Raw genomic sequence first — 57671 nt, 5'->3', positions numbered from 1 at the left:
GCTCTCGGCGATCACGCGCGACGCGGCTCCCGCGGCCGAGGCGCTCGCGGCGGAGGGGATCGGGGCGGAGGGCGAGGCGGGCGCGCTCGCCGGTGGCGAGAAGGCGCTGCACCCGCTGCTCGTGACCCGCCCGGAGCGGCGCGTGCTGCTCCTGGTGCTCACGAGCGACCGCGGGCTCTGCGGCGGCTTCAACACCAACATCAACAAGCGCGCCGAGCGCGAGTGGAAGAGCCGGACGGAGGCGGGCCAGGAGGTCCAGCTCGCGCTCATCGGCCGCAAGGGCCGGGACTATTTCAACCGCCGCGGCGCGCCGATCCTCGAGTACCTGGCCGGGGTCTGGGACAAGCTCAACCTCGAGACGGCCCAGGCCGTCGGCGCGAAGCTCCTCGCCCCGTTCAACAAGGGCGAGGTCGACGCGATCTACCTCGTCTACAACGAGTTCAAGAGCGCGATCACGCAGACGGTCGTCGTCGAGCGGCTCCTGCCGCCCGCCGGCGGTCCGGCGAAGGAGCTGGAGCAGGGAGACGAGGGCGGCCACGGCGCGCCTTCCGCGGCGTCGGAGTTCCTCTACGAGCCGGACAAGGGCGCGCTCCTGGAGCGGCTCGTGCCGATGTACGTGGACATCTCGATCCTGCGCGCGCTCTACGAGTCGATGGCGAGCGAGCTCGGCGCGAAGCTCACGGCGATGGACGCCGCGAACAAGAACGCCAAGGAAGTGATCGACAACCTGACGCTCGAGTACAACAAGGCGCGTCAGGCGGCGATCACCAAGGAGCTCATGGAGATCATCGGCGGCAGCGAGGCGCTCAAGGAGTAGCGAGCCGCGCTGCACGCCGGGATCTTCGATCTCCGCCTCGGGGCCGGTCGCGCGCGCGACCGGCTCGCGTTTCGGGGGCTTCGCCCCGCCTCTCTTCACTCGAATCACCCGCAGCGCCCGCCCCCGGCTGCCCGGCGCTGGGCAAACATCCGAGCAGCCAGCACTGGCGGAGCTGACCGGGCGGCCCCATGGTTGCGTTCCCGTGCTCCAGCCCATCAACCCCGATCACCCGGAACCCCGCAAGATCGCGCGAGCGATCGATCTCATTCAGAAGGGGGAGGTCATCGGCTACCCGACCGATACCGTGTACGGGTTCGGGTGCGACCTGATGAACAAGGCCGCTATCGAGCGGGTGTATCAGATCAAGGGGATGCGCCAGAACAAGAACCTGGCGTTCATCTGCCCGGATCTGAGCGACATCGCGCGCTACGCGATCGTCGAGAACCAGGCGTACCGCATCCTGAAGCGCTTCCTGCCCGGGCCGTACACCTTCATCCTCCCCGCGACGCGCGAGGTGCCGAAGTACGTGCACCTCAAGCAGAAGACGGTCGGCATCCGCGTGCCGAACCACCCGGTCGCGCTCGCGCTGGTCCGAGCGCTCGGGCGGCCGCTCATCAGCACGACCGCGGCGCCTCCTGGGGAGGATCCGATCATCGATCCGGGGGAGATCGACGATCGGTTCCCGGGGCTCGCGCTCGTCCTCGACGCAGGGACCGGCGGGGCCGTGCCCACGACCGTGATCGACCTGAGCCAGGGCGATGTGCAGATCGTCCGGCAGGGCGCGGGGCCGACGGACGATCTCGTCTGAGCCAGGGCGCGAGGGAGAGAGGGGCATCCGAGCCGCCCGGCCCGAGGAGAGGGAGCTCGTAGAGCCCAGTCAGGGACGTTCCGGCTCGCCGTCCGCGGCTGGAACGGACTCGTACGCCGTGTACACGATCCCCTCGCGGTCGAGCCGCTCCCGCGCCGTCGCGAAGGCGAGCGGGCTCCTGTCGCCGCCGACGAAGCGGCGGCCGAGGCGCGCGGCCGCGACGAGCGTGGTGCCGCTGCCGCACATGAGGTCGGCGACGGTCGCGCCGGGCGCGGAGGACGCGCGGACGATGCGCTCCAGCAGCCGCTCCGGCTTCTGCGTGGGGTAGCCGGTGGCCTCGCGGCGCAGCGGGGTGTTGGCGACCATCCCGGGAATGTCGCTCCACACGCTCCCGAGCCGGCGGCCCTCGTCGGCGTAGTACCGGTACGCTTTGCCGCCGAGGATCCGCTCGCGGTACAGGCGGCCTTCCTCGTCGCGGTGCTTGAAATGCATCGCGAGGCTGGTCTCGGCGTACGGCTCGCGGAGCATCGGATCCGCGACGTTGTAGACCACCTGGCCGCGCTCGCCCGCGGCGCGCGCGTAAAGGAGGATCGTCTGGTGCGTGACGGAGAAGCCGCGCGCGCCCCGGCCGCCGTTGCCGGGCGCCCAGATGATCTCGCCGAGGAAGGCGCCGCGGCCGAACAGGCGATCACACGCGACCTTCGCGTCGTGGACCGCGCGGTGATCGAGGTGCAGGTACAGCGTCGCGCCCTCGGTCATGCGATCGCGGATGGCCGCGAGGCGCGGCTCGAGCATCGCGACGAGCGCGTCGGCGCTCGCGCGATCGTCGTACGCGTCGGGCCCGCTCTCCGGCCGGCGCCGCCCGCGCGCCTGGCCCCGCGCCGCCCGCGCGGTCATCGTCGTCCCGACGCCGAAGGGAGGATCGAGGTAGACGAGATCGAACCGCACGTCCGCGGGGAGCGCCTCGCAGACCTCGGCCGCGTCGCCATGTGCCAGGAGGTGGCTCACAGGGCGCTGTCCGGAGCCGCCACGCGAGAGCCCGCGGCGGCGCTTCCAGGCAGGAGGTCGTCGAGCAACGCGGCGGCGAGGTCGCCGTCCGACGGCGCGATGAGCTGCGGCACGGCCGGCAGCCATGGCCACTGCGGGCCGCCGCCGAGGCAGCCGGAGAGGGCTTCGTCGGGCGTGCACGCGACGCGGAGGTGGATGTGATCGGCGTGCGCCGTGCTGTCGCCCGGCTGGAGCAGCACGCTCTCGGCATACCAGATGAGCTCCGGATCCTCGCCGAGCGCGCGGGCGTACTCGATGAGCAGCGCCTCGAGCCAGCGGGCCAGGAAGAGCCACTGGACGTGCGCCTCGGGCGAGCGGACGAGCGACTTCACGAGCAGCCACTCCCGCTCGACGTCGAAGCGGGCGTACTGAGGCGCGCCCGCGCGCGGCGACGCGGGCTCCTCGGCGCCATCGCTGATCCGCGCGAGCCCGTCCGGCCCGAAGGCGACGAAGCCCGGCGAGCGCACAGGGCGGCCGTCCGGGGTCAGCGCGTAGAGCAAGAGGTCGGCGTCGCGCCCGGTGCGGTGGGACCGGTGCCCCCGCGTGGCGCCGCCGTAGCGCGCGGAGAGGTCGCCGACGACGAGCGGCTCGCCACCCGGCCGCGCCAGCGCCACCTCCGCCGCGGCGCGCTGGACCGCGGCGACCAGGCCCGCCGTCCCCCACCGGATGCCGTTGCTGCGGAGCAGCCGGTAGCCTGGGCCCTGCTTCGGGAGCTCGACGGCGTCGGTGATGACGCCGTGGTGCGGGACGCCGATCGAGCCGCGGAGCGCAGGGGCGAGCGGCGTGGGCGAGGAGCCGACGCAGGCCGCGCAGCAGAGCGCGACGAGCCCGAGGAGGAAGGTGGCGAGGAGAGGACGGCTGGGCATCACGACGAAAGAGAGGAGGGCCGCGGCGTCAGGCACCGGACGGACGAAGCTGGCGCTGACAGCCGCTCGTTAGCCGCGCGGGCGGCGGAGGGGAAGTTCTCGGCTCACCGGGGTGCCCGAAGCGCGGCGCGCACCGCGATCGTGGGTCCAGCCGGCGAGGCAGATGAGCTCGCCTGCGCGCGTCCGCTCCCCGTGGTTGTTCAGGTCGTTGATCATCCATAGAGGGCCGTGTCGGGAGGCCCGTCGTGGGGCAGATCGGCCTGGTTCAAACGCACACCGGGCTCGGGAACAACATGGCTGTTTCGGTGATCGCTCGTCCTCCTGGCGGAGGTGATATCGCAGGGTCCTGCGTCCCGAAGTGGTCTCTCGACGGTCGATATCGAGCATCGATGGATATCCGCACGACTCAGCGCGTGCGAACCGGCGTCGCGTCGGGCCACGCAGAGGCGGCCAAACTGCCACACGGATCTGGCGATTCCACGAGACGAGGTCGCGCCCCATCGCGAGCTCGCGCGCAGCGGCCACGCTCGCGGCGCCGCGCGGCTTACGCTCCCCCTGCCCTCGCGGAGCGATCAGCGCTAACACCCTCGCGCCATGGATCCCGAGCAGCGCGCCACCCAGCGGAACACCAGCCAGGGGAGCACGGGCGCAGATCGACAGCCGCCGCCGGCGGAGGAGCCCGAAGGCGTCGCCTGGAAGGGCGCGCTGGCCGTCGCCCTCGTCGTCGGTGGCCTCGTTGTGTGGCGCGCCTGCTCCACACCGGGAGACGCCGCGAGCGACACGCCCGCGCCGCCCAGCGGGAGCCCCGCGGCGTCCGCGCCGAGCGACACCGACGATGCCGGCGCGGCGCAGGAGCCGCCGCCCCCGCGCTGCACGCCCGCGAGCCCGCCGCCGTTCGTCATCGGCGACGCGCCGCCGGCCGCGCGCGGGGCCGAGGAAGGCGCTGGGGGCGGCGGCGCGGACAGCGTTGAAGACATCGCGCCGTTCGCCGTCGAGGTCGGCCGCGGGACGACGTTCTCCGGCGGGTTCGCCGTGGGCGCCCAGCGAGAAGCCGAGGGCGGGACCGTCGCGATGGTGGCCACGCTCTCGGCCGACGGCGCCCAGGGGAAGCTCGTCCGGCTCGCGCGATCGCGCGGGGACATGGATCCTCCGGTCGTCGCAGGCGCCGGGGGCGCGATCCTCGCCGCGATGCTCGAGCCGAACGCGGGCGGGCGCGCGATCAAGGTCGCCAGGGTCGAAGGGGACCACGTCACGTGGGGGGCCGAGCTCGCCGAGGGGCGCGACGAGTCGCTCGCGCTCGACATCGCCGCGTCCGGCGAGCGCGCGGTCATCGTCTGGGACGACGTGACCCGCGACGGCAAGCGCTCCCGGATCATGCTCGCCTCCGCCGACGTGGGCACGCTGCGCTCCGTGACGTCGGCCCGCCCGGTCTCCCAGCCGAGCACCGACGCCGAGACGCCGCGCGTGATCGGCCGGCCGGGCGGCTACTGGCTCGCGTACATCGCGCGCGCCGAGGAGCCGGCGCGAAAGGCCGCGGCGAAGAAGGACGACGGCGACGAGGACACGGCCGCGGCAGGCGAGACGATCGCCCACCAGTGGATCGAGGTGGTCCCCCTCGACGAGACGGGCGCGCTCACCGCGACGCCCCGCGCGGTCACCCCCAAGAACGGACACGTGCTCGCGTACGACCTGACGCTCGGCGAGGACGACGGGCTCATCCTCGCCTTCCGGGACGACGACACCCCGAGCGGCTCGATCGGAGGGCGCATCAGCGCCGTGCTGGTGCGGCTCGGCGGCGCCAGCGAGCCGCGCGTGCTCGTCGGCGGCGATCGCGACCAGGACGCCCCGCCCGAGGCCGCGCTGGGCCTGGGCGCCGGGGTGCCGGCGCTCCTCCCCGGCGCTCGAGGCACGGGCGGGCAGGACCCGGCGAAGGCCGCAGCCGCGGCATGGCTGGCGATCGCGAACGCGTCCGGCCCGACGCAGCTCGCGGCGCTCACCGCGAGAGGCGAGCTCGAAGGCGGGCTGCGCGCCGAGCCGGCCCTCGGGCGCGGCGAGCCGATCGCCGCCTCCGCAGAGGCGCTGCTCGTGGCGCAGCCGGCCGGAAAAGCGATGAAGCTCGCCTTGCTGCGCTGCGCGTCGACAGCACCGTTCAACAAGTAGGTCGCCCCTGTATCGGTAAGCGCGCGACGCCAGCGAGCAGGCGCATCGACTGTAGATTGAGGGCGCGTGGATGTGTAGCATCCGCGGCGGTGGCCCACGGGGACGATCCGCAACACGAAGCGTCGCGCCGGCCTGGTTTGCCGAGCTTGTCCGGATCGCCGGACGAAGCTGGCTGGGAAGCCAACGCCGACAACGCTCAAATGACGCGCGCGAGCGCGCAACCTCAGCCCGGCGCGAAGACGCTGCTCGTCGGCACGAGCACGTCGAGGCTCGACGCGCCGTCGAGCGCGAGCGCGCCGACGGACGGCGAACCGCTGCCGGCGGCTGCGAGCGCGCCGACGGACGGCGAACCGCTGCCGGCGGCTGCGAGCGCGCCGACGGACGGCGAACCGCTGCCGGCGGCTGCGAGCGCGCCGGCAGGCGGCGAACCGCTGCCGGCTACCTCAAGCCCGCTGCCGCCGCCGAACCCGCTGCCGCCGCCGAACCCGCCGCCGCTGCCGAGCGCGCCGCTCACCTCGAGCCCACCGCCGCTGCCGAGCGCGCCGCCGCCAGGGCCGAACAAGACGCCGGCACCGAGCGTACCGCCGCCAGTTCCGAGCAGGCCACCGCCGCTGATCCGCCGCAAGGACGGCAGCGTCGCGAGCGCGCCGCCGCCGGCGCCGCCGTCGCTTGCGCCGCCGTCGAGGCCACCGCCGCCGATGCCTCCGGGAGGCGCGTCCAAGACGACGGCGGCGCCCCCTGGAGCCAGCCCGGCCCGCCCTCCGGCGCGCGGCCCAGGCCAGCGCCCGCCGAGCCCGAACCGCGCCGCAACGCAGCCCGCTCCAGGCTCCGCCGCGAGCGCGGGGAAGCCGGCGCCTGGCTCCCAGCCGGGCGCCCCTGCCCAGGCGATCGCCGCCTTCGACGCAAGCACGACGCCGATGCCCATCTCGGTCGAGCCGACGGCGACGCCGCTGCCCATCTCGGTCGACCCGACGGCGACGCCGCTGCCCATCTCGGTCGAGCCGAGCTCGTCGCCGACGCCCATCTCGGTCGAGTCGATCGAGCCGGCGCTCGCGCAGAGCGCCGCGCCGGCATCCACGCGAAGCGCCGCGCCGGCGCAGAGCGCTGCGCCGGCGCCCGCACCGAGCGCCGCGCCTGCACCGAGCGCCGCGCCAGCGCCCGCACCGAGCGCCACGCGCACGCCTTTGCCAGGCGGCGCGCCCGCGCCGGGCGCCACGCGCACGCCTTTGCCGGGCGGCGCGCCCGCGCCAGGCGCCACGCGCACGCCTTTGCCAGGCGGCGCGCCCGCGCCAGGCGCGCCACGCGCGCCGATACCGGGCGTCACGCCGAACGCCGCGCATGCGCCGGGTGTCACGCCCGCGGCGCCCGCGCAGAGCGCCGCGCATGCGGCGACCGTGCTGCACGCGCCGAACGCCGCGCATGCGGCGACCGTGCTGCACGCGCCGAGCGCCGCTCCTGCGCCCGCGCCGAGCGTCACGCACGCGCCCGCCTCGCCCGCCCAGCCGCCTCCGGCCCCGCGCTCGCAGCCGAACGCGCCCGAGGCGCCCGCGCAGAGCCCGCAGCTCGCCGCTCCGGACCTCGCCACCGAGCTCCAGCAGCGCGCCGATCGGCTCAAGGGCAGCGATCCGGTCGGCGCGGCGCGCGCCCTCGTCGAGCTCGGCATCCACGAAGAGCGGGCGCTCAAGAACCCCGCCGCCGCGCGCCGCTCGTACGAGCGCGCGCGGCAGCTGTCCCGCACGCTCGAGCCGGCGCTCTCGCGGGTCCACCGCGTGCTCGACGCGCGCACCGAGCTCGCCCTCGCGCTCGAGGTCGTCGAGGACAAGCTCCGCGTCGCCGAGACCGACGCCCTCCGGGCCGACCTCCTCGCCGAGCGGGCGCGCCTGCTCCAGGCGCTCGGGCGGACGCCCGAGAGCTGCGAGGCGTTCACCGAGGCGCTGCGGCTCGTCCCGCTCCACGCCGCGTCGCTGCGCGGGCTCGAGATCGCCCTCCGGCGCGAGAGCGCCCGCGGCGCCGAGCAGGCGGCCAAGGACCTCGCCGCGCACCTCGACCGGCTCTCCGCCGCCTACGCCCCGGGGCGCGGGCGGCCGGACGGCGACGGCCAGCTCACCGCCTGGATCCACGTCGAGCGCGCCGCCGTGCTCGATCGGAAGCTCTACAAGCCGGAGCTCGCCCTCGCGTCCCTCGAGGGCGCGATCGCGTTCGATCCCGGGCCCGGACCCGTGCGAGAGGCGCTCCGCCGCCACCTCGTGCACCACGACGGCATCGTCGGCCTCGTCAGCGCGCTGTCCCTGGAGGCCGATCACGAGAGCGACGACGACCGCGCGGCGCGGCTGCTCTACACGGCGGCGCGGCTGCTCATCGACAAGATCCGGTCCCCGGCGGACGCGGTGCCCCTCCTCCGGCGCGCGTCGACGCGGGCGCCGGCCGGCTCGCCGACCGCGCGGCGCGTGGTGGGCGAGCTGATCCGCCTGCTCGAGGCGAGCGGCATGCTCGAGCTCGCCGCCAACGTGCGCCAGAAGGAGCTCGCGCTCCTCACCGACAAAGAGGCGATCATCCACGAGCACGTCCGCCTCGCGGAGATCTACGACACCCTCGGGGACGCAGAGCAGGCCGCGCTCCACGCGACGCGCGCGCTCGAGCTCGATCCCGAGGACAGCTCGACGCGGGAGCGGCTCGACCGCGCCCTCCAGCGCCTCGGCCACCACGCCGAGCGCGTGGAGGTGTGGACCGCCGTCGCCAACGCGGACCGGCCCGCGCCCGTCCGGGTCGCGGCGCTCCTCCGCGCCGCGGACATCTCCGAGCGCCACCTGAAGCGGCGCGACGAGGCGCTCGCCATCCTGCGCGCCGCGTGGGCGATCGAGCCGGGCAACAGCTCGGTCTTCGACGCGCTCTCCGCCCTGCTCACGCCGGACGCCCTGGCCGTCGAGGAAGATCCGCGCGGCGTGCAGGCGCGGCTCGACCTCTACACGCAGGCCGCGAGCGCGACGGAGGACCCGACGCGCAAGATCGGGCTGCTGGAGAAGCTCGTCTCCATCTGGGAGGACGAGCTCGCCCAGCCCGCCCGCGCCGTGGAGGAGATCGAGAAGATCCTCGAGATCGACCCGGAGCGGCGCGCCGCGATCCTCGCGCTCCAGCGCAACGCCGCGCGCGCGGGGGACGCGCAGCGGCTCGCGCGCGCGCTCTGCGCCGAGGCCGAGCTCACGAGCAGCCCGCGCGAGCAGCGCAGGCTCCTCCTGCGCGCCGCCGACGTCACCGAGCTCAGGCTCGGCGACCGCGACCGGGCCTCGTCGCTGGTCGACCGCGCGCTCGCGATCGATCCGGCCGACCCCGACGCGCTGCGCGCGCGCGTCCGCCTCGACGAGCGCGCCGGCCGGTACGAGGAGGCGCGGCGCGCGCTGCTCAAGCTCATCCAGCGCGACCCCGCTGGAGACGCGGCGTTCAGCCTCTGGATCGAGGTCGCGGGGCTCGACGAGCGGCGCCTCAAGCGGCCGCACAGCGCCGTGGAGTCGTACCGCGAGGCGGCGCGGAAGAAGCCCGCTCACCCGCTGCCCCGGATCGAGATCGCGCGGCTCCTCCGCGAGACAGGCAACTACGAGAAGCTCGTCGAGGTCCTCAGCTCGCTCGCCGACGAGGCGCAGCGGCCCGACGACCACGCGCGGCTGCTCTTCCAGGCGGCCGAGGTGCAGGAGCTCGCCCTCGGGCGCGATCAGGACGCCCTCCGCCTCCTCGCCCGCGCCGACGCGGCGCTCGCCTCGGGCCAGCACGATCCGGCGATCCTCGACGCGATGGAGCGCATCTACGTCCGCGCCGGCGGCGCAGGCGTCGGCGTCGGCCTCGGCGCGCCCGTCGCGCAGCGGCCCGCGACCGGCGCCCGCGCGTCCAGCCTGCCGGGGATGTCCGCCTCCATGATCGCGAGCGAGCTCGCGGGGCTGTACGCGCGCTGGCTCGAGCGCAAGCCGCCGGCGCTCGTCGATCACGCGCTCCGGATCTCCCTTGCGCTGGTCCTCGCGGACAGCAGCCCGCGCCAGGCCGTCGAGATCCTGGAGGGGCTCGTCGGGGTGGTGCCGAACCACATCCCGGCGCTCCGCATGCTGGAGCAGCTCTACCGGCACCTCGAGGCGCCGACGTCGCTCGCGACCGTCCTGCGCGCGGAGGCCGACGTGTTCACCTCCTCCACCGCGCGCGGCGGCGCCCTCTGGGAGATCGCGTCGCTCGAGGAGCAGCTCGGCCCGAGCGCCGCGCTCGAGGCGCTCGCGCGCATCGTGAAGGAGGCGCCCGACGACGCGGCCGCCCACCTGGCGATCCTCCGCATCGCCGCCAAGGCGAGCCCCGCCGATCCGATCGCGCCGCGGGCGCAGGCCCTCTTCGCCGGCGCCATCCGCGACAGCCGGGAGCTGACGCCCGATCCCATCGCGCGCGCCCTCTACAGCGTCGAGGAGGCGCTCCTCGCGGAGGCGCAGGCCGACGCGGACCCCGCCGCCGCCCGCGCGGCGCTCGCCGGCTTCCGCAACGCCCTCGGGCTGTGGCCCGAGAGCCTCATCGCGGCGCGCGGGCTCGATCGGCTCGCGCAGCGCCTCGGCGACCGCGCGAGCGTGATCGCGGCCCAGCTGGCGCTCGCCGACCTCGTCCTCGGAGCGCCCGCGCGCGCGACGCACCTCGTGCGCGCGGCGGAGCTCACCGCCGAGGACGCGTCCCCCGAGGGCCGCGCGCGCGCGCTCGAGCTGTACGAGAGCGCGCTCCGCGCGGATCCGAGCTGCGTGGCCGCGGCGCGCGCGCTCGCCAGGGAGCTCGCGGGCGAGCCCCAGCGGCTCACCGACCGGCTCGGCGAGGCGCTCGGCAAGGCCGCGAGCCGCGAGGCGATCTCGCTGCTCGGCACGGAGATCGCCCGGTCGGTGCTGCAGCACCACGGGCGCCCGGGCGCGATCGACGCCGGCGTCGGCATCGCGGCCGTCCGGCGGGTCATCGAGGCGCTCCCGAACGACGCGGCGGCGCTGCTCCTGCTCGCGCGGCTGCTCACCGCGCAGCGCGTCTGGCTCGAGGCCCGCGACGCCCTGAAGCGCGCCGTGGCCGCCGCGACGGACGCCGAGACCAAGATCGCGGCGCAGTTCCTCATCGCCGATCTGTACGAGGGGCCGCTCGCGAACCCGGCGCTCGCCCAGGACGCGCTCCAGGCGGTCCTGTCGCTCGACGCGCAGAACCGGCCCGCGCTCGAGCGGCTGCACAAGCTCGGCGTCACGCGCGGCGACCACGCGCTCGCGCTGCGCGCGCTGGGGCGCCTCGTCGAGCTGTCGCCCGACCCGGGCTCCCGCGTCGAGGCCGCCCTGCGCCTCGCGGACGCCTACCGCGACGCCGGCGACACGGCCGGCATGGTCCGCACGCTGTGCGACGCGATCGTGAGCGCGCCCGGCGGCGACACGCGCGGGTGGGTGGCGCTCGCCCGCCTGTACCGCGTCGACACGAGCGAGGGCGCGACGGCCTACGCCAAGGCGCTCGCGCAGCTGCTCGAGGTCGCCGAGTCGCGCCGCATCCCGGCCGATCCGCGCTGGCTGACCACGCTCGGCCTGCTCGAGTCGACCCTGCTCGTGCGGCCTCGCGACGGGCTCGCGCGCCTCCAGCAGGCCGTCGCGCTCCCGGGCGCGCCGCCCGAGTCGCGCACCGCGCTCGGCCGCGGCCTCGAGGCCGCGGGGCGCAACGCGGAGGCGGTCCAGGTGCTGCGGGACGTGCTGACGCCCGATCCGGAGGTCTTCACCCGGCTCCCGGACCTCGGCCCGGCGCTCGCCGCGCTCGAGGCCGCGCTCGCCAAGGACGGGCGCGCGGAGGAGCGGATCACCGTGGAGGAGGTCCGCGCCTGCCTCGGCGAGGTGTCGCTGGACCGCATGGCCCGGCTCAGGAGCCGGCGCGTCCCGTCGGAGGCGCCGTACGCCGGGGCCTTCGCGGGCCCCGAGATGGGCCGACTGCTCCTCCCGGAGGCCCGGAGCCCCTGGATCGACGTGGCGCTGGCCATCGCGCCGATCGCGGCCAAGGCGATCCGCTTCGAGCTGAGCAACTTCGGCATCAGCTCGCGCGAGCGGATCGGCCCGCGCGACAACCACCCGACGCGGCATCTCGCCGAGCGCGTGGGCCGCGCGCTCGGCATCGAGGCGTTCGAGCTCTACCTCGTCCCCTCGTGGCAAGGGGCCGCCCGCGTCTTCCCGGGTGATCCCCCTGCCCTCGTCGCGCCGACGTCGTTCATGGAGCTCCCGGAGCTCGAGCAGACGTTCGCGCTCGCCCGCCTCTTCGCGCGCATCGCGGTCGGCTTCACGTTCCTCGACGAGATCCCGGCCGAGGCCACCGACGGCCTGCTGCTAGCGTCGATCCGCACGATCGATCCCGGCTTCGGGTCGGGCGCGATCTCGCCCCCGCGCGAGCACGCCGCGCAGCAGATGCTCCCCGGCGTGCAGCGGGCGATCGGGCGCCGCCAGCGCAAGATGCTCGAGGAGCTCGCGTCGACCGTCGCGGTGTCGTACGACGCGCGCGCCTTCGTCCTCGGCCTGCGCCGGAGCGAGCACCGCATCGGCTACCTGCTCTGCGGCGACGCGCTCGCCGCGATCGACTACCTCCGCCGGTACGATCGCGACATGGCCCGCTCGACCGAGGAGCCCCGCTTGCTCCTTCAACACCCGGTGTCGAACGAGCTGCTGCGCTACGCGCTCTCGGCCGAGGCCTACACCGAGCGCCGGCGAGCCGGCTCCATCTGGCCCGCCGTCTGAGCGGCGCGCGCCCGCACAGGAGACGGGCCCATCTCGACGTTTTCGGTGCTCGGCGTACGGGAGTACGCCTGCGCGCCGAAAACGCCGATCTGGGCCCGTCTCCTGTGCGGGCGCGCGCCGCTCGGCAGGGCGCGTTCCGGGGCGGATGAGCTCGGCGGCGGCGAGTCACTACAGATGAGCCTGGTGGGGGGCGCGCCACGATGAACGAGCGGTGGTGACGCGGGTTGGCAAGGTGTGTTTCATGACCGGTGATGTTTGGTATCGAGAAGATATCGGCGCTTCCGCGGTGACACGGACGTACAGTTGACCGGTGATGTTATGTGGCTCCCTAGATCGCGGTGGGCAATCGAACATCCGTGTTGAAAAATCACTGCGGTTCTGCGGCGACAGGGACGTACACGCGAATACCCATGTCGTATGGCGCGCCGGGGCGGCGGTGCTGCGTCGAACTCGTAATTGTCCGACCGGAGCGGTGTCCGGGCGTTTGAGGCGCGCGGAGAAGGTCAGGAGGACGGCGCGTGGTATCCTGAGCTTTGCGTGAGCAATCCGCTGATGCCAGGCGCCCTGGTGGCGAGTCGCTATCGGGTCGATCGCCAGCTGGCCGAGGGAGGCATGGGGGTCATCTGGGCCGCCACCCACCTCGCGAACGGCGAACGTGTGGCGCTGAAGCTGCTGCGCCCCGGCGCGGCGGATGACGCGTCGACTCGGCGGCGCCTCGTCCGGGAAGCGCGCGCGGCGGCGGCGGTCGATCACCCGAACGTGCCATCCATCCACGACGTGCTCGAGCTCGACAACGGGACGCCGTTCCTCGTCATGGATCTGCTCGAGGGGGAGTCGCTCCGCGACAAGCTGCTGCGCGAGGCGCAGATCCCCCTCCCCGAGCTGTCGCGCATCCTGCTGCCGGTCATCTCGGCCGTCGGCACCGCGCACGCGCTGGGCATCGTCCACCGCGACCTGAAGCCCGACAACATCTTCCTGCTCACGCCCGACGCGGCCGCGCCACGCGGCTCGCCCGGCGCAGCGGACGCCGCCGCCGAGGAGCACCCGAGCGGCGCGGCGGCGCCGGGCTCCGCGGATTCGCCGGCGGCCGCGCAGCACGACGCCCGCGTCCGGGTGCTCGACTTCGGCATCGCCAAGGTCACCGCCGCCCCGGGCGAGAGCAGCTGGTCGTGGGGGCGCACCGGGAGCGGCGAGATGCTCGGGACGCCGTACTACATGTCGCCGGAGCAGATCCTCGGCGAGCACGACGTGGATCACCGCGCCGACATCTGGTCGCTCGGCGTCATCCTCTACGAGTGCCTCACCTCGGTGCGACCCACCGAGGCCGAGAACATGGGCAAGGTGATGAAGCGCGTCCTGACCGGCTCGATCCAGCCGATCGGGGAGAGCGCGCCCACGCTGCCCGCCGACGTCGCGGCCATGATCGATCGCATGCTCAGCCCGGACCGCGCGCAGCGCCCGGCCGATCTGCGCGAGGTCGGCGCGCTCCTCGAGCGCTACGCGGCCGTCGCCCTCCGCCCCTTCGGGCCCCCGGCGGCGCCCAGGGAGCCGGAGAGCGACTCGCTCGTACCCAGCGCCCGCGCCAGCGACCCGCTCGTGCACAGCGCCCGCCTCAGCGGCTCGCTCGCGCCCGACGCCCGCATCAGCGACGCGTTCCCGGCCAGCACCGCCGATCTGGACGGGGAGGCGTCGATCGCGACGCTGCGCGCAGGCAGCCTCCTGCCAGCGCCCCCCTCGAGCAACCGGCTGCGCGCGCGCAGCGCCGGAGCGGCCTCCCTGGAGGCGCCGCCCGACGCCGCGGCGCTCTCCACGCCGGAGGCGGCCGACGACGCCGCCGCCCTCGCCGAAGAGGGAGCGGTCGCCCCGTCGGCAGCGGCGCGCCGCGCGAAGCGCGCAGGGCTCAAGCTCGTCGCCGCCGGCGTGCTCATCGCCGCCGGAGCAGGCTTCTCGCTGCTCCGCTGCTCCGCCTCGTCAGCGCAGGAGTCGCCCCACCACCGCGTCATCGCGCCACAGACGCACGCTCCATCGAACGATGAGTGATCGGGGCAACTCCGGATCTGCCGGAGAGCCCTTGAGGGAGCCGCCTGAACGAGCCAGTGTCGAGCTCGCCAAAATCCGGTTGTGACGCGGTACGACCGCGTTCTGCCCGGTCGGATTCCTGTTGCGCCGGGATCTTGAACGCGGCCACGCTCTCTTACCTCAGGAGAGCTTCATGCCCAGCGATGTCACCGTCCGGATCCGTTCGCCCCGAGGGTTCGTCGACCTGCCTGGCACCGTGGATGCCGTCGGGCCAGCCGCGTCCTCCGCCTTCGAAGAGCGAAAGTCCGCGCCAGGCATTCACCTGCTCGCGGACGCGGTGAGCGACAGCGCTTATGCCATCTCGCTCTCGGCGCCGGTCCCCGGGGAGAGCCTCGCGGCGCTCCGGGAGCGCGAGGGCAGGGCGCTGCTCATCGTGTTTCCCGGCCACTCGCCCGTGCGCAGGCGGCTGCGCGCCGTCGCCGTCTCCAACGTCGAGGTCGTACCGGATCCGGGCGTGGCGTCGCAGGCGGCGCCGCTCGACCTGAACGCGGGGCGCGAGGGCGCCGCGCCGCTCTGGCTCCTGCCCGCCGGGGTGTTCAGCGCGAGCCCGACCCTCGGTCCCGACGGGCCCGCCGCCCGGGATGCCCTCGTCACCGCGGCCCGGTGGATCTCGTCGCGCCGGACGAGCACGCTCACGCAGCTCTTCCCGCCGAGCGCGTTCCACCCGGAGGAGCCGGTGCGCAAGGAGCGGCTCTCGGCGCGCCGGGGCGCGGCGCTGCTGGATCAGGCGCGCGCGGCGCTCGAGATCGCGGCCGTGGGCGGCGACGAGGCAAGGCGCGATCCGACCGCCGCTGCGACCCTCCGCTCGGCGGCGACGACCATCCTCTCGCACCTCATCGCGACGTCGCTGGACGACCGCGGCTTCGCGCCGGTCGCCGAGCGCGCCGCCGAGGAGATCCTCGCGCTCATCGACAGGGAGGCGGGCGACGAGACGGCCCGGCCGGCGCTGCGCGCGCACGCGATCCACCTGCTCCAGCTGCGCGCCCCGGGGCTCACGTCGGCCCAGCAGGAGCGAGCGCGGGCGCTCGTCCGCGGGCTGCTCCGGGAGGCGCCGCCGTACGACGAGCTCACGGGACCGTGGAACCTCGCGATGTGCGGCGCCTCGGAGTTCCACGAGGGCGAGTGCAACATCCTCGTGTCGACCCACGGCTTCAAGGAGATCGCCCTCCCGCCCGAGGCGCCCCCGTCGCCGAACGGCTGGAGCCCTTACCGCGCCTTCGAGGCCCCCTTCAAGACGCCGGCCGGCGAGCCCATCCGCGTCTTCGCCCGCGCCGCCGCCCCGCGCGACGAGAACCTGGAGATGGGGATGGCGTTCTTCATCGGGCTGCTCATCAACCGGCACGCCCAGCTCGGCGCCTTCGACCTCCGCGCGGCCGCGGTGCAGGTGAAGCAGGAAGGGTACAAGCTGATGATGAACTCGCAGTGCGCGGGGCTCACCACGCGCTTTGCCATCTCCCAGATGTTCCCCGACGCGGACATCTACTCTTCGTGGGGCTCGACGTATTTCAGGACCGGATCGGACGGGGTGGTCACCTCCTCCGAGGGGGTCGACTGCTTCGTCGCCGCGCTGCGCGGGATGAGCGAGCGCGCGTCGCACGCCGAGCTCGACGCGCGCCTCCGGAAGGCGCAGTGGCCCCACCCGCAGGCGCGGGTCCCCGGGTTCTCGCAGTTCGTCGGGCCCTCGCACCCGCTCGTCGTCGCCCGCTACTCCGACGTGAACCGGGACGGGCGCGCGGATTACTACGACGGCTTCCTCGACTTCCAGCTCACGGACATCGCCGAGGACATCGAGGCCTCGATGACGCCGCGCGACCCGGGGGTGAGCGCGTCGCAGATCGGCGGCGACGGCGCGGCGGGCCTCGACTGGGCGGCGGGCAGCCTCAATCGCGTCGCGCAGTACTCGGACATCTGGGCGGGGCTCACGGGCCAGAGCGAGCTCTACTATGCCTTCCAGTCGGGGGGCTTCTTCAGCCACCGCGAGCCGCCGCTCGACGTGCCCACGGGCGACGCCGTCCAGCAGGATCTCGGGCGGCTCCCGGCCGTCACCCGCTTTCAGCAGAGCAAGGAGGCGCTCGGCGGCCTCTCGGTCGAGGTCATGTTCCACAGCCACCTGAGCCACGCGGCAAAGGAGCTGAAGCGCCTGCTCTGCGCGGCCGACGCCATGCGCCGCGCCTTCGATCTCGGCCACCTCGCGGGCGAGGAGGCGCTGTCGACGCCGCGAGGGCAGCGCTGCGCCATGCTCCTCACGATGGCCGGTCTGCTGGAGTTCCCGGCGGACCAGAACCGCATCGACGGCCTGTGGTCGATGGCGCTCAAGGCGCTGCGGCTCCCGGAGGTCTCCCGCAGCGCGGTGCGCGCCTGCATCACCGAGGAGGACCACGAGCTGTCGAACTACTACGGATCGCGCCGCGGGCTGGGGCAGCTGCTGGCGGCGCTCGAGAAGAGCGACCCCGTCGCCTTCGAGCAGCTCGGCGCCGACGACCCGCTCGTCGGCAGGCTCGCCGAGCTCGACGCCGGCGCCGTGTGACGACGCTACGTTGACCCAGCGACCCAGCGAGCCGACGAACCAGCGAGCCGACGAACCAGCGTGACCGCGCCGACCGGCGGGGACACGGGCCTTGCAAAGAGGGCCTTGGAGGGGCTATGCCCGGAATGGGACCTCATGCTGTGCCCTCGTTGCCATCGGCGGTACGCGGATGACCACCGCTTCTGCCCGCACGACGGAGAGAAGCTGGTCGCGAGCCACGACATCCGGCGGATCCGATCCCAGCCCACCGAGCACGTGGGCACGATCGTCGCCGAGCGCTACCGGGTGCGGGGCCTGATCGGCAGCGGCGCCATGGCGCAGGTGTTCCTGGCGGAGGACACGAAGAGCGGCGCGCCCGTCGCGCTGAAGCTCCTGGAGCAGAGGTTCCGCCGCGAGCCCAAGGTGAAGGCGCGGTTCCTCCTGGAGGCCAAGGCCGCGGCCACGGTCGTTCACCCGAACATCGTCGAGGTCCTCGATATCGGCCTCCATGAAGGATCGCCCTACCTCGTGCTGGAGTTTCTCTTCGGCGAGTCGCTGAGCTCGCTGCTCCTGCGCGAGAAGCGGCTGTCCCCGGAGACCGGCGTCCCCTTCCTCCTGCAGGCCGCGGCCGGGCTCGGCGCGGCCCACCGCGCGGGGATCGTCCACCGCGACGTGAAGCCCGCCAACGTGTTCCTCGTCGGGGAGAAGGGCGACGCCTGGGCGGCCAAGGTCGTCGATTTCGGGTTCGCGAAGCTGTACGAGCACTCGGGGCTCACGCAGGCCGGGGTGACCGTCGGCACGCTGGAGTACATGGCGCCGGAGCAGACCGTCAGCGACCCGCCCGACGGGCGCACGGACGTCTACGGCTTCGGCATGCTCATGTACCGGATGTTCACCGGCCGGCTCCCCTTCAGCGTCACGCGGAGCTCCTCCCCCGCCCTGGCGCCCGCCATGGACGAGGCCGTGGTCCTGGCCAGTCAGCTCGTCACGCCGCCCCCGCCGCCCAACCTGGGTGAGAGCCCGGCGTCCCGCGCGCTCGAGGCGGTGATCGCGAAGTGCCTGCGCAAGCGGCCGGAGAACCGGTATGCCTCGATGGAGGCGCTCTGCGAGGATCTCGCCCGGCTCGGGCGGCCAGGCGCGCTGGCGGCGCACGCGCCGATCGCCTCGCCCGACGTGTACGCGGCGCAGACGCCCTATGGCGAGCACGCGGCGCGGTTCCTCTACAAGCAGCTCGGAAGGGTGTACGGCGCAGCGCCGTAGCCGCGGCATGCGCGGAGCGCGCTCCCTCACGCGACGCACCGGTGCGCGCTCCCTCGCGCGACGCCGCGCTTCCGCGCTGGCCCCTTGCGCCGCCGCCCTCGGCTGGCTGCTCTGGCCGCTCGTCGCGGGCGCGTCGCCCGAGGAGCCGCTGCAGGCAGCGCCGGCGGCCGCCGCCACGGAGCCCGACATCCGCCCCACGCTGGCGTGGCTCCTCGTCCAGCTCGTGCCGAGCCCCGAGCTGTGGCTCGAGCCGGGCGAGGCGCACTTCGGGTTCCGGTGGCAGGTGACGCCGCTGCTCTACTCGTTCGGGATCAACCGCAAGCTCTCGCCGTGGCGCGCCTTCATCGCGGAGCCGCTCACGCGCCACGCCGGCTCGATCGAGCTCTTCGGCTCGCCCGGGTACGTCGCCCGTCCGGGCGCGTTCGCCGATCGCTGGCTGATCCGGGGCGGCGTCCGCGCTTACTTTCCGCTCCTCGATGGAGGTGACTACCTGTCCTGCTCGCTCGGCGGATCCGCGCTCTTTGCTCGAGGGCACGTGGCGGCCTCGTACGAGGCGGGGGTCTATACCCTGTTCGGCGCCCTGGGCGCGCAGGTGGCGACCACGCCGACCGCCGCCTTGCGATCGACCACGTTCACGCTCAGCATCCGCTACTTCTGACGCCGCGCATGGCCACGCGCCCCTCCTCGTCGCCAGCTCGCCTCTCCGCCGCGGCGCTCCTCGCGCTCGCGGGCCTGTCGTGCAGCGTGCCCGCGCGCATCCTGGAGAGCAACGTGGCGAGGCTGTTCGCGAGCCCGCTGCCCGTGCCGGACAAGGTGCGCGCGCCGTACCGCCCCGAGGCGCGGCTCGCCGCGCTCTGGGTCGGGCACGCGACCGTGCTCGTGCAGATCGACGATCGATGGATCCTGACCGACCCCGTCTTCACGTCGACGGTGGGCCTCATGGTGAAGCGGCTCGTCGAGCCGGGGCTCGCTCCGGAGGATCTGCCGCCCATCGACGCCGTGCTGATCTCGCACATGCACCTCGACCACCTGTCGCTCGGCTCGCTGTCCCTGATCGAGCCGAAGGTCCGCGCGCTGCTCGCGCCTCGAGGCGGGCTCGTCTACGTGCCCAACTATAGCTTCGCGTCGTTCGAGGTCCCGACCTGGACGACATGGCGGCAGGGTGATCTGAAGATCACGGCCGTCCCGGTGCGGCACTCCGGCTATCGCTACGGGCTGGACCGGGACTGGATGACGGAGAGCTTCACGGGCTATGTCGTCGAGTACCATGGGATCACGGTCTACTTCGGCGGCGATACCGCCTATGACCGCGACGACTTCGTGAAGACGCGCGCGCGATTCCCCTCGATCGATCTGGCCCTCTTGCCGATCGCGCCGGTGGGGCCGCGCGAGTTCATGGAGAGCAAGCACGTCGATCCGGCGGAGGCGGTGCAGGCCTTCCTCGACCTCGGGGCGCGGCGGATGATGGCCATCCATTTCGACACCTTCATCAACAGCACCGATACGTTCGGGGAGGCGCCCCGCGAGCTCCGGCGCGTCATGGCCGCGCGCGGGCTGGGGCCGGATCGGGTGTTCCTGCCCAGGCATGGCGAGCAGCGGGTCCTCATCGCGAGGGGCGAGCCCGGGGGCGCGGCGGCGGCGAGCAAGCCAGCGGCGCGCGGCAAATAGCCGGGTCAGTCGAGCTCGCGCAGCGCCGCCGCGTAGTCCTCGGGCGTGTTCAGGTTGCGCAGCGATCGCAACGCCGGATCCGCAGCGCTGAGCCGAGGATCCGAGAGCAGGAGCTCCGGATCCGCGACCAGGGTGCGCGCCCGCTCGAACAGCGTGGAGAGCCGCAGCCTGCCCTCGGCGAGCAAGGCCGCCACCTCGCCGCGCACCGAGCAGGCGTACACCGCGGCGAGCGGGTGATGGTGCCCCTCCGCCCGCGGCACCGCGATGGCGTGGCCGCCCGCCTGGAGATCCGCGAGGCGCCGCACGAAGGCGGGGTGCAGGAAGGGCGAGTCGGTCGAGGAGACGTAGGCCCGCTCGGCGAGCGGCGCGACAGCGTCGAGCCCGGCCGCGATGCCCTGCAGCGGCCCGCGGCCCTCCACCGGATCGCGCGCGAGCAGCACCCCGTCCGGCAACGGCGGTAGCTCCTGTCCCGGCGCCGCGACCACAACGATCGGCCAGGCCGCCTCGCCGAGGCGCCGCACCACCCGCTGGAGCAGCGCCTCGCCCCCGAACGGCAGCCATGCCTTGGGGCGCCCCATCCGGCTGCTCTGCCCGCCGCACAGCACGACGCCCGCGAGCCCGGCCACGCGGCCCGCGCCGTCGCCGTCCTCCAAGGGCGCTGTCATGAGCTGCACCGCCGCCCTGCATACCACCCCGCCTCGGAACATGCGCTCGCTGCGCGCGCCGAGCGCTGCCGCCGATGCCCCCGTGCCACGGCACAGACACTGCGTCACCTCGCGGACGGGGGCAAGATGCTGGTGTCGCTCGCCGGCGCGATGAGCACGGCCGAGCTGGGGGTCTCCCTCGCCGAGATGATCCGCCAGGGAAAGGTGGACATCATCTCGTGCACCGGCGCCAACCTCGAGGAAGGGCACCTGCTCGGTTGGGTGAGTGTCCCGAGGCGGTGCGTGCATTTTTGCACCGGCCTGGGCGCGCATCGCGAATCGACGGTTCGTCCGCCGGCGGGTACCAAAGCCTTACAACGACGGCAGGGCGGGCCCCGCGCCGCCCGCCCCTTCGCGCGGGTGCGCGCCGCCCCGACCCGTTCAGGGCGCCGTCATCCCACGCACCAAGGAACCCCAATGACACTTCGGCCGACTCACCTGTCTTTCGTGGCACGCGCCCTTCCGGCGACCATTCTTTTGTATACAGCTTGCGGCACCCCCGGCGTCGATCTCGAACCCGCACCCGACGGCGCCCCTGCGGCCGAGGTGTCGGCCGCGCTATCGTCTTCGACGACCGTCATCAATCGAGAGATTCCGATTCGGTTCGTTCAGTTCGTCGACGGAACCAACGACTCGCTCGGCCGGACCGCCCTGAACGAGCAGATTGCCGGCGCGAACGCCGCCTTCGTCAAGGCGGGCATTCGCTTCTCGCTGGCCGCATCGGTCGTCGTCACGAGCCCGACGTTCACCAACATCGGCGGCAGCTACGCCTGGCCCTCGCCCCCTTCGTCGGCGCCCCCCGTCGCTTTCAACCCCGGCTGCGCGGCCCCCGGGCTGAGCGGCACCGAGTCGGAAGAGATGGCCCTCTTTCGCGCCGCCTCGCTCTGCGGCAACGAGAACGAGATCGTCGTCTTTACCGTGCGCTCGAGCAGCCAAGCCTGGGGCGCCTACCCCTGGGAGGGCAACGGGATCATCGTGCAACGCTACAACATGGGCGCGGGCAACCGCACCTTCGCCCACGAGCTGGGGCACTACTTGGGCCTCTCGCACTCGTTCCGCGGCGCGGGCCTCGGCTACGATCTGTCGAACCCCAACCTCAAGAACCCCGCGACCGGCGCCCCCGCCAAGCTCGCCGACTTCTGGGACCTCGTGTACAAACCCGCCGACCTGCCCCCGGCGACCACGACCAACGTCTACTTCTCGAGCCGAGCGCAGGCGGCGGGCTACCCCGAATCGTCGCTGCGACCCATTCAAGGCAACAGCGGCTGGGCGCAGAACCCGCTCGGCTTCGCCTGCTTCGGCTCGCTCAACAACTGCCCCCCGGCCGAGCCCGACCGCACGTTGCGCTTGGCCGTGCCGCGCACGGGCTTCGAGTACGCCGACTGCAACCAGGCCGACCCCGGTTACAGCCAAACGTGCCTTTGCGTCAGCTTCCCTTCGGCCTGCGACATTCTTTATACGGGCGACGACGGATTGAAGGGCCTCGGCCTCACGCTGCCCGGCCACACGCCGTCGGCGCCGAACCTCGGCGCCAACCTCATGAGTTATAACTACGATCCGGGCTACACCGGCGACCGCTGGTCGCTCAGCGACTCGCAGGTCGAGCAGGTGAAGCGCGTTCTGACCCACGACGTCGACTCATCGTGGTTCGCCGGCGCCAGAGGCAAGAGGCCCGCGCTCGGCATCGGCAAAGGCTGGGGCGACTGGGAGCCCGTCGGCGCCGGGGTAAGGGGGCTTCCGGCCGCCGCGACCAAGCCGTCGGGCCAGCTCGATCTCGTCGTCAGAAACGCCGACGCCACCTTCGGCAACAAGGTGCAAAACCCCGGCTCGACCCCCTCGTGGTGGCCGTCGCAGCTCGGCCTGGCGGGCCTCGGCGGCTCGTCGAGCAAAGCGCCGGCGCTCGTCAGGCGGGGCGACCACCTGAGCGCCTTCATGCTCGGCAATGACAGCTCGGTTTACCACAAAGTGTGGGACCCTATCCTCGCCGGCTGGTGGCCCTCGCAAACCACGTGGGACTCTCTCGGGGGACCCGCTTCGGCACCGCCGGTCGCCGTCTCGCCCGACCCCGACTCGCTCGACGTATTCACGCTGAGCGCGTCGGGCAAGGTCTTGCACAAGTCGTGGTCGACCTTGACGGGCCAGTGGTCGCCCTCTCCATCTGGCTGGAACGACCTTGGCACGATGGGGTCCGCGCCCACGGCCGCCTCGTGGGGCGCCGGCCATATCGACGTCATCGCGCTCGACGCCAGCAAGCGGGCGTACAACAAGGTCTATAACGCGTCGGCCGGCTGGTGGCCCTCGCAGACGGGCTGGCAGGGCCTCGGCGGCAAGCAGTTCGCCGAAACCCCGGTCGTCGATTCGTGGGGCGCCGGCCACCTCGACATCGTCGGCCGCGGCGCCGACGGCCGCGCGTACAACAAGGCTTGGGAGGCGTCGGGTTGGTCGCCCAGCCAGACCGACTGGTATGACATGGGCGGCGACCTCGCGGGGCCCCCGTCGGTGATCTCGTCGGACGTCGGCCACCTCGAGGTCGTCGCCCGGAGCACCGACGGTCGATTGCTTTACAAAGAGTGGAGCGCGGGCAGCTGGTGGCCCGGGCAGACCGACTGGGCGACGCTCGCCGTCGACGTCGGCGGCGACCCCATCCTCGCGAGCTCGGCCCCGGGCAGGCTCGACGTCTTCGTCGTGGGCCCCGACGGCACCCTCTGGCACCGTTCGCGGGACCTTTAACCCCGAATGGCCCCGGGGCAGGGCGCCGCTCATCAGCGGCGCCCTGAGGTCCCAAGGTGCCCGCGCAACGCCTCGGTGACGAGCTCGATGACCGCCCTCACCGGCTCGGCGAGGGACGCCTCTTTGCGGTATACGATCGAGAGCCGGCTCTTGCCGAGGCTCTCGCCCGTGAGCCGCCGGAGCGAAGGCTCGAGCGAAGCGAGAATGCAAGGCAAGATGGTGATGCCCATGCCGGCGACGCAGGCGGCCAGAAGGTCGCTCACCTCGCGGTACCGCATGAGCACGCGGGCGCCTTCGCTGCGCTCTTCGAGCCACCGGGCCAGAGGGGCGTTGCTGATGCCGACCTCGAACCCCAACAGGTCGTGCCCCCGAAGGTCGCGCGAGCCGGCCGGAGCCGGGTGCCGCGCCAGGTAGGCTTCCGATGCATACAGCGACCAATCGAGCTCACCGATCTTCTTGGCGATGAGCTCGTCGCCGTCGACCGTGCCCGAACGCAGCGCGACGTCGGCCTCGCCCTTTCTGAGGTCGGCCGGGCGGCTGCCGCTCAGTACCTCCAAGACGATTTCGGGGCGGGCGGCCTGGAAGGCGCCAATGTGCGGGGCGAGCAAGCGGCCGAAGGCTGAGGGGGTGGCCAGCTTGATCCGAACCGTTTGCGACCGCACGGCCGCTTGCACCGCGAGCGCCGCCTGCTCCATTTGCTCGAGCAGCGGCGCGACCGTCTGGCCTATCGCCGTGAGCGAAAGCCCCTCGGGGCCGCGCGTGAGCAGCGGGGCGCCCAGCGCAGCTTCGAGCGCCACGAGCCTGCGGCCTACCGTCGAGTGCTCGACGCCCAGCGAGCGCGCCGCGCCAGCCAACGTTTTGGCCCTCACGGCCGCGAGGGCGTAGCGAAGGTCATTCCAGTCGAGGTCCGACGGCTTGGTCACGAGGGGTACAGCTTAGCCCAGGTGTGCCTTCGGCTGGAACGTCACGAAGCTGGCCGGCACGGACAGCGCGCGCGGTAGGTCGTCGTGCGGCCAGCAAAGCACACACGCGGCCGCGCCGCCCAGGTCAAGGCGAGGGCGCTCGCCCCTGCTCCTCCGCGCTCGAGAGCGCGACCTCGCCGAGCACGCCGTGGTTCGCCGCGCCGAACACGTTGTCCGGATCGACGGCCTGCTTCACCTGCCGCATGAAGGCGCGCGCGCCGTCCGAGTAGATGTCCTTCACGAAATCCTGCCGGATCTTGCCGATTCCATGATGGTGGGAGAGCGACCCTCCGGCGGCGAGGATCTCCTCTCGCGCGGCGTGCTCCATCTCGGCGTAATGGCGCACGGGGTCGTCGACGCCCTTCGCGTAGAAGCCGAGATAGAAATAGATGCAGACCCCCGTGGGGTAGACCTGGGTGATGCGCCCGGTGAAGAACGGCTTGCCCGGCAGGCGCCGCTGCTCGTGCTCGCGCAGGACGCGCTGGCGCACCCGGTCGTAGAGCTCGAGCGCGCGGCTCCACGGGACGCTCGTCTCGAAGCTCTCCGCGATCGCCCAGTGCTCGAACGTGAGATCGCGGATGTACGCGATGCCGAAGGTGAGCTGATAGCCACGCTCGCCGTTCGCCGCGCCCGCCTTCATCCCGCCGTGCTGCGCCGCGATGCGGTAGAGCGCCTTCTCCTGGAAGTCGACCTCCTCCTTCGTCCCCTCGAACACGATGGTGGCGACGGCGAGCTGGTGCGGATCGAAGCCCTTGATCCGGGTCACAACGAGCTTCTCCGCCTCGCTCTTCACCCGGGCGAGCACCCCGGACTTCTTCGGCTTGAGCGCCTGACCGAAGTGGAACTGCGTGTTGTCCATGACGCGCACGCTCGCGGGCAGCGCGCCGGCGCCCTGCAGGTCATAGAGGAACGCGAGCCCGCGCGCGAGGTCGGGGAAGATGACGCTGCCGTAGCGCTGGACCTCGGGCAGGGGGAACAGCTTGACGACAGCGCTGGTCACGATTCCATAGTTGCCCTCGCTGCCGAACATGCAGTTCTTCGGGTTGGCGCCGACGCTCTCGCGCGGGGCCACGTGCGGCCGCTCGACCACGCCATGCGCGGTCACGACCTGCATGTCGAGGACGAGATCCTCGATGTTGCCATAACGGTTCTTCTTCATCCCGCTCGCGTTCGTCGCGATCCACCCCCCGAGGGTCGAGAACTCGAGGCTGTCGGGCTCGTGCCCCATCGTGAGCCCGTGCTTCTCGAGCTCCGCGACGATGTGCCGCCCTGTCGCGCCCGCCTCGATGCAGGCCATGCGGTTCACGGGATCGAGCCAGAGGATCCTGTTCATGCGCCGCATGTCGACAGCGATCACGGTCCGCTCCTCGTGGATCGACAGGCGCAGGGCGTCCGTGACGTTGGTCCCGCCGCCGAACGGGACGAGGCACGCGCCGTGCTGCTTGGCGATCTCGGTGACGCGCACGACGTCGTCGTGCGACGCGGGGAACACGACAAGATCCGGGACGCGCTCGAGGCGCTCGTAGCGGATCGCCCAGATCTCGGCCCCGGTGTGGCCGTGGCCGCGCCGGAGACGCACGAGCGGATCCTGCGAGATCTGATCGTCCGCCAGGAAGCCGCGGAGCGCGGCGAGCAGCTCGCTCGCGACCTTGGCGTCGGGGATCCGAGGCGGGTAGTGCGGCTCGTTGCGGTTCTCGTAGGAGAGCGGCGCGGCGAGCGTGGCCGACATCCACGGGAGCAGCGACGGCAGCTCGACGTTGCTGATGCTGTACCGCGTGCCGGTGAGCACGACGCTGCCGCTCGGCTTGACGACGAACCGGGTGTCGGCAAAGCCCCAGCCGTCCTTGCGCTCCTCGTCGCGCGCCTCGTCCGCCGCGCGCGCCGCGGCGCCCGGCACGATGCGCGTGCTCGACGGCGTCGCGCCGCGCGAGGAGAGCAGCGTCGAGCCCGAGGGAGTCTCACGTCTTCGATTCACCATGGAGATAAGGCCTTCCAAGCAACCCGCGCACGAGCGCGCGTCCAATCCGGAGTAGATCGCGCTGGAGCGGGCCGGACATCCATCGAGGGAGCGCGGCCGCCGATCGACGCCGCGGCTCCTCTGGGCCTGCTCAACGCGCGGCGATGGTGGCACGAACGTCTGCGGGCGTACCACCGGATACTTGGGCGCGGCCGCGGGCCCGTGGATAATGCGCGCCGAGACGCCGCTCGCGATGCGCCCTGCCCGTTTCTTCCTCGCGATGTGCGCAGCGGCCGCGCAGATCGGCTGCGAGCGGCCCGCCAACGTGGGCGCCGGGCTCGCGCCTCCGCCCATCGTCGCGCCAGCCGCGCCCCGCGACGTCGCGGAAGCGACCCGGGAGGCCCGCGCCGCGCCGGCAGACGCCACCGCCGCGCCGGCCGCCACCGCCGCGCCGGCAGACGCCACCGCCGCGATCACGTTCCTCGCCGGCGGCGACGTCTGCCTCGGCAAGGCGCTCGGCCAGGAGCTGCTCCGCGATCCGGCGTACGATCCGTTCGCCTCCGTCGCGGCCCTGTTCGCGTCCGCCGACGTGCGCTTCGTCAACCTCGAGAACCAGCTCAGCGACCAGCGCGGAGAGACCCAGCACGCGCGCCATCCGCTCGTGTTCACGGGCCCTCCGGCCGGCGCAGACGCGCTCGCGCGCGCCGGCATCGGCGTCGTGTCGCTCGCGAACAACCACATGTGGGACTACGGCAAGGGCGCGTTTCTCGAGACGCTCGGCCACCTGGAGCGCGCGGGCGTCGCCTACGTGGGCGCCGGCCGGACGCGGCTCCAGGCGTACGCGCCGGCCATCATCGAGCGCCGCGGCTTCCGCGTGGCGCTGCTCGCCGTGACCGGCATCTGGAACCAGGGCTCGCTCTGGCAGCACCCGGCGCGGGAGTTCGTCGCGGGCGCGGAGCGGGACGGGCTCGCCGCCGCGGTGCGCGCCGCGCGCAAGCAGCCCGGCGTGGACGCTGTCGTCGTGAGCTACCACGGCGGCACCGAGTACCTGGACACCCCGCTGCCCCAGGCGCGCGCGCTCGCCGGCGCCGCCATCGACGCGGGCGCCGACGCCTTCCTCGGCCACCACCCGCACGTGCTCCAGGGCATCGAGCTCCGCCGCGGCCGGCCCATCTTCTACAGCCTGGGCAACTTCCTCATGAAGGTGAAGAAGACCGGCCCCGCGGTCGAGCTCGCGATGCTCGCGCGCCTGCGCCTGCGGCGGGGCGCGCCGCCCCTCGCCGAGATCTGCCCGGTGCGCAGCGAGGGCCTCGGGACCGTCCCGCTCGCGGCCGACCCGCGGCGGGCCGAGACCGAGGCCGCGTTCACCGAGCGGATGCGCCGCGTCTCGGCGTTCGTCAAGGGGGAGCCGGCGATCGGCCCCTTCGCCGCCGACGGCTGCGCGCCGCTCGATCCCGCGGCGAAGGCGGCCCCGGCGCCGCACCCGGAGATCGCCGGCCCGATCCGCTGAGCGACGCATCGCGGCCTTGCGGCGGGCACGCGCGCGAATCGCTCGGCACCGTCGGTCGGCGCCGGCTGTTGGGCGGAGGCCGCCCGAAAGGGCGCCCGCGAAGCGGGTCGGAGCGAAGCGGAGAGCCTCGATGGCGTCGAGCACGGCGCCATCGAGGCATTGGATCAGGGCGTCGCGTTCCAGACGCGACCAGACGCAGTTCCATTGCTACCGGGGTTGAACACCTCGACGGCCAGGACCTGATAGGTGGGATCGTCGCTCGCATCCAGATTGTTCGTGTTCGGAAGGATCCAGCCGTTGTCGGCCCATGCCTTCACGTGATCGGCGAATACGATCTTGTGATCCTGCCCGAGAGCCTGCGGCTGAGCAGGCTTGCTCCAGTATTGGTAGAAAGTGGAGCGACCATTGATAGAGGGCTGCTGCTGCCGCGTCGAGCGGTAAGTGGAATACTGAACTCCATCGCTCGTGAAGGTCTTGCCAGCGGTAGCGCCCTGGCTGGGATCATAACTCCATCGCTGCAGGATGTAATACTCCACCAGGTGTGCCGCGTTGGAAGTGGGCATGGTCTTGTCGTACCCCCAGCCGTACAAAGCGATATAGCTCGCGCCGCTGTCGTTATTGAGGCGGTAGCCGATCACCCTCTTCTCATCTCCGTAATGCCATCCTGGACCACCGACATAGTTATAGCCGCCGCCCTGCCAGGTCACGCTGAATTCGCCATTCGGGTCCACGGTCAAAGACGTAGAGCCGCCGTCTTTCCAGTGAGTGAAGAAGAACTCACCGACGTGGCCCGTCGCGTGATTCGAATTGATCACGGTCTTCTCAGTGTATTGCTGAGTGTAGGCTGAGTACTTGGAGAAATCGGGGAGGGGGTCGGGCGTGACCGTCGTATCCAACTCTCCATCGTTGGAGAAAATGGCAAATCCTGCGATCGTCGGGCTCTCCACCCCCTCAATCAACTCAATCGTGACGCTGCCGTCATTCACCGCGATATCCGCGAAGGTCTCCGTGTAGCCCACGTCATGACCAACCTCCGCATAAATATCCAGATCACTGACAACCGTGTTGCCTTCAACCGCAACGCTAAACTTGCGCGAGCCAGCGCTGGTTTTGTCGATTTCCGCAAAATGCAGCTTCACGGTGTATTTGCCATTGGCGGTAACCGGGACTTCATACTTGAACGAACCATACCGCTCTGTTTGATAAAGCTGCCCACCAACGACAGCGTCTTGCGTGCTGCTGGTCGAACCACCGCTAGAGTATTTGTCCGCCTGGTACTCTACGCCATCAACCGTTGAGCTCGAATTGCTACCGGAGTCAATGGCGACCACCAATGCGAGATCGCCGCCAGACGAGCTGGAGCTGCTCGACGACGAGCTGGAGCTGCTCGACGACGAGCTGGAGCTGCTCGATGACGAGCTGGAGCTGCTCGACGACGAGCTGGAGCCGGAGCTGGAGCTGGAGCTGGAGGATGAAGAGCTGCTAGAAGACGATGAGCTGCTCGAGGCCCCTGTGGTGTCGTCATCACCGCCACAGGCTGCCAGCGCGACTGACGCGAACGCCAGTATGAACCAACGAGAGAACTGATTCTGCTTTGAATTTTTCATAGATGTTTCCAATGTTTCCCGAAGATGCACACGAAGCGACTCGCCTGTCAGGGACTCTCTGTCGCGCATTGAGACCAGGGGAGACAACGACATTCGCGACTGATCACACAGGATCACGTAGTGCCATTCGCAGAGTCCGAAACCTTGTCCGGACACCCATGCTCTCCCTGGAAGATCATGTGGTCCTTCGACTAGATTTATACGCCATGAAGCGACCGCGACACAACGCCATTTTGCGCGGTTTCATTGCTCGTGTTTCTCATCCAACATTGGCACAGAGGGAGCGGAAAATGCCAACAGGATTGAGACAGGCCGGACGAGAATCCTATGAGTGGATCGCGCAGAGAGGCGCGTTCCGGCTCCAGCCGACGGTCATGCGACTGAGCAGGTCGAGGACGACGTACAGGCAGTAGAAGACCCCAGGCAGCGGCCCGCGCAGCTCGGTGATGTCCCACGTCCAGATCTGGTTGGGGCCGCGGCGGTGAGCGCCCGCTTGGCGTGCTTCATCGGCGCACGCTGGGCGCGCCGCTCGCCGCGCTCGCCGGAGGCGGTCAGCAGCCGGTACATCGCGCGGAGGGAGGCGAGATGGACGCCGCGCGACAGCAGCGTCGCGCAGACCTCCGGCGGGGGCTGGTCGACCTCAGGCCCGCCCGCGCCGCGCGCCGTCCACCTCGTCGACCGCCTCGAGCGCGCTCTCGATCTCGCGGACGAGCTCGTCCGCCGCCTGCTGCTCCCTGTCGGCGCGCGCCTCCACGGCCGACGCGTCGAGGCGCAGCTCGACCCGCCGCAGCACCTCCGCGACCCGCTTGCCCTCCGTCGAGGCGGCGTCCACACGCCGCCGCTGCAGCGCGCCCAGCGCGGCCTCCACGGCCGGCACGAGCGGCGCGGCCACGACCGGGTCAGTGGCCCTCAGCTTGGCCCGGGTGCGCTTCGCAAGATCGAGCAGGCGGCCGCGCGGCGATCGGGCGCGCCGGCGCTGCACGACCCACCCGATCGACGCGAGCACGGAGACGCCGAGCAGCACGGCCGCGCCCTGCACGTAAGGAACGGCCGCGGGCGCGACGGGCGGGAGCACGGCGTCCGGCACCTCGACCGTGATGCCCCCGCGAAGGCAGCTGCCCAGCTCCTGCGCCGTCTGGAGCCGCGAGCGCGCGAGCGGCAGGAGCCGGAGCGGAAGGCACGGGGCCTCCACGCCCGCGAGCGCGCACGCGGGGGCTGGATCCCCGGTCGCGATGGCGTGGACCTCGTGGGTCGCGGGGTCGCGGCTCGTCATGTGGAAGCCGCCCTGCTCGAGGTCGACGAGCCCGCCGCTGTCGACCGACGCGCCGCCCGGCGCGCCGGCGGGCCAGGTCGTCGTCGCCGCGTCGATGATCGAGGCGTCGGTCGAGCAGACCAGCTTGCCGCGGAGGACGATCTCGCCGCCCGGCGCGACATCGACGTGCTGCGCCGCCACATCGCGCCGGAGTGTGAATGTCTGGGTCATGTCCGCCCCTCGGCTCCGCCGGTGGATCGCCCTCGCGCCATCGTGCCCCGAGCCCCGCCCTCAGTGAAGGTGCGTCCGCGAGGCCGTCTCGAGCAGCATCGCCAGGACGAGCGGATCGCCCAGGCCGCCCGCGGCCCCCGCGTGGCCGCGGAGGCGCGCGAGGCGGGCCGCATCCTTGAGGAAGAGCGGCTCCCCGAGCGCCTCGGCCGCGGCATGCAGGATCCCCTCCCGCTCGGAGAGCAGCGCGGCGGCGCGGTCGCGATCGCCGAGCGCGATCTGACGGGCGGCCTCGGCCAGCGTCTCGCCGGCGGCGAAGCCCTGGATCGTGCGGGCGACCGACGGGTCGACGCTCGCCGCGCTGTCCGCGTCGCCGGTCGCGTACGCGACCCGGAGCGGCGCCTCGTCCACGACGTTCTTCTTGGCGACGCGGTCCTTGTACTTGAGCTCGATCGCCGCGATGGCCCGCGTATCCGCGCCCGCCGGGAGGCCCAGCTTGAAGAGCATCGCGTGGCTGTCGTCGCGCGAGAACGCCGGGATGAAGAACCGCATCCCGCCCTCGGCGTCGTCCTGCCGGTCCCGCTCGATGCCGTCGCGCCGCGCGGACTGCGCGTCCGCCGCGACCTCGATCGTCCGCACGCGCGCCGCCTCCACCTCGTTCAGCCGGCGCGACCCGTAGACCTGGAGCAGCTTCACGTCCGGCTTCAGCCGCACCCGCAGCTCGACCGCGGTCGCGACCGGATCGAGCCGCCTGTCGAGCTCCGTCGCGAGGGCCGGGGCGATCTGATCGGGATCGCGCAGGTAGTAGTACCCGCCCGCGCCGTCGCTCGCGATGGAGCTCATCAGCGCGCCGTCGTAGTCGGCGCCGAGCCCGAACGTGCTCGTCTGGACGCCGCCCTGGAAGGCGTCGAGCGCGAGCCTCGAGAGCCGCTCCGAGCTCGTGATCCCGGAGTTCGCGCGCCCGTCGGAGAGCAGCAGCACGACCTTCACCGCGCCCTCCGGGATGCCCGGCCGGCCGGCCTGCGCGTAGCCGAGCGCGAGGCCCTGGCCGATGTTGGTGCCGCCGCCCTCGCGGATGCCGTCGATCGTGGCCTTGATCTCCGCCCGCCGCGGCCCGACGGGCCCATCGTCGATCCTGACGTCGGCGCCGCTCGAGAAGGTGACAAGGGAGAAGTCGTCGTTCGCGTCGAGCTTGTCGACGAGCGCCCGGGCCGCGTCGCGCGCCCGCGCCATGGGCTCGCCCTGCATGGATCCGCTCACGTCGAGCACGAGGTGCACCGACAGGTGCGGCCGCGCCGCGGGCGCCTGCGCCGTCGAGCGGAGCGCGACGCGCACGTGCACGGGGCCGCCGCCGGGCGGGACCCGCGTGCGCTCGAGGTCCGTGCGCAGGGCGAGCGCCGAGCCCTTCGGGACGTCGATCGACGGGGCGTAGCGGGCGCCGACGTCGCTGACGAGCTCGCGCCCGTCGGGTGGGACGATGCCGCGCGCGACCGCGGACTCGAACGCGGCGAGGTGGCCGCCGCCGGGGCGGTACGTGGTGGCGAAGCGGCCGTTCGGGTCGAGGCCCGCGGCCTCGGGCGCCGCGGCGCGGGCCGCGCCCTCGCCCGGCGCTCCGGTGGCCGACGGGGCGGGGACCACCAGGCCGCCGACGCCCGCGCGCCCCTTCCCGCCCGCCACGTCGAGTCTGGGGGCGGCGGGCTCACGCGCCCCCAGGGGTTCGGCGGCCGACCCCACGGCCTCGCTCTTCGCCTCGGCGGCGTTCCCCAGCGGCATCGACGCCGGGGACGCTTCCGAGGGCGCCGACGTCACGGGGGCTTCCTTCGTGCTGCATGCGATCCCCGCCCCCGAGAGCCCCAGCACGAGCGCTCCGCCGAGGAGCGCTCGCTTCACCCACGCGATTCCGAGTTCGTTCATGGTCTTCCCCTCCCGCGGACAGAGCGGGTGCTCGGTCTGACGGGTGAGCGCCGCATCTGTTCTGTCGCTCCGCTCCCGAGCGACGGCGTCGGCCGCCGCCGGGCGCTCCAGCCAGAGACAGCGGCGATCGCACATTGTTCGGCAGGAGTCGTCCGTGCGCCGGCATTCGACCTCCGCGTGCCCGGCCGCCGCCTGCGTGTGCGACAAGCCCGGAGGCGCTCGGCGTCGCTCCGGCGCGGAGCGCGGCTGCCGCCCGGGCCCGCCTCCTCGCCTCAGCGGATGTTGACCCTGAGCCTCGTCGGGCGGCCGTCGCGCTCGACGACGACGGACAGGCTCTTGTCGGAGCGCATGCGCGAGTAGGCCAGCATGGCCTTCTGTGGGTCGGTCAGGTCGATGCCGTTGACCGACTTCACGAGATCGCCGCTCTGCAGCCCGAACGACTCGAGCACCGAGCCGGGCTTGATCATCATCTTCAGCCCGACCACCTTGTCGTCCCGCATCTCCGGGACCGCCGCCGAGGTCTGCGTCACGAGCTCGGGCTGCGCGAAGATCTTCTCGGCGGCCGAGCGGTCGATGTCGATCTCCGTGTCGCTCACCCGCTGCATCCGCGAGGCGATCTCGGGCGGGACATCGCTCCTGCTGCTCGGGCGGTACGTCGCGCGGGACGGAGCCGGCGCTGCCGCCTGCGGCTCGGGCTCCTTCTTGCCGCCCTCTCCGCCCTTCTTTCCGAGCTGCATCTGGCAGCGCGCGCCCCCCGAGGTCGAGGTCATCCACACCCGATCCCAGGCGATGTCCTGGACCTTCCGGCCGCCGATCTCCCCGCCTCGCCGCCCGAGCGCCGTGTGTCCACCATCGCTCTCGAAGGCGGCGAACGACCATTCGGGGTCCTCGGACATGGCGATCAGCACGACGCGGCCCGTATCGCAGGGTGGAGCGAGGTAGGGGTCGAGCTGCGAGAGATCCGCCGGGACGGCGGGCGCGGCGCTCGGCGGGGGTACGAGCGGCCCTGTCGTCGAGTCGAACGGATTGCGCTCCAGGATCGCCGCCGCGCTCGGCGGGGGATCCTCGGAGAGCGGCGCCTCGACAGGATCTGCGACCGGGGGGGCGGAGGTCTCGCCGTCCCGCGTGATCTGGTGGGCGATGAGATGAGAGACCCCGGAGGCCTGAAAATACGCGGAGACCGCGACCATTCCTCCCAGGATGAATGCGAATCGGCGCTTGACGAACGCGTCCGGGTTCATGGGTAACGCTCCTCCTGGCCGGAGCGCGCCGGGGCTCGCTGCGCGAGTGTCCCTTGCCGCCGCGGCGTTCGCGGCAGTGCACGCCCTCGCCACCGGCAAGACCGCGCCTCGGGACGAGCACCGAGCGTGCCTGCGCGGCGCCGAACGCGACGCGCGTCCCCATGTGGCAGGGATTGCCGCTCTGATTGGACCGCTCAGCGCCGATTGACGCTTGTCCGATACGGACGCGGAGCGCGCCCCGCGAGCATCAGGTGCGTCGTCCGATGGAACAACCGGAAGATCCGTCGATCAGGGCAGAGCTGGTGGGGAGCGGGGACGGCGCCACGAGCGAGCTCGCGCGCTCGCTCGGGGGATGGGGCCGTGAAGGGCGCGCTCGGGGACCGAGGAGCGTCCTTCGCGCGGCTCAGCGGAGCGCGTACTCCAGGCCCCAGATGTCCACGGAGCTCCGCGCTGGGTAGTACACGGTGAGCTCGTCCGAGGCCTCGAGTCGGGCGGCGTCGATCAGAGGATCGGAGAAGAACCGGCCCGAGTCGGCGGCGTCGAGGAGCGTCCAGGTCGCGTAGCCGTCGCTCGGGGAGGCGCCGGCGATGCGGAGATCGGGGAGGATCGCATAGACGTTCTCGGTGGAAGAGATCGCGAGCTTGCCCCGGAAGTTCTGGACCACCTTCAGGCCGATGCCGTGGCGCGCCCAGGTCCCGTCGGTGTCGCGGAGATAATGGAAGAACTCGCTGCGCGTTCGCGCGCTCGTGAAGTTCGAATTGTCGGCCTCGGCGTCGGGGAGGTGCGAGAGCAGCACATGGACGCGGCCGCTCGCGTCGACCGTCATGTGTTCCTGGTTGATGAGCCCTCGGTTCTGGCCGATGGGCCACACGGAGAGGCCCGTCGTGCTCCGTGTCACGAAGGAGGCGCCGGTCGTCGCGACCGTGGCGCCCGCGTTGTTCTTCCAGGTGCGCCCGTGATCGTCGCTGTAGACGTACAGGAGATCGTGGTTGGTCGTCGCGTCGGGCGTGTCCCGCCAGCACCACGCCGCGTGCAGGCGCGAGCCGCCGCGCGTGTACGACAGCCCGTGAAGGTAGGCGTTCATGCTGGCGTCGGTGCCCTCGATGTACTCGCCGAGCGCGGTCCAGGCGTGCGTCGTCGCGTCGTACTCCCACAGGTGCTCGTCGCCGCTGCCGCTCTCGCCGATCCGGGCGCTCAGGAGCATCCTGTCCCCGCCAGGCTCGGTGACGAACCGCGGATAGGTCACGAGGGAGACCCGGCTCGATCCGACGAGCGCGCTCGCGACGGCGCCGAAGCTCGAGGCGGCCCAGGCCGCGCCTTCCGGGTCCGTCAGGAGGCCCGTGACCGAGCGGCGGTAGTGCAGGTCGCTGCCGTGGTGATCGAACGCGAGGTGCAGCGTGCCGTCGCCTGGCGCGATCCCGAGAGAGATCGTGTTGTGGGCGTCGTCGGCGCTCAGCCGATAGTCCTTGAAGTCGAACTTCTCCCAGCCGCCTGCCGCTCCGCCGGGGCTCGTCGACAGCCGCCGTCGCGCGAGGACGACGTTGCGGTTGGTGTTCCAGAAGGCGGTGTACTGGAAGCCGCCGAACGACACCATCGCGTCCTGCTGGAACGACTCGCCGTTCAGGTAGCCGCCGTAGGACACCACGGTGAGCCCCGACTCCGCGAGCTTTCCCTCGCCGAGCTTGACGATCCCCGGCGCGACGGGCTCCGCCCCGCCGCCGCCGGTCGTCGTGCTGCTGACGGTCGTGCCGCCGCTCGTCGCGCCGCTGGTCGTCGCGCCGCCCCCCGCGCCGGTGGCTTCGGAGGTCGTCGCCGCCGCGCCGCCGCTGCCTGGGTTCGCGCCACCTGAACCTGAGGAGGTCGACGACTCGGGCGTCGAGGGGCGCTCGCCATCGCTGCAGCCCGTCAGCCAGGCGACCGGCGCAAGGACGGGCAGAATGGAGAAGATAAGTCGGAGGGTCATGCGTTTGCCCGAGGATACTGCCGTACCGCAGCGGTACCAAGCGAGGCAAGCGGTGCTCCTTGAACGATCGCGGCAAACAGCTTTCCAGCCATCGCATTGCGCCGTCATCGCCCACCGACCGGCGCGGTCCGGAGAGGACGCTCCACACGAAGACCTGGCAGCGCAACGCGGTGTTCGCCCGTGAGGGGGAAGTGGGCGGTCGTTCGGCGTAGATCATGGCAGAAGCTGGCGGTCGTCCCCCCGGGACACCCCCATCCGGCGAGAGCGATCCGATGCGACCGGTCCCCAGGAAGCCCATCAGGCCGCCGGCGCGAGCGCCGCTCACATGAAAACATCCATGGTTTCGACCACTTGGCCGCCACGTTGCTCGACCCAGCGCCCCGCTCTGGTCCTCGCTGAGCCGCCTCTCCGCGGCGCGGCGATGCGCTTCCTCCGGCGATCCACGGCAGCCGCAGCGCTGCTCGCGATCACGCTCGCGCCGTGCATCGCCGCCGCCGCGCCCGACACGCCGCTGCCCCATGCAAAGCTGCCCGCGGAGCCGTCCGGTGATGCGCCGCCGGCACCGGCGGCGCCGCCCCCCGATGCGCCAACGGCAGCGCCGCCCTCCGATACGCCGCCGGCGGCGCCGCCCCCCGATACGCCGCCGGCGGCGCTCGTCCCACCAACGCCGCTCACGCCGCTCGGCGCCGACTACCCTGCTGGGGCGCATGGTGACGCGACGGTCCGCCTCGTCCTCACGGTCAACGCCGACGGGACCGTCCGCTCCGCGGTCGCCGAGGAGGGCGCGGAGCCGTTCGCATCGGCCGCCGTGGCCGCCGCAACGTCGTTCCGCTTTGCGCCGGCCACAAGGAACGGCGCGCCGACCGCCGCCAGGATCCGCGTCGAGGTCCGCTTCACCGAGGCCGCATCGCCCGCGCCGCCCGACGCCTCCGCAGCCGCGCCGCCCGACGCCTCCGCAGCCGCGCCCGGCGCCTCCGCGCCCGCGCCGGAGCGCCCGGCCACGGAAGCCGGGCCGGCGCCGAGCGCGCCGCGCGCGATCGAGGTCACCGTGCGCGGCGAGCAGTCGGCGCCCGGCGTCTCCAGCTTGAGCCGCGGCGAGGTCAGGATCGTCCCCGGCGCGTTCGGCGACCCCTTCCGCGCCCTCGAGGTGCTCCCCGGGGTGACCCCCATCGTCTCGGGGCTGCCGTTCTTCTACGTTCGCGGCTCACCGCCGGGCAACGTCGGCTATTTCCTCGACGGCATCCGCGTCCCCTACCTCTATCACCTGGGACTCGGGCCCTCCGTGGTCCATCCCGGCATCGTCGATCGCGTCGACCTCTACCCGGGCGGCTACCCCGCGCGTCACGGTCGGTACGCCGGCGGCATCGTCGCGGGCGAGACGACGCCGCCGCTCCCGTACTGGCACGGTGAGGGCATGCTCCGGCTCGTCGACGTGGGCGGGCTCGTCGAGGGCCCCTTCGCCGGCGGCCACGGGGTCGCGCTCGTGGGCGGCCGCTACTCGTACACGGCGTTGCTCCTCTCGCTCGCCGCCCCCGAGGTCGCGCTCGATTACTGGGATTACCAGGCCCGGCTGTCCTACGAGGTCGTCCCGGAAGGCCGGGTGAGCCTCTTCGCGTTCGGCGCCCACGACTTCCTCGCGAGCGACGAAGACGGCGAGAGGACGACCCTCTTCGACACGACGTTTCACCGGCTCGATCTCCGGTACGACCAGGCCTATGGCCAGGGCAGCGCGCTGCGCGGCGCGCTGACGCTCGGCCACGACGAGACGGGGATCGGGGACGACCAGAAAGCGCTGACTCGGAGCCTCGGCGCGCGCCTCTCGCTCGCTCACCGGCTGCGCGACGAGACGACGATCCGCGCCGGCATCGACGCCGTGATCGACGACAACGAGATCGATCTCGGGACCGACGCCGGCGCCCCTCCGGGCGGCGTCGCGCCGGACGATGACAACGAGGTCCCCGTCGACGATCTCCTCTTGAGCCGCGTCGACCTCACGGTGGGCGGCTACATCGAGTCCGACATCGCGATCACCCCGCGCCTGCGCATCACCCCTGGGCTCCGGCTCGATCTCTACCACTCGGACGGCACGGTCGCGCTCGCCGTCGATCCGCGGCTCTCGGCGCGGCTCTCCCTCGGGCGCGGCGTGACGTTCGTGCAGGCGCACGGCATCGCCTCCCAGCTGCCGAGCTTCGTCGTCCCGATCCCCGGCTTCCGCCCGCGCCTCGAGGACGGCCTCCAGCGGAGCTTCCAGTCGAGCGCCGGCCTCGAGCTCGCGCTGCCGGAGGACATCACGGCCACGGTCTCGGTGTTCCACAACGCGTTCTTCGACATGACCGACGCGCTCGGCTCGCTCGGCCTCGATTCGGTCGAGGACGCCTTCACGCTCCGCGCGCTCGGCGCCGCGACCGGCGTGGAGCTGTCGGCCCACCGGCGGCTCACGCGGCGCGTCGGCGGGTTCGCGTCGTACACGCTGTCGCGCTCCACGAGGAACATCGGCCGAAGCCGGCAACTGAGCTCGTTCGATCGGACCCACGTGGCGAACGTCGCGCTGACCTACGACCTCGGCCGCGGGTACAGGGCTGGCGGGCGCTTCGTGTTCTACTCCGGGCTCCCCCAGAGGATCGGCGGCGCGACGCTCCCGCCGATCGGCGGCGTCCCCGGAGGCTCCGGATCCCTCGCCGGCGGAGCGCCGCGGTGGGAGCGGCTGCCGCCGTTCTTCCGCCTCGATGTCCGCCTGGAGAAGCGCTGGTCGATCGGGAAGTCGGGCTGGCTGGCGGTCGTCCTCGACGTGCTCAACGCCACGCTGTCGAAGGAGACCCTGCCGGGGAGGTGCGATGCGTTCTCGCCGTGCGAGCCGACGACGTTCGGGCCTGTCACCGTCCCGAACTTCGGCCTGGAGGGCGGGTTCTGACGCCCCGAAGGCACGACCCCAGACGCCACCAGCGAGGGACTTAAGAGACGAGCTGCTCTGCCGCGCGGCCGCCGTCGGCCGAGCCGCTTCGCTTCAGCCACCCGCCCGATTGGCGAGCAGGACCAAGGCGAGGCCGATGGCCGACGGGACGGTCTGCACGAACAGGATGGATCGCTTTGCCGTCGCGGCGCCGTAGACACCGGCGACGGCCACGCAGAGGAGGAAGAAGGCCTGGATTTGCCATGCAAAGGCCCTGTTCGGATGGATGACGCCCCAGAGCAGGCCCGCGGCGAGGAATCCGTTGTAGAGCCCCTGGTTGGCCGCCAGCGGCGCGGTGATCGCGGCGACCTCGGGGGTCGTACCGAACGCCTTGTACGCTCGTTCGGTGCGCCACAAGAACATCTCCAGGACGAGGATGTAGATGTGAAGGGCTCCGATCAACGCGACGACGATCTGAGAAGCGATCAGCATGCGGCGCACCTTACCACGCGCGCCCTGGTGCCGCGGGTTTCCCCCCAGACTTCGAGGGGATGCTTCATGGTCGACTGACCACAGCAAGCGCGGTTACCGCAGTCCTCCTCGGCGAGGCAAAAATGCGGGGACGCCTCAGGTCACCACCCCAAAGCGTCGATCATCTTCTCACCATAACGCGTGCCCATGAGCACGACGGACGCATGATCGAAGTGGTACTGATCCATGACCTTGGTCCCATCCTGAGAGACCCAGTACCCGTCAGGCAACATATCGGCCGCTTGGTGCACGAGGCTGTTGTGGCCGCTGCAGCACCCGCCCGCGGGGAGCTCTCCAAGGATGAAGGGAACGTCGTAGTCGACACCCCAGGCTTCTTTCACCTCGTTATAGAGCTGAACGACCTTGCCGGGCCATGAGCTCTGGCCGCTGTCGGACTCACCCTGGTGGAAGATGATGCCCGCGAAGCGCGCATTCTCGGCCGTCTTCGCCTTGGCGATCTTGTTCAAGATCATCTGGTGATGCGAGCCGCCAGAGATGAACGTGTTGATCGATTCACCGCTCTCGGCCGTGCCGACCAGCCCGATCGTGTCCCCCTCAGGCAGCTTTCCGAGGAGGGTCTTGCCGAACCAGATGCCTGGGTCGACGGAGGTCGACAGGTTCCATCCCTTTTCACCAGGGCAGTCGTTGAGCGGCGGATTGGCCACGTTCCACTGTCCGGCCGGCTGATTGCATCCGCCGAGGACCTTGAGCCGCACGTCAGAATTTTGGTCACTGGCCTGCTTGTCCGCGACGCCAGCCATGTTCGACTGGCCCATGAGCATGAAGATGTGGAACGTCGGACCTGAGCTCGACCCGCTGCTGGTGCTTGCCCCGCTGCTGGTGCTTGCCCCGCTGCTATCCGATCCGGTCCCTACCGTGGCGCCGCCTCCAGTGCCAGCGGTCGTGCTGCCTGTGGCGCCGCCTCCGGTTCCCGCGGTCGTGCTGGCCGTGGCGCCGCCTCCGGTTCCCGCGGTCGTGCTGGCTGTGGCGCCGCCTCCGGTCCCCGGACCGGCCCCTCCGGTGTTGTCGACCTCACCGGTCGCGCCAGGCGAAGAGGACTCGCCACAACCCGACGCAGCGAGCATGGCGAGGAGTGGGAGGAGCAGGAATCTGGCAGTGCCTCGGAGTGTGCGGTTCATCTGAGTCATGGTCATTACCTCGTCGCGCCCGGTCGCGATCAGAACAGAAGAGCGGAATTGGGGGGCCGGCAGTGCGGTGCCGACAGGACGAACCTCGCCCGCAAAGAGCTCAGCGCCGAGGCCTAACCTATCGCATCTCGGGCGCCTGGCATCCAGGATTCGGCCCAGGAGCGCGCGCGGAGGAGACCGCGGTTGATGGATTCTTTCATCGTCGGCGGCGTTCGTTCCCCCTGCCCCTCAAGCGCGGACCGGCCCTCTCGAAACGAAGCGGTTTCATGGTCCCGGACCTCGGAAATTTGAAACGGACGCGCCGCGCGGGCAACACGTGTACACGGCTCCGCCCGGCGGCAGATCCCGCTGCCCCTCGCCTCACGCGTCCCTCACACGTCGTAGAGCAGCACCTCGACCTCGGCGCCCTCGCCTATCACCGCTTCCTCGGCCTGCACGACGACCACGCCGTCCGCGCGCGTCGTCGACGACAGGATGGACGCGCCGCTCGTCGCGATCGGAAACACCCGATCTCCCTCGACGCGCACCCTCACGTAATCGACGCGCCCGGGCTGGGAGACGATCTCGCTCGCCACAACGCACCGCCGCCGCCGGTGCGGCCACGCGCGAGGCAGGCCGCCGAGGGCGCGGATCGACGGGCCGGCGAAGAACTCGTAGGCGCAGAGGCACGACACCGGGTTGCCCGGCAGCAGGAACACCGCCCGCCCGCCGGGCAAGAAGCCGAACCCGGCCGGCTTCGCCGGGCGCATCGCGACGCCGTGAACCACCACCTCACCCAGCTCCGCAAGGACGAGCGGCGCATGGTCCTCCGAGCCGACCGACGACCCGCCGGAGACCAGCACCACGTCCCCGCTCGCCCCCTCGAGGGCAGCCCGCACCGCCTCGCGCCGGTCGGGGACGTACGCGACGGCGATGTCCTCCGCGCCGTCGCGGCGCGCGAGCGCCGAGAGCACAAGGCTGTTCGTGTCGACGATGCACGCCCCGCTCGGCGTGCTCCCCGGCGGCAGGAGCTCGTCGCCCGTGATCAGGATCCGCACCGACGGCCTGCGCACCACGCGCACCTCGGCGACCCCGGTCGAGGCGAGCACGCCGACGTCCTGCGGGCGCAGACGGCGCCCCGCCGGCACGACCTCCGCGCCCTCCAGCACGTCCTCGCCGATCGCCGCGACGTGCTTGCCGGACGGCACCGGCTCGCGCGCCCGCACGACCGCGGCCCCGTCGCGGCCCGCGCCCTCCTCCGCGCGCTCCGCCACCAGCACCGCGTCCGCCCCCTCCGGCACCGGCGCGCCGGTCGTGATCCGCACGGCCTCGCCCCGGCGGATCGCGCCCACGTGCGGGCGCCCGGGCAACGACGCGCCCACGAGCGCGAGCTCCACCGGCGCGAACGCAGCCGCGCCGGCGGTCGCCTCGCCGAGCAGCGCATAGCCGTCCATCGCCGCTCGGACGAAGTGCGGCACGCTGACCCGCGCGCGCACGGGCTCCGCCGCCACCCGCCCGGCCGCCTCGCCGATCGGGGCCAGCTCGTCACCGAGCCGCTGGATCCGCCGCTCCAGGACCTCGAGCGCGCGCTCGACCGCCGTTTGCTCGCGAAAACCCCGCATCCGGACGTCGCGCATCGGCTCTCCGTGGAACGACGGCCGCTCAGACCGCCGCGGAGGCCTCGAGCGCGCCCCGGTACACCTCGTCCACATCGAGCAGGGCGTCGATCGACGCGAGCCGCGCGCGCTCGCCGGGCCCGGCCTCGTAGAGCGTCCACGAGCCGTCCTCGTTGCGCCGGAAGACCTCGATCCGCCGGTGCGCCTGGGAGACCAGGACGTACTCCCTCAGCGAGGGGATCCGGCGGTAGTGCGCGAACTTCTCTCCCCGGTCGTACGCCTCCGAGGAGTCCGACAGCACCTCGACCAGCACCAGCGGGTTGACCACCGCGTCCTTGTCCTCGGGATCGCGCGCGATCTGGCCGCAGACGACGCTCACGTCGGGGTAGGTGGCGAGGCCGGTCGCGCGCACGCGCACGCGGAGGTCGGACGAGAACACCTCGCACGGGCGCCGGCCGAGCTGCGCGCCGAGCGCCACGGTCACCCGCGCCGCGAGCCGCGCGTGCTCCGGCGTGCCGCCGGCCATGTCGAAGATCTCGCCGCCGAGGAACTCGTGCTTCGTCGGGCTCGCCCGCTCCTGCTCGAGGTAGTCGGCGTAAGTGAAGGAGAGCCGGCGGGCGGGCGCGTTCACGTCATGACCTCGCCCGGGAGTATGCCACGGGAACCGCCCCTCCGGTGCGCCCCCCTCCCGGAGCGCCGCCGCGCGGCCTACCGCCCGCCGTTCTCGCCGCCCTTCCGCGGCCGGCTCGCGCGCCGGAGGGGCGCGATCATCGCGAACATCCCGAGCGCCATCACCGACAGCTTCGGCCCGCGCTTCTTCCGGGCGCTCGGCTGCCGCTCGCGCGCGATCGAGCAGTCCTCCGACTCGGCGTCCTCGGACTCGCTCGTGTCCCCGCTGCAGCCGTCGTCCTCCGCGTAGTACTCGTCCTCGGACTCGCTCGTGTCCCCGCTGCAGCCGTCGTCCTCCGCGTAGTACTCGTCCTCGGACTCGCTCGTGTCCCCGCTGCAGCCGTCGTCCTCCGCGTAGTACTCGTCCTCGGGCGCCGGCTCGCTCGTGTCGCCGCTGCAGCCGTCGTCCTCCGCGTAGTACTCGTCGTCGTCGACGTCCTGCGGTTCGACGTCGTCCACGACCACCGTCTCGGCGGTGCCGGAGCAGCCGCAGCCCACGTCGGCGGCCGGCTCGTCGTAGTAATCGTCAATCGGCGGGTTCCCGGCGCCGGACGAGCCGCTGGCCGGGCCAGATCCGCCGCTGCCCGGCCCGCCGCCCAGACCGTCGGGCCCGCCGCCCAGGCCGTCGGGCCCGCCCACGCCCGACGAGCCGCCCGCGCCGGCCTCGCCGGAGCACTCGTCCACGCGGACGCTCCCGGCCCTCACGACCGGCGAGATCGCGGCGCCCTCCCCGAAGGTCAGCGGCCAGTCCGCGCCGGGCTGCCCGGCCGCGAGCCGGAGCGAGACGCGGGTCAGCCACACCGACGACGGCGCGAGCCCGGAGAGCCCGACCGCGAGATCGTCGGCGGCCGGACCGCAGCGCAGGAGATCGGGATCGGTCTCGTCCCTCCGGGGCGACTCCGCGCAGTCCAGCGCGCCGTCGACAACGCCGTGGGCGGCGCGCGGGCAGCTCGCGGCGACCTTGAGGGTCGACTCCAGCGCGGCCGCGGCGACCGCGGCGCACGTCCCCGGCGCATCGCCGATGTCGCCGTACGCGCTCGCGCGCGCGAAATAGGCCTCGATCACGCTGTCCACGCTGTCGCTGCCGAGGGAGATGCGGCGGCTCAGCGCCTCGTGGCCCGCGCCCTCGACGAGCGCCCCGCGGAGCCCCGCCTGGCCGAGGGCCCCGGCGCGGAGCTCCGCGTAATCGCTGCGCTGCGCGCTCGCGTCCCAGCTCAGCGAGGCCGGCGGGAGCGTCACCGGCGCCGCGCCCGAGAGCGCGCCCCGGCCGTCGCCGAGCAGCCACGCCGTCACCTGCACGTCGCCCGCGCCCGCCGCGGCCAGCGACAGCGGCAGGATCGGCTCACCGCCGCCCATGGCGACGCGCAGCGTCCTCGTGACCGCCGCGCCGCCGGGGGCGTCGAAGCGGGCCGCCGCGAACCGCATCCCTTGCAGACTCCCGAGCTGCGCGGCCGTCTCGGAGGACAGCGCGAGCCCGGCCGACGCCGCCCAGCGCGCGACCGCGTCGGCGTCCTCGAGCACCGTCACCTCGACCGGCTCGAGCGTCGCCTCGTGGGCGAGCCGCCCGACCGTCTCGAAGGGGCCCGGCGCGCCCGCCTCCCCGGGGCAGTACGGGTCGACGCCCTGGGGCGGGAGCACCCGGGGCGCCGTCGCCGCCTCGAGCGCCTCGAACCACGCGTCCGAGCTCGTGTCGAGCGCGGCGAGCGGCGGCACCGGCACGACGAGGGCCACGGGCCCGCTCGCGCCCTGGAACCGCAGGCTCGTCCAGAGCGTCGTGCGCTCCGGGCCGGCCGCGACGGCGACGCGCTGCTCGACCGACGCCTGTCCGGCGCCGGGCAGCCATGCCCCCGTGGCGAGGGCGTCGCCGGAGAGCGAGAGAAGGACCGATGAAGAAAGAGCGACCGCAAGCGACCGTCGGGGCATGCGAGGCCGATTGGCAAGCAGCATGCCCTCCAGCGTACGCCGTGTTCGAGGCCAACTTCCACACGGCCGCGTCCGGCTGAGAACGGCGGTTCACGACGCCCCGGCGCCACACGGGCGCGACGGCCGATCCGCGAGGATCACTCCTCGTGGACGATCACGATGTCGTCGGGGTGGAGGTGGCAGAACACCCGGTCTCCGGCGTGCAGCGCCGCCTGGCCGGAGCTCTCGTTGGCGACCACCGCCGTGAGCACGAGGCCGGCGTCGGTCCGGAGGCGCAGCTGGTCGGTGGCGCCCTTGAACAGCTCGTCCTCCACGCGCGCCTCGAAGCGGTTCTCCGGCGCGCCCTGCGGCTCCTTGCGGAGCGCGATCTTCTCCGGCCGGATGGAGACAAGGGTGCTCCCGGCCCCGCCCGCCAGGTGCTCGGCGTTGACGAGGAGCTCGAGCCCCCCGTCGACGAGCCGGACCCGGGCGTGATCGCCGCTCCGCGAGAGGACGGTCGCGCGGAGGATGTTGGCCTGGCCGATGAAATTCGCGACAAACGTCGTCTTGGGGCGGTGATAGATCTGCGACGCGTCGCCGAGCTGCTCGATCCGGCCCTTGTTGATCACGGCGATGCGGTCGCTCATGGTGAGCGCCTCTTCCTGGTCGTGGGTCACGAACACGAAGGTGATCCCGAGCTGCTTTTGCAGCTCCTTGAGCTCCACCTGCATGGCGTGCCGGAGCTTCGCGTCCAGCGCGGAGAGGGGCTCGTCGAGCAGCAGGACCTTCGGGCGGCACACGATGGCCCGCGCGAGCGCGACCCGCTGCCGCTGCCCGCCGGACAGCTGCGACGGCTTGCGCTGCTCCATGCCCCCGAGCGACACCATCGCGACCGCGGCCCGGACCCGCTCGGCGATCTCCGCCCGGGGCACCTTCTTCATCCGCAGCCCGAAGCCGATGTTCTCCTGCACGGTCATGTGAGGGAACAGCGCGTAGCTCTGGAACACCTGGTTCACGTCCCGGCGGTAGGGCGGCTCGTGCGTGACGTCCTTCCCCTCGAGGAGGACCGTGCCGCTCGACGGCGTCTCGAAGCCAGAGATCATCCGGAGCAGCGTCGTCTTGCCGCACCCCGAGGGCCCGAGGAGGGTAATGAACTCGCCCGCCCTGATCTGGAGATCGACCTCGCTCACGGCGTGGAAGGCGCCGAATCGCTTGGTGACCGCGCGGAGCTCGACCATCACATCCATCGATTCACCTCGGAGAGCCGGCCAAGGGCGGGAGAGGGCCGGTAAGGAGCGCCGGAGAGGCGGAGAGGCGCGGCGGTGCGCCTCGCGGGAAGGCGCCGCATCAGGCCTCTGGCTCCTTGCGCAGGCCGAGCAGGAAGAAGAGCGAGAACAGGAGCAGGAGCGTCATGCCGAGCGCGGCGCCGAAGGGCCAGTCGCGCGCCTGGCCGAACTGGTTCTGGATGACGTTGCCGATCATCGGCACGCGCGATCCCCCCATGAGATCGGTGATCGCGAACATCCCGAGCGCCGGGATGAACACGAGCAGGACGCCCGCGAGGATGCCCGGGCGGGTGAGCGGGACGATGACGTGAGAGAACGCCGACACGGGCCCCGCGCCGAGATCGAACGCCGCCTCGATCAGGGCGTTGTCGAGCTTCTCGACGCTCCCGTAGATGGGCAGGATCATGAACGGCAAATACGAGTAGACGAGGCCGATGACGACCGCCGTCGGCGTGTACATGATGTCGAGGGGGGTCGAGATGATCCGCAGGTAGAGGAGCAGCCCGTTGAGGAGCCCCTCCGACTTGAGGATCGACATCCAGGCATACGTCCGGATGAGGAAGCTCGTCCAGAACGGCACCATCACCAGCATGAGCAGCCGGTTCCTGACGCCCTCCCTGGCCCGCCCGATGAAGTACGCCACCGGATAACCCGCGATGAGGCAGATCACCGTGGTGATAGCGGCGTACTTGATCGAGCTCAGCAGGATCTTGACGTAGGTCGGGTCGAAGACCCGAGAGTAGCTCGACAGCGAGAGCTCGAAGACCACCTGCCCGAGCTCGTCCCGCTCGCAGAAGCTGTAGACGAACATGATCGCGGTGGGCGCCACGACGAAGGCGAAGAGCCAGATCAAGAGCGGGGCGAGCAGCAGCCACCCGCGGACGCCCGGCCTCCGCCGGGCGCCCTGGAACTCGACGACCTGCCCGGTGGCCGTGTTCATGACGCCCCGCCGCTCACTCCGACGCCTTGAGGTCGGTCACGAGCTTGTCCACGTCCGCGGCCGCCTTGCCGATGTCGTGGAAGGTCTCCAGCCCCGCGATGGGCGGGTAGCTCGCCGGGTTCGCGAGCTGCTCCGGCGTGAGCAGCTTGCGCGCCTCCGCGTTCGGGTTCGTGTAAGGGAACTTGTCCGAGATGAGCTTGCTGACCTCGGGGCGGAGGATGTAGTTCATGAACATCTCCGCGCCGATCTTGTTCTGGGCGCTGTCGGGGATCACCAGGCTGTCGATCGCCTTGTGCGTCCCCTCCTGCGGCAGGATGAACTGGAACTTGTCCTTGTTCTCCTGGTAGAGCAGGGCCGCCTCCCCGCTCCAGACGACGCCGATGTCGACGTCGCCGTTGAGCAGCGCCGTCTTCGGGCTGTCGGAGTCGAACACCTTCACGAGCTTGATCCACTCCGCGAGGGTCGGCTTGACCTTCGCGAGGTTCTCCGGCGTCACGTCGTTGGCGTTCATCCCCATCGTCACCATGACCCACGAGACCATCTCGCGGTTGTCGTTCAGGGCCACGATGCGTCCCTTGTACTTCGGCTGGAACACGTCCTTGAAGCCCTTCACGGGCTCCTTCACCTTCTGGGTGTTGACGACGATGCCCACGACCGTGGCCATCCACGGGACCGAGTACTTGAGCTCCGGGTCGTGCGGCTGGTTCCTGAACGCAGGCGCGATGTTCTTCAGGTTCGGGATGCGCGATTGATCGAGCAGCTGCAGCTTCTTCTGCCTGATGAGCGCCTCGACCGCGTACTCCGAGGGCTGGATGAGGTCGTACCGGGTGCCCCCCGCGAGGAGCTTCGACAGCATCTCCTCGTTCGAGGCGAAGGTCTCGTAGTTGACCTTGATCCCCGTCTCCTTCGTGAAGCCGTCCAGGACCTCCTGGGGGACGTACTCGGACCACCCGAAGAGGTTGAGCTCGTTGCCGGGCTTCGGCTCGGTCGCCGGGGCGTTCCCCGAGGCGGCCGCCTGCTGCGGCGCCGGGCTCTCCTTCTTCCCGCAGCCGAGGAGGCAGAGGAGCGGGACGAACATCAGTATCAAGAGCGCTGAGATGCGTTTCATTGGCCTTTTCCTTGTCTCGCCTGCGCCGGCGCAGGCGCCCGCGTTCGCGCCGCGCGCCGCTCCCCTTCAGCCCTCGTCGGGGAGCCGCTTCGCGGTGCCCTTCAGCGACTCGGCGACCACGACGAGCATCGCAGTCGCTACGATGAACACGGTCGAGATCGTGTTCAGCATCGGGTTCAGACCCACCTTCGCCATGCCGAACACCTTGATCGGCAGGGTCTCGGACTTGGGCCCGCGGGTGAAGTAGGTGACGATGAGCTCGTCCATCGACAGCGTGAACGACATCAGCGCACCGGAGATGATCGCGGGCAGAAGGTAAGGCACCATGATCAGGAAGAACGCCTTGAGCGGCGTCGCCCCGAGGTCCAGGGCGGCCTCCTCGAGCGACGGATCGAGCCCCGCGAGCCGCGCCTGGACGGCGATCAGCACGAACGGGAAACAGAAGGTGACGTGCGAGACGATGACGGTCGTGAAGCCGAGATCGAGCTCCACCGTCTTGAAGAAGATGAGCAGGCTGATCCCCATGATGATCTCCGGGATGATCATGGGAATGAAGATCAGCGTCGTGATCGACCGGAGCGCGGGGAACCTGTACCGATAGAGCAGGAAGGCGCCCGCCGTGCCGAGGGCGACCGAGAACGCCGTCGTGATCGCGGCGATGATCACGCTGTTGCTCAGCGACTCGATGAGCGGCGACCGCCGCTCGTCGCCCAGGTGGGCGACGAGCTCATCGAAGAGCTGCCGATACCATTTGAAGGTGAACCCCTCCCACACCACGCTCATCCGCGAGTCGTTGAAGGAGTAGGCGATGAGGAGCAGGATCGGCAGATACAGGTAGAGGAGGACGAGCCCGCTCCAGCCGCCAAGGAGCAAATTCGACAGCTTGATGCCCGATATCGTCCGGAGTCGCATGCGGCGGTCTCGCAACCCGACAGGATCGCCGCGCGAGCTTATCGCTTGCAGAACGCCGCTTGCAACACATTGCCGGGCGGAGAGGAAGGGCACGACGCAGGTGATCGCGGCCACCCTGGCTGTTGGCGCCTGCACCGACCGCACGCCCGCACGCGCCCACCTCACGCACGCCCGTGCCGACCGCGCCCTCGCCGTGCGCGCGGCTCGCGCCCGCCGCGCCCGCCGCATGCAGCGCGCGACGGCTCCTTCCGTAGAAGCCCTTGACACCGCACTCTCCTCCGCTTACCGGCCCTGCATGACCGGGTCGTCGCGCCGCCCTTCAGGTGAGGTCCCGTGAGCACTTCCCGCATCTGGACCATCGAAGAAGCGAACGCGCTCGTCCCGCGGCTCTCGTCGATAATCGGCCGGCAGCTCGCCCTGGCGACCGATATCGAGCGCTGCTGGCAGGAGCTCGTGCAGGCCGTGCAGAGCCCGGCGGCGACGCCCGATCAGCTCATCGAGCTGGCGCGCAGCGGCAGCGAGCAGGCGCGGGCCCGCGAGCGCGAGCTCTCCGAGAAGATCGCCTCGTACGAGTCCGGGTGGCAGGAGGTCGAGGAGCTCGGGGTCGTCGTGAAGGACCAGCGGATCGGCCTCTGCGACTTCTACGGGCGCCTCGACGGCGCCCTCGTCTGGCTCTGCTGGCGCTACGGGGAGCCGGCCGTGGAGCACTACCACGGGCTCGAGGCCGGCTACGCCGGGCGCAAACCGATCACCGCCGAGAGGCGCCGGCAGCTGCTCAACTGACGAGGCCCCCAGTGATCGATCGGAAGAGAGCGGCGTGGGCGATCGAGGAGTTCCTCCGCGCCCTCGGGCGCGACGTCGAGGGGGACCTCGCGGGCACAGGCGAGCGGGTCGCCGACGCGTGGGCCGACGACCTGATCGAAGGCGAGGCCATCGACGCGGCCGCGGTGCTCCGCGAGGGCGCCATGGAGACAGGCCCCTTCGAGCGCGGCCTCGTCGTCGCGCGCGAACTCGCCGTGACGACGATGTGCCCGCACCACCTGCTGCCGGGGCACGGCGCCGGCACCATCGTCTACCTGCCGGGCGCGCGGGTCGCCGGCATCGGCACGCTCGCGCACGTCCTCGACGCGCTCGCGCGGCGGCTGACCCTGCAGGAGCGCATCGGCGGGCAGCTCGTCGAGCTCCTCGTCCGCGAGCTCGGCGCGCGCGGCGCGCTGTGCAAGCTCACGCTGACGCACACGTGCCTCATCGCCCGCGGCGAGCGCAAAGCGGGCGCCCTCATCGAGACCGTCGCCGTCGCCGGCGTGTTCGCCGAGCCAGGCCCCGAGCGCGATCTCGCCCTGGCCGCGCTCTCCGGGGGGAGGGCGTGACCGACGTCGCGGTCGTCACCGGACCGAGCCGCGGGATCGGCCGGGCGACGGCGCTCGCGCTCGCGCGCCGCGGCCTCTCCATCGCGCTGCTCGGCCCTCCGAGCCCGCGCCTCGACGACGTCACCGACGAGGTCCGCCGCCTCGACGTCGCCGCGCTCCCGGTCCCCTGCGACGTCGCCTCCGAGGAGCAGGTGGCGCGCGCCTCCGCCGAGGTGGTGGCGTGGCTCGGCGCGCCCCGCGTCGTCGTGAACAACGCCGGCATCGTGCGCCGCGGCGCGAAGGTCCACGAGAGCGCGCCCGCCGCCTGGGACGAGGTGATGGCCGTCAACCTCCGCGGCCCCTTCCTCATCTCGCGCGCGTTCCTCCCGGCCATGCTGAAGCAGGGGCACGGCCGCCTCGTCCACGTCGGCAGCATCTCCTCGACCATCGCGTCCCCCGGCAACGCGTCGTACGCGGCGTCCAAGTGGGGACTCGTCGGCTTCTCGAAGAGCCTGGCCGAAGAGCTGCGCGGGACGGGGCTCCAGTCCATCGCCGTGCTCCCCGGCTCGGTCGACACCGACATGCTCGTCGGGAGCGGGTTCCCCCCGCAGATGAGCGCCGACGACGTGGCGCGGCTCATCATGTACGCCGCGCTCGACGCCCCCGACGCCGTCACCGGCTCGGCCGTCGAGATGTTCGGCTGACGGCGCGCCGTCCTCGCCCTCGCAGGACGCGCGCCTGACGGCGGGCCGCCGAGCTCGATGTGCATGGACGCGCGGACCGCCGAGCTCGATGCGCATGTACGTGGCGCCGCCACACCCGACCCCCCGCGTGCTACCCTGGGGCCCGTGGACACGACGCCTCCGCGCCCGGGCGACCTCAGTGCGGCATTGCCAGAGCTGCCGCTGTTCCCGCTGCCGCAGACGGTGCTCTTCCCCGGCGCCCTGCTGCCGCTCCACATCTTCGAGCCGCGCTACCGGGCGCTCGTGCGCGACGCCCTCGAGACGCACCGCATCCTCTCGGTCGTCCTCATCACGGACCCCCGGGCGATCGACGCGCACGGCCACCCGGCCATCGCGGGGGTGGCCGGCGCCGGCGAGATCATCGATCACGCCGAGCTGCCCGGGGGCCGCTACAACATCCTGCTCCGGGGCCGCGCCCGCGTCCGCCTGGCGGAGCGGCCGTTCGTGCCGCCGTACCGCACGGCCGCGGCGACGGTCCTCGAGGACGAGCCCGGGGAGGTCTCGGCCCAGGATCACGCCGCGCTCATCTCCACCGCGGCCTCGTTCGCGGCGCTCGTCCGGGATCGGGACAGCAATTTCGAGTTCCGGCTGCCGCGCGACGCGGCCACGTCGCTCGTCGCGGATCTCTGCGCCCACCACCTCATCCTCGACGCGCGGGAGCGGCAGACGGTGCTGGAGACGCTCGACGTCGTCGCGCGGGTGCGCCGCGTGACCGAGGCGCTCGCGCTCCAGCAGCTCGCGCTCGCCTCGGCGGCGCGCGACGTCAACTGAGACCTCTAGCGCCGGCCTGCCCGCACGGGCCGGCGCGGCGCACCTGAACACGGGTCCAGAAGGGGCTCCGGGGCGGGTGCGGTCGCCCCAAGATCGAGTAGGCTGCGCCGCCTATGGCGACCTCTCGTTCAACGGAACCCTCGGCCCCGATCATCGTCAAGCACCCGGGGTGTCCCCAGTGGGGACTCGGATACCTCGTCGAGGAGCGCGACGAAAAGCGCTTCTACGATTTCGAGGATGGCCTCAATCACTCCATCGCCAAGGCTTTCTGGTCGAAGCTCGAGCCGGTGCAGCTCGGTGACGACGAGGCGAGCGCGCTCGAGGCCAGGATCCGCGGTCTCCGTGACCGGCCGTCGGCCGCCGCCAAGAAGCAACGCGCCCGCGTCGTCGCGCCGCCGGTCACGAGCTTCGACGAGCAGGTCGCGAGCTTCGAGTCGCAGTTCGAGGGTGGGTTCGGGGGTCCGCAGTTCATCGCCGAGGAGCGCGGCGCCGCCGGGGGCGAGGGGGCCGAGGGCCCGGCGAGCGGCGCGAAGAAGAAGAGCAAGGCCTTCAAGCAGGGCGCCATCGAGACCGCGCGCGCGCTCCTCGCCAAGGGCGAGCTCGAGGCGCTGCTGGCGGCGGGCAACCTGACCGATTTCATGGAGAGGATCACCAAGGTCCACAAGGCCGCGACCGGCCTCCTGCACCCCCTCGGCGATCTCATCCCCTTCAACAAGATGCCGGCCGAGCACCACCGCGCCTACGCCGAGGCGGTCGTGGATCTCCTCTATGGCGCGGGCGACTACGCCGCGCGCTTCGACCGGCTGGCCGGCGTGCTCGCCGCGGCCAAGGTCGTCACGTGGCCGCTCGTCACGATCCTCGGCGCGCTCGTCTACCCGGGCGAGCACGTCTTCGTGAAGCCCTCCTTCTTCGAGAAGCAGGCCGCCGTGCTCGGCTTCAACCTCGCCTACGATCGCGCGCCGAGCGCCGAGGGGTATGCCCGGATGCAAGCGCTGGCGCGCGAGCTCGAGCGGCGCCTGCGCGAGCGCGGCCTCGCCCCGCGCGATCTGATGGACGTCTACGCGTTCCTCTGGCGCACGATCTCCCCGTCCAAGCCGGCCACGAAGTCCTGACATCCCGCGTCAGGCCGCCCTGCGCGACGTCGTGCGACGCTGCGCGGGGCGGTCCCCGGCGCTGCGCGACGCGGCGCGGGCGCAGCCGGCGGCCCTCGACCCTCGACGCGCGGCCCTGGCCCGCCTATGCGACCTTCCCAAGGAGGGTCTCGCATGAAGGCTGCCGTGCTCGAAGCCGTGAAGAAGATCGCCGTTCGCCACGACGTCGCCCCGCCGCAGATCGGCCCGCGCGACGTCCTCGTCCGCGCGAAGGCGTGCGGCATCTGCGGGACCGACGTGCACATCTGGGAGGGCGACTTCTTCCCGACCTTCCCGCTGATCCCCGGGCACGAGCTCGCCGGCGAGGTGGCGGCCGTGGGCGACGAGGTCGAGGGCCTCCAGCCCGGCGATCGGGTGATGGTCGACCCGACGGTGACCTGCGAAGAGTGCCACTTCTGCATGATCAACCGGCAAAACCACTGCCTGAAGTGGAACGCGGTCGGCGTGACGCGCGACGGCGGGTTCGCCGAGCTCGTCCGGGTCCCCGCGAAGAACTGTTATCGCTTCGAGCGCGTCTCGTTCAGCGAGGCCGCCTTCTGCGAGCCGCTCGCGTGCGTCGTCTTCGGGCAGGATCGCGCGCGCATCGAGATCGGCTCGGAGGTCCTGGTCCTCGGCGCCGGCCCGATCGGCCAGCTCCACCTCCAGGCGAGCCTCGCGAACGGCGCCGCCGCGGTCACCGTCGTCGACGTCGTCGAGTCGAAGCTCGACCTCGCCCGCCAGCACGGCGCCGCCGAGGTGGTGCTCGCCGACAACGCGCTCCAGGCGAAGCTCAAGAAGATCGCGCCCTACGGCTTCGACGTCGTGATCGACGCGACGGGCATCGCCCGGGTGCTCGGCGACTCGATCCAGTACGTCAAGAACGGCGGCCGGTACCTCGTGTTCGGCGTGTGTGGGCCGCAGGACAAAGTCGAGATCTCGCCGTTCGAGATCTACCGGCGCGATCTCGAGATCATCGGCAGCTTCGCGATCAGGCGGACATACGACCGGGCATTCAAGCTGATGGAGCGCGGCGCGATCGACGTGAGGAAGCTCCTCTCGGAGGCGATGCCGGTCGAGGAGCTCCCGCGCGGCCTCGAGATGATGAAGAAGGGCACCGCGCCCATGAAGCTCCAGGTCGTGTTCTAGCCGCGCGGCTCGCACGCTTACAAAGCTTACGATTTTCTCGATTAGTTAAGAGTCGTTACGAAGATCACCGAAGTAGACGAAACTGCAAAAAGGACGCTTTCCATGGCCATCGTGATCGGAATCGACGTCGGGACCAGCGGCCTCAAGGCCATCGCAGTCGAAACGGAGCGCGGCGCGGCGGTCGCGTCGGCGCACCGCGAATACCCGCTCTCAACGCCGCACGCCGGGTGGGCCGAGCAGGATCCCGAGGACTTCGCCGCGGCGGCGCTGAGCGCCCTCGGCGAGCTCGCCCGCGCCCTCGGCCCGCGCCGCGACGACGTGCGCGCGATCGGGCTGACGGGGCAGATGCACTCGGCGGTCTTGCTGGACGAGGCGCAGGCGGTCATCCGGCCTGCGATCCTGTGGTGCGACACGCGCACCACGGCCGAGTGCGAGGCCATCCGCGCGAACCCGAAGGTCGGCGACGCGGGGCTCGCGCGCCTGGTCGGCAACCGCGCGCTCGAGGGGTTCACGCTGCCGAAGCTGCTCTGGCTGCGGGCGAACGAGCCCGAGGCGTTCGCCCGTGTCCGCGCGGTGCTCATGCCGAAGGATTTCGTGGGCTTGCGGCTGACGGGCGAGCTCGGGACGGACGACAGCGACGCGAGCGGCACGCTGGCGTTCTCGCCCGGGGATCGCTCCTTCAGCGCCGAGCTCCTCTCGGCGGTCGGCGTCCCGCGCGCGGTGTTCCCGCGGTCTGCGCCCTCGAACGCGCCGCTCGGTCAGCTGACGGCCGAGGTCGCGGCCGCCACGGGGCTGCCGGCGGGCATCCCCGTCGTGCGGGGCGCAGCGGACAACGCGGCGGGCGCTGTGGGGCTCGGCATCGTGCGCCCCGGCCGTGCGATGGCGTCGGTCGGTACGAGCGGCGTGATCCTGGCGCATACCGACTCGTGGATCGTTGAGCCCGAGATGCGGCTCCACAGCTTCTGCCACGCGGTGCCGGGCCGCTTCTACCTGATGGGGGTGATGCTCGCCGCCGGCGGCGCGCTCCGCTGGTACCGCGACGTCCTCGGCGACGGGGAGCGCCTGGCGGCCGAGCTCCGCAAGGTCGATCCGTACGAGATCATCTCGGACACGGCGTCGACGGCGCGCCCGGGCGCGGGCGGCGTCGTCTTCCTGCCGTACCTGATGGGCGAGCGCACGCCGCACAACGACGCGGCGGCGCGCGGCGCGTTCGTGGGGCTGAGCGCCCGGACGACGAAGGCCGATCTCTCGCGCGCGGTGCTGGAGGGCATCACGTTCGGGCTCGCGGACTCGCTGGACCTGATGCGCGGCGTGGGGCAGACCAACGGCGCGGCGGCGGTCTCGATCGACGAGATCCGCCTGACCGGCGGTGGGGCGCGGAGCCCGTTCTGGCGCCAGCTGATGGCCGACGTCTTCGAGGCGCCGGTGGCGATCACGACGTCGACCGAGGGCCCGGCCTACGGCGCGGCGCTGCTCGGCGCGGCGGGCGCGGGGCTGTTCTCGTCGGTCGAGGAGGCGGCGGACGCGTTCGTCCATGTCGTGTCCCGGGTCGCGCCGGACGCGGCGCGCTCGGCGCGGTACCGGGAGATCCATGCGGTGTACCGGGGGCTCTACAACGACCTGCGCGGGCGGTTCCGGGAGCTCGGGAAGCTGGCGTGAGAGCTCAGGCACCATGAGCTTCGGGCGACGGATCGAGCACTTTCCTCGGTGACGCTTCCGCCCTCGATGAGAGTTCGGTAGCATCCCATGATGCTCGTCGACCCGACGCCGGAAAAGAAGCGCCGCCGCCGCGTGCTCGCGGTGCAAAACGTCAAGGGCGGCGTGGGGAAGACCACGGTCGCGGTCAACCTCGCGTCGCTCCTTGTCGAGCGGTACGGCAAGAAGGTGCTCCTCATCGACGCTGATCCGCAGTGCAACGCGAGCCTTTACCTCCTGTCCGATGAGCGGTTCCTGGCCGCCACAGACAGCGGCTCCGTGGCGGAGAAGGAGCATGGAAACCTATGGGACCTGTTCCATAAGGATGTGAGATACATCGATCTTGTCACGGGTCGCCGTCACGGACCACGCACATCCTTCGACAGGCACTACCACGTCGTGAAGCGTGGGACAGGAGGAGGCTTGCTGAGCCTCGTGTGCGGGAGCGCACGCCTGTCGGACATCCAGGAGATGGGCCCCGAGCTCGTCGTCTCACGCATTCGCGACTGGCTCCGCGGTTCGGCCAGTGGCGACGCTGAGGTGGTGATTATCGACTGTCCCCCTAGCATCGGAAGCCTCACGCTGTCCGCCTTGCGGGCGGCCGACGATATCCTCGTCCCGATGAGCCCGGACGCGTTCGCCCTGCACGGGCTGCCGTTGCTCTTGCAGAAGCTCGACCAGTATAGGACCCCCTTGCGTATTAAGTGCCGTGTGGCCGGCGTGCTGTTCACGCTATATCCACCTATTGGCGCAGAGGTGCGGCCAGCCGCGGACGCGTATGCAAGCCGAATTGAGGAGATCTGCCGCGCCCGAACACCGCCTGTTGCTGTGTTCGCCGCGCGCATCTCGCGGGACGAAGCCTACCCACAGTCGTTCGAGCGACACGAACCGCTCCCCTTCTCGAACGATCCGAAGTTGAGATCGCTCGTCGACGAGCTCGACGGAGTAGCGAGGGATCTGAAGTTAGTAGGAGACGCCATATGAGCGCCATGGTTCGAACACGGCCAGCCGGTGCGCGTGCGGCGGCAGCGCTGCTGAGATTGCTCGATGAGCACACTCCAGAGGATTTCGAGGCAGCGAAGAGGACGCTCGGAGCTCGCGACGACCTTGTTCAAGCGCTGACGCTCCTCGCAGCTATCAAGCGCCAGGACGACGCCGAGGCTGACAGCGCCGGGCCTGCGATCGTGGCTACCTCGACGCCGCCGCCGCCGAGGCTCTCAGTAGAGTTCCTGCGAAACCTGGTCGCGGGCGAGCTCGGCACGCTGCGTCTACCCGAAGAACTGGTGGCCGGCATACGCGGGCTCTGGAGCACCGATCCGCTCCCTCGACGTAAGGGCGAGCCGATGGAGCGGATGATAGAACGCCTTTTCGAAGATTTCGATGAACAAGTTGACGCTCCATCGACTCGCGTCAAAATCCTGGTGATGATACTGCGCCGTACGGCGGAGTACCTCGGTCCGGAACGACAGGCGTTGGTCGAGGGAATGCTGCGCAAGTTCGCCGAAACGGCGCTCGCAGAGAACACGCTAGTGTATCCGACGCTCGCGAGCCTCAGCGAGCTTCGGACACATTGGGCTCCGGTCCCCCTCCGGCACGCGCACGACGAGACGCGGGAGCACCTCGCGGAGCGCCTGGTGAAGGATGCCGTACGACTCGTCCCCACAAGCCAGATCGGCGAGGTCACCCTTCACCTACTGCAACAAGGGCTCCGGTCACCGACCGACCGCTTGAGGTGGCGTGCTGGGATCAAGAAAAGCCATGCCGGTTGAGACGCATCCCCGGCCGATTCGGAAGGCTGTCCAGCGCCGAGTGAACGAGTTGCTCCGCG

The 57671-nt window shown here is 71.8% G+C and carries 44 protein-coding genes (2 of these 44 cut by a window edge); 23 read left to right on the top strand and 21 right to left on the bottom strand.

All coding sequences use genetic code 11. The features are described 5' to 3' along the window. Together atpG and WMF14_RS49620 are read left to right on the top strand one after the other, a co-directional pair. On the top strand, nt 1-817 hold the 3' portion of the coding sequence (gene atpG, locus WMF14_RS49625) for an ATP synthase F1 subunit gamma (RefSeq protein ID WP_437798074.1). The gene continues 155 nt to the left of window position 1, outside the view; the window shows 817 of its 972 coding nt (coding positions 156-972); the start codon falls outside the window, past its left edge; it ends in the stop codon at nt 815-817. Between the two features lie 202 nt (nt 818-1019). After that, a complete protein-coding gene (locus tag WMF14_RS49620; protein ID WP_272097034.1) occupies nt 1020-1625 on the top strand; it encodes an L-threonylcarbamoyladenylate synthase in 606 nt (201 codons plus the stop codon). 69 nt (nt 1626-1694) lie between these two features. Here the strand turns inward: WMF14_RS49620 and WMF14_RS49615 are convergent, their stop codons facing one another. Continuing rightward, nucleotides 1695-2633: a DNA-methyltransferase gene (locus WMF14_RS49615; protein WP_437798072.1), complete on the bottom strand. Its 939-nt coding sequence runs from the start codon at nt 2631-2633 to the stop codon at nt 1695-1697. Continuing rightward, the gene (locus WMF14_RS49610; protein ID WP_437798071.1) at nt 2630-3538 is read right to left on the bottom strand and encodes a penicillin-insensitive murein endopeptidase; all 909 of its coding nucleotides are present in this window, start codon (nt 3536-3538) and stop codon (nt 2630-2632) included. The genes WMF14_RS49615 and WMF14_RS49610 overlap by 4 nt, the downstream gene beginning before the upstream one ends. Before the next feature lie 594 nt (nt 3539-4132). On the opposite strand from WMF14_RS49610, the gene WMF14_RS49605 reads away from it, so the two are divergent. Continuing rightward, nucleotides 4133-5698: a hypothetical protein gene (locus WMF14_RS49605; protein ID WP_437798069.1), complete on the top strand. Its 1566-nt coding sequence runs from the start codon at nt 4133-4135 to the stop codon at nt 5696-5698. Between the two features lie 223 nt (nt 5699-5921). On the opposite strand, the gene WMF14_RS49600 is transcribed toward WMF14_RS49605, so the two are convergent. Further along, nucleotides 5922-7175, bottom strand: a complete 1254-nt coding sequence (locus WMF14_RS49600) for a hypothetical protein (RefSeq protein WP_437798067.1) — start codon at nt 7173-7175, stop codon at nt 5922-5924. Between WMF14_RS49600 and WMF14_RS49595 the strand changes: the two genes are divergently transcribed. From WMF14_RS49595 to WMF14_RS49570, 6 genes are all read left to right on the top strand, one after another. Next, entirely contained in the window at nt 7129-12447 is a 5319-nt protein-coding gene (locus WMF14_RS49595) for a cellulose synthase (RefSeq protein WP_437798065.1), read from the top strand. The genes WMF14_RS49600 and WMF14_RS49595 overlap by 47 nt on opposite strands. 537 nt (nt 12448-12984) lie before the next feature. Beyond that, nucleotides 12985-14487, top strand: coding sequence for a serine/threonine-protein kinase (locus WMF14_RS49590; protein WP_437798063.1), 1503 nt, complete (start codon nt 12985-12987; stop codon nt 14485-14487). A gap of 172 nt (nt 14488-14659) precedes the next feature. Then, the gene (locus tag WMF14_RS49585; protein WP_437798062.1) at nt 14660-17053 is read left to right on the top strand and encodes a hypothetical protein; all 2394 of its coding nucleotides are present in this window, start codon (nt 14660-14662) and stop codon (nt 17051-17053) included. A gap of 135 nt (nt 17054-17188) precedes the next feature. Then, the gene (locus WMF14_RS49580) at nt 17189-18292 is read left to right on the top strand and encodes a serine/threonine-protein kinase (RefSeq protein ID WP_437798060.1); all 1104 of its coding nucleotides are present in this window, start codon (nt 17189-17191) and stop codon (nt 18290-18292) included. A 7-nt stretch (nt 18293-18299) separates the two neighbouring features. Next, nucleotides 18300-18950: a hypothetical protein gene (locus tag WMF14_RS49575; protein ID WP_437798058.1), complete on the top strand. Its 651-nt coding sequence runs from the start codon at nt 18300-18302 to the stop codon at nt 18948-18950. A gap of 8 nt (nt 18951-18958) precedes the next feature. After that, a complete protein-coding gene (locus WMF14_RS49570; RefSeq protein WP_437798056.1) occupies nt 18959-19960 on the top strand; it encodes an MBL fold metallo-hydrolase in 1002 nt (333 codons plus the stop codon). Between the two features lie 5 nt (nt 19961-19965). Here WMF14_RS49570 and mobA read toward each other — a convergent pair whose 3' ends face one another. Continuing rightward, complete coding sequence (mobA, locus tag WMF14_RS49565) at nt 19966-20625, bottom strand: molybdenum cofactor guanylyltransferase (protein WP_437798054.1); 660 nt, start codon at nt 20623-20625, stop codon at nt 19966-19968. A 126-nt stretch (nt 20626-20751) separates the two neighbouring features. Between mobA and WMF14_RS49560 the strand changes: the two genes are divergently transcribed. Continuing rightward, nucleotides 20752-23394 (top strand): hypothetical protein, encoded by a 2643-nt coding sequence (locus WMF14_RS49560; RefSeq protein WP_437798052.1) that lies wholly within the window; start codon nt 20752-20754, stop codon nt 23392-23394. 32 nt (nt 23395-23426) lie between these two features. Here WMF14_RS49560 and WMF14_RS49555 read toward each other — a convergent pair whose 3' ends face one another. Together WMF14_RS49555 and WMF14_RS49550 are read right to left on the bottom strand one after the other, a co-directional pair. Then, on the bottom strand, nt 23427-24317 hold the full coding sequence (locus tag WMF14_RS49555; RefSeq protein ID WP_437798050.1) for a LysR family transcriptional regulator: 891 nt from the start codon (nt 24315-24317) through the stop codon (nt 23427-23429). A 124-nt stretch (nt 24318-24441) separates the two neighbouring features. Continuing rightward, a complete protein-coding gene (locus WMF14_RS49550; protein ID WP_437798048.1) occupies nt 24442-26334 on the bottom strand; it encodes an FAD-binding oxidoreductase in 1893 nt (630 codons plus the stop codon). 232 nt (nt 26335-26566) lie between these two features. Here WMF14_RS49550 and WMF14_RS49545 point away from each other — a divergent pair, with 232 nt between their 5' ends. Beyond that, nucleotides 26567-27823 (top strand): CapA family protein, encoded by a 1257-nt coding sequence (locus WMF14_RS49545; RefSeq protein ID WP_437798046.1) that lies wholly within the window; start codon nt 26567-26569, stop codon nt 27821-27823. A 164-nt stretch (nt 27824-27987) separates the two neighbouring features. Here WMF14_RS49545 and WMF14_RS49540 read toward each other — a convergent pair whose 3' ends face one another. Continuing rightward, nucleotides 27988-29154 carry a glycoside hydrolase family 11 protein gene (locus WMF14_RS49540; protein ID WP_437798044.1) on the bottom strand — a complete coding sequence of 389 codons (1167 nt, stop codon included), beginning with the start codon at nt 29152-29154 and terminating at the stop codon, nt 27988-27990. Here WMF14_RS49540 and WMF14_RS49535 point away from each other — a divergent pair. Next, a complete protein-coding gene (locus tag WMF14_RS49535) occupies nt 29057-29410 on the top strand; it encodes a hypothetical protein (protein ID WP_437804461.1) in 354 nt (117 codons plus the stop codon). The two genes, WMF14_RS49540 and WMF14_RS49535, sit on opposite strands and share 98 nt — an antisense overlap. Nucleotides 29411-29755: 345 nt before the next feature. On the opposite strand, the gene WMF14_RS49530 is transcribed toward WMF14_RS49535, so the two are convergent. The 5 genes from WMF14_RS49530 to WMF14_RS49510 form a co-directional block, all read right to left on the bottom strand. After that, nucleotides 29756-29893: an integrase catalytic domain-containing protein gene (locus WMF14_RS49530; RefSeq protein WP_437804440.1), complete on the bottom strand. Its 138-nt coding sequence runs from the start codon at nt 29891-29893 to the stop codon at nt 29756-29758. A 177-nt stretch (nt 29894-30070) separates the two neighbouring features. Continuing rightward, entirely contained in the window at nt 30071-30913 is an 843-nt protein-coding gene (locus WMF14_RS49525) for a hypothetical protein (RefSeq protein ID WP_437798043.1), read from the bottom strand. Nucleotides 30914-30973: 60 nt separating this feature from the next. Next, nucleotides 30974-32824: a vWA domain-containing protein gene (locus WMF14_RS49520; RefSeq protein WP_437798041.1), complete on the bottom strand. Its 1851-nt coding sequence runs from the start codon at nt 32822-32824 to the stop codon at nt 30974-30976. Between the two features lie 272 nt (nt 32825-33096). Continuing rightward, the gene (gene gspC / locus WMF14_RS49515; RefSeq protein ID WP_437798039.1) at nt 33097-34065 is read right to left on the bottom strand and encodes a type II secretion system protein GspC; all 969 of its coding nucleotides are present in this window, start codon (nt 34063-34065) and stop codon (nt 33097-33099) included. A gap of 403 nt (nt 34066-34468) precedes the next feature. Beyond that, on the bottom strand, nt 34469-36028 hold the full coding sequence (locus WMF14_RS49510) for a BNR repeat-containing protein (protein WP_437798037.1): 1560 nt from the start codon (nt 36026-36028) through the stop codon (nt 34469-34471). Nucleotides 36029-36449: 421 nt separating this feature from the next. Here WMF14_RS49510 and WMF14_RS49505 point away from each other — a divergent pair, with 421 nt between their 5' ends. After that, on the top strand, nt 36450-38939 hold the full coding sequence (locus tag WMF14_RS49505) for a TonB-dependent receptor domain-containing protein (protein ID WP_437798035.1): 2490 nt from the start codon (nt 36450-36452) through the stop codon (nt 38937-38939). Nucleotides 38940-39032: 93 nt separating this feature from the next. Here the strand turns inward: WMF14_RS49505 and WMF14_RS49500 are convergent, their stop codons facing one another. The 9 genes from WMF14_RS49500 to WMF14_RS49460 form a co-directional block, all read right to left on the bottom strand. Further along, a complete protein-coding gene (locus WMF14_RS49500; protein WP_437798033.1) occupies nt 39033-39410 on the bottom strand; it encodes a DUF1304 domain-containing protein in 378 nt (125 codons plus the stop codon). A gap of 140 nt (nt 39411-39550) precedes the next feature. Next, entirely contained in the window at nt 39551-40231 is a 681-nt protein-coding gene (locus tag WMF14_RS49495) for a sialate O-acetylesterase (RefSeq protein ID WP_437798031.1), read from the bottom strand. A 737-nt stretch (nt 40232-40968) separates the two neighbouring features. Next, nucleotides 40969-42213 carry a molybdopterin molybdotransferase MoeA gene (locus WMF14_RS49490; protein WP_437798030.1) on the bottom strand — a complete coding sequence of 415 codons (1245 nt, stop codon included), beginning with the start codon at nt 42211-42213 and terminating at the stop codon, nt 40969-40971. Nucleotides 42214-42238: 25 nt separating this feature from the next. Next, nucleotides 42239-42823, bottom strand: coding sequence for a Uma2 family endonuclease (locus WMF14_RS49485; RefSeq protein ID WP_437798028.1), 585 nt, complete (start codon nt 42821-42823; stop codon nt 42239-42241). 77 nt (nt 42824-42900) lie between these two features. Next, complete coding sequence (locus tag WMF14_RS49480) at nt 42901-44784, bottom strand: DUF2330 domain-containing protein (RefSeq protein ID WP_437798026.1); 1884 nt, start codon at nt 44782-44784, stop codon at nt 42901-42903. 137 nt (nt 44785-44921) lie between these two features. Beyond that, nucleotides 44922-46010, bottom strand: a complete 1089-nt coding sequence (locus WMF14_RS49475) for an ABC transporter ATP-binding protein (protein ID WP_272097004.1) — start codon at nt 46008-46010, stop codon at nt 44922-44924. Nucleotides 46011-46110: 100 nt separating this feature from the next. Next, nucleotides 46111-46989 carry an ABC transporter permease gene (locus tag WMF14_RS49470; protein ID WP_272097002.1) on the bottom strand — a complete coding sequence of 293 codons (879 nt, stop codon included), beginning with the start codon at nt 46987-46989 and terminating at the stop codon, nt 46111-46113. 13 nt (nt 46990-47002) lie between these two features. Continuing rightward, nucleotides 47003-48097: a polyamine ABC transporter substrate-binding protein gene (locus tag WMF14_RS49465; protein ID WP_437798023.1), complete on the bottom strand. Its 1095-nt coding sequence runs from the start codon at nt 48095-48097 to the stop codon at nt 47003-47005. A gap of 66 nt (nt 48098-48163) precedes the next feature. Continuing rightward, nucleotides 48164-49009, bottom strand: coding sequence for an ABC transporter permease (locus WMF14_RS49460; RefSeq protein ID WP_272096998.1), 846 nt, complete (start codon nt 49007-49009; stop codon nt 48164-48166). 333 nt (nt 49010-49342) lie between these two features. Between WMF14_RS49460 and WMF14_RS49455 the strand changes: the two genes are divergently transcribed. The 10 genes from WMF14_RS49455 to WMF14_RS49410 form a co-directional block, all read left to right on the top strand. Further along, nucleotides 49343-49792: a DUF2203 domain-containing protein gene (locus WMF14_RS49455; RefSeq protein WP_437798020.1), complete on the top strand. Its 450-nt coding sequence runs from the start codon at nt 49343-49345 to the stop codon at nt 49790-49792. 11 nt (nt 49793-49803) lie between these two features. Beyond that, nucleotides 49804-50379, top strand: coding sequence for a GTP cyclohydrolase I (gene folE / locus WMF14_RS49450; protein ID WP_272096996.1), 576 nt, complete (start codon nt 49804-49806; stop codon nt 50377-50379). Continuing rightward, nucleotides 50376-51062 carry an SDR family NAD(P)-dependent oxidoreductase gene (locus WMF14_RS49445; RefSeq protein ID WP_437798018.1) on the top strand — a complete coding sequence of 229 codons (687 nt, stop codon included), beginning with the start codon at nt 50376-50378 and terminating at the stop codon, nt 51060-51062. The genes folE and WMF14_RS49445 overlap by 4 nt, the downstream gene beginning before the upstream one ends. A 144-nt stretch (nt 51063-51206) precedes the next feature. After that, nucleotides 51207-51872, top strand: a complete 666-nt coding sequence (locus tag WMF14_RS49440) for an LON peptidase substrate-binding domain-containing protein (protein ID WP_272096994.1) — start codon at nt 51207-51209, stop codon at nt 51870-51872. A gap of 113 nt (nt 51873-51985) precedes the next feature. Further along, nucleotides 51986-52984 (top strand): hypothetical protein, encoded by a 999-nt coding sequence (locus tag WMF14_RS49435; RefSeq protein ID WP_437798015.1) that lies wholly within the window; start codon nt 51986-51988, stop codon nt 52982-52984. 153 nt (nt 52985-53137) lie between these two features. Next, on the top strand, nt 53138-54148 hold the full coding sequence (locus tag WMF14_RS49430; RefSeq protein ID WP_437798014.1) for a zinc-dependent alcohol dehydrogenase family protein: 1011 nt from the start codon (nt 53138-53140) through the stop codon (nt 54146-54148). A gap of 102 nt (nt 54149-54250) precedes the next feature. Further along, nucleotides 54251-55807, top strand: coding sequence for a xylulokinase (xylB, locus tag WMF14_RS49425; protein ID WP_272096991.1), 1557 nt, complete (start codon nt 54251-54253; stop codon nt 55805-55807). A gap of 87 nt (nt 55808-55894) precedes the next feature. Next, nucleotides 55895-56827 carry a ParA family protein gene (locus WMF14_RS49420; protein ID WP_437798011.1) on the top strand — a complete coding sequence of 311 codons (933 nt, stop codon included), beginning with the start codon at nt 55895-55897 and terminating at the stop codon, nt 56825-56827. After that, nucleotides 56824-57612, top strand: a complete 789-nt coding sequence (locus tag WMF14_RS49415) for a hypothetical protein (RefSeq protein WP_437798009.1) — start codon at nt 56824-56826, stop codon at nt 57610-57612. The genes WMF14_RS49420 and WMF14_RS49415 overlap by 4 nt, the downstream gene beginning before the upstream one ends. A 40-nt stretch (nt 57613-57652) precedes the next feature. Then, nucleotides 57653-57671: the 5' end (the start) of a hypothetical protein gene (locus WMF14_RS49410; RefSeq protein ID WP_437798007.1), read on the top strand. 878 nt of this gene lie beyond the right edge of the window; the window shows 19 of its 897 coding nt (coding positions 1-19); its start codon is at nt 57653-57655; its stop codon lies off the right edge, out of view.

Source organism: Sorangium sp. So ce693 (genome assembly GCF_051521375.1).
Classification (GTDB): Bacteria; Myxococcota_A; Polyangia; order Polyangiales; family Polyangiaceae; genus Sorangium; species Sorangium atrum.
The sequence above is the reverse complement of the archived record's forward strand: the minus strand, read 5'-3'. Positions and strand labels throughout refer to the sequence as shown.

Bases quoted from the DNA above. Each gene is read 5' to 3' on its own strand.
- WMF14_RS49610 (WP_437798071.1), bottom strand. From the start codon at position 3,538: ATGCCCAGCCGTCCTCTCCTCGCCACCTTCCTCCTCGGGCTCGTCGCG.
- WMF14_RS49605 (WP_437798069.1), top strand. From the start codon at position 4,133: ATGGATCCCGAGCAGCGCGCCACCCAGCGGAACACCAGCCAGGGGAGC.
- WMF14_RS49585 (WP_437798062.1), top strand. From the start codon at position 14,660: ATGCCCAGCGATGTCACCGTCCGGATCCGTTCGCCCCGAGGGTTCGTC.
- WMF14_RS49580 (WP_437798060.1), top strand. From the start codon at position 17,189: ATGCTGTGCCCTCGTTGCCATCGGCGGTACGCGGATGACCACCGCTTC.
- WMF14_RS49575 (WP_437798058.1), top strand. From the start codon at position 18,300: ATGCGCGGAGCGCGCTCCCTCACGCGACGCACCGGTGCGCGCTCCCTC.
- WMF14_RS49570 (WP_437798056.1), top strand. From the start codon at position 18,959: ATGGCCACGCGCCCCTCCTCGTCGCCAGCTCGCCTCTCCGCCGCGGCG.
- mobA (WP_437798054.1), bottom strand. From the start codon at position 20,625: ATGACAGCGCCCTTGGAGGACGGCGACGGCGCGGGCCGCGTGGCCGGG.
- WMF14_RS49560 (WP_437798052.1), top strand. From the start codon at position 20,752: ATGCTGGTGTCGCTCGCCGGCGCGATGAGCACGGCCGAGCTGGGGGTC.
- WMF14_RS49550 (WP_437798048.1), bottom strand. From the start codon at position 26,334: ATGGTGAATCGAAGACGTGAGACTCCCTCGGGCTCGACGCTGCTCTCC.
- WMF14_RS49545 (WP_437798046.1), top strand. From the start codon at position 26,567: ATGCGCCCTGCCCGTTTCTTCCTCGCGATGTGCGCAGCGGCCGCGCAG.
- WMF14_RS49525 (WP_437798043.1), bottom strand. From the start codon at position 30,913: ATGACCCAGACATTCACACTCCGGCGCGATGTGGCGGCGCAGCACGTC.
- WMF14_RS49520 (WP_437798041.1), bottom strand. From the start codon at position 32,824: ATGAACGAACTCGGAATCGCGTGGGTGAAGCGAGCGCTCCTCGGCGGA.
- gspC (WP_437798039.1), bottom strand. From the start codon at position 34,065: ATGAACCCGGACGCGTTCGTCAAGCGCCGATTCGCATTCATCCTGGGA.
- WMF14_RS49510 (WP_437798037.1), bottom strand. From the start codon at position 36,028: ATGACCCTCCGACTTATCTTCTCCATTCTGCCCGTCCTTGCGCCGGTC.
- WMF14_RS49505 (WP_437798035.1), top strand. From the start codon at position 36,450: ATGCGCTTCCTCCGGCGATCCACGGCAGCCGCAGCGCTGCTCGCGATC.
- WMF14_RS49500 (WP_437798033.1), bottom strand. From the start codon at position 39,410: ATGCTGATCGCTTCTCAGATCGTCGTCGCGTTGATCGGAGCCCTTCAC.
- WMF14_RS49495 (WP_437798031.1), bottom strand. From the start codon at position 40,231: ATGCTCATGGGCCAGTCGAACATGGCTGGCGTCGCGGACAAGCAGGCC.
- WMF14_RS49490 (WP_437798030.1), bottom strand. From the start codon at position 42,213: ATGCGCGACGTCCGGATGCGGGGTTTTCGCGAGCAAACGGCGGTCGAG.
- WMF14_RS49480 (WP_437798026.1), bottom strand. From the start codon at position 44,784: ATGCCCCGACGGTCGCTTGCGGTCGCTCTTTCTTCATCGGTCCTTCTC.
- WMF14_RS49475 (WP_272097004.1), bottom strand. From the start codon at position 46,010: ATGGATGTGATGGTCGAGCTCCGCGCGGTCACCAAGCGATTCGGCGCC.
- WMF14_RS49470 (WP_272097002.1), bottom strand. From the start codon at position 46,989: ATGAACACGGCCACCGGGCAGGTCGTCGAGTTCCAGGGCGCCCGGCGG.
- WMF14_RS49465 (WP_437798023.1), bottom strand. From the start codon at position 48,097: ATGAAACGCATCTCAGCGCTCTTGATACTGATGTTCGTCCCGCTCCTC.
- WMF14_RS49460 (WP_272096998.1), bottom strand. From the start codon at position 49,009: ATGCGACTCCGGACGATATCGGGCATCAAGCTGTCGAATTTGCTCCTT.
- WMF14_RS49435 (WP_437798015.1), top strand. From the start codon at position 51,986: ATGGCGACCTCTCGTTCAACGGAACCCTCGGCCCCGATCATCGTCAAG.
- WMF14_RS49430 (WP_437798014.1), top strand. From the start codon at position 53,138: ATGAAGGCTGCCGTGCTCGAAGCCGTGAAGAAGATCGCCGTTCGCCAC.
- xylB (WP_272096991.1), top strand. From the start codon at position 54,251: ATGGCCATCGTGATCGGAATCGACGTCGGGACCAGCGGCCTCAAGGCC.
- WMF14_RS49420 (WP_437798011.1), top strand. From the start codon at position 55,895: ATGATGCTCGTCGACCCGACGCCGGAAAAGAAGCGCCGCCGCCGCGTG.
- WMF14_RS49415 (WP_437798009.1), top strand. From the start codon at position 56,824: ATGAGCGCCATGGTTCGAACACGGCCAGCCGGTGCGCGTGCGGCGGCA.